General features: G+C 69.8%; 59 protein-coding genes (2 of these 59 cut by a window edge). 28 read left to right on the forward strand and 31 right to left on the reverse strand.

Annotated elements, in window-relative coordinates:
• Window positions 1-577: the 3' portion of a GNAT family N-acetyltransferase gene (locus BJQ94_RS04140; RefSeq protein WP_265400810.1), read on the forward strand. 2 nt of this gene lie to the left of the window's left edge; only the last 577 of its 579 coding nucleotides appear in the window; only part of the start codon is in view: it crosses the left edge, with 1 base visible at window position 1; its stop codon occupies window positions 575-577.
• Between the two features lie 14 nt (window positions 578-591).
• Here the strand turns inward: BJQ94_RS04140 and BJQ94_RS04145 are convergent, their stop codons facing one another.
• Complete coding sequence (locus BJQ94_RS04145; RefSeq protein WP_265400811.1) at window positions 592-1,416, reverse strand: SDR family NAD(P)-dependent oxidoreductase; 825 nt, start codon at window positions 1,414-1,416, stop codon at window positions 592-594.
• A 55-nt stretch (window positions 1,417-1,471) separates the two neighbouring features.
• Window positions 1,472-2,107: a hypothetical protein gene (locus BJQ94_RS04150; RefSeq protein ID WP_265400812.1), complete on the reverse strand. Its 636-nt coding sequence runs from the start codon at window positions 2,105-2,107 to the stop codon at window positions 1,472-1,474.
• Window positions 2,108-2,165: 58 nt separating this feature from the next.
• Here BJQ94_RS04150 and BJQ94_RS04155 point away from each other — a divergent pair, with 58 nt between their 5' ends.
• From BJQ94_RS04155 to BJQ94_RS04175, 5 genes are all read left to right on the forward strand, one after another.
• Complete coding sequence (locus BJQ94_RS04155; RefSeq protein ID WP_265400813.1) at window positions 2,166-3,593, forward strand: amidase; 1,428 nt, start codon at window positions 2,166-2,168, stop codon at window positions 3,591-3,593.
• Between the two features lie 50 nt (window positions 3,594-3,643).
• Window positions 3,644-4,123 carry a Fur family transcriptional regulator gene (locus tag BJQ94_RS04160; protein WP_265400814.1) on the forward strand — a complete coding sequence of 160 codons (480 nt, stop codon included), beginning with the start codon at window positions 3,644-3,646 and terminating at the stop codon, window positions 4,121-4,123.
• A 44-nt stretch (window positions 4,124-4,167) separates the two neighbouring features.
• Window positions 4,168-5,673 (forward strand): catalase, encoded by a 1,506-nt coding sequence (locus BJQ94_RS04165; RefSeq protein WP_265400815.1) that lies wholly within the window; start codon window positions 4,168-4,170, stop codon window positions 5,671-5,673.
• Between the two features lie 147 nt (window positions 5,674-5,820).
• Window positions 5,821-5,988: a hypothetical protein gene (locus tag BJQ94_RS04170; protein WP_265400816.1), complete on the forward strand. Its 168-nt coding sequence runs from the start codon at window positions 5,821-5,823 to the stop codon at window positions 5,986-5,988.
• Window positions 5,989-6,058: 70 nt separating this feature from the next.
• A complete protein-coding gene (locus BJQ94_RS04175; protein WP_265400817.1) occupies window positions 6,059-6,997 on the forward strand; it encodes a siderophore-interacting protein in 939 nt (312 codons plus the stop codon).
• Here the strand turns inward: BJQ94_RS04175 and BJQ94_RS04180 are convergent.
• The 6 genes from BJQ94_RS04180 to BJQ94_RS04205 form a co-directional block, all read right to left on the reverse strand.
• Window positions 6,957-7,367: a Fe-S oxidoreductase gene (locus BJQ94_RS04180; RefSeq protein ID WP_265400818.1), complete on the reverse strand. Its 411-nt coding sequence runs from the start codon at window positions 7,365-7,367 to the stop codon at window positions 6,957-6,959. The genes BJQ94_RS04175 and BJQ94_RS04180 overlap by 41 nt on opposite strands.
• Window positions 7,367-8,872: an NAD(P)/FAD-dependent oxidoreductase gene (locus BJQ94_RS04185; protein WP_265400819.1), complete on the reverse strand. Its 1,506-nt coding sequence runs from the start codon at window positions 8,870-8,872 to the stop codon at window positions 7,367-7,369. Before BJQ94_RS04185 ends, BJQ94_RS04180 begins: the two co-directional genes overlap by 1 nt.
• Window positions 8,873-9,053: 181 nt before the next feature.
• Window positions 9,054-9,842 (reverse strand): crotonase/enoyl-CoA hydratase family protein, encoded by a 789-nt coding sequence (locus BJQ94_RS04190; protein WP_265400820.1) that lies wholly within the window; start codon window positions 9,840-9,842, stop codon window positions 9,054-9,056.
• A gap of 99 nt (window positions 9,843-9,941) precedes the next feature.
• Window positions 9,942-10,718, reverse strand: a complete 777-nt coding sequence (locus BJQ94_RS04195) for an arginase family protein (RefSeq protein ID WP_265400821.1) — start codon at window positions 10,716-10,718, stop codon at window positions 9,942-9,944.
• Between the two features lie 131 nt (window positions 10,719-10,849).
• Window positions 10,850-11,509, reverse strand: coding sequence for an NADPH-dependent F420 reductase (locus BJQ94_RS04200; protein ID WP_265400822.1), 660 nt, complete (start codon window positions 11,507-11,509; stop codon window positions 10,850-10,852).
• Between the two features lie 60 nt (window positions 11,510-11,569).
• Window positions 11,570-12,301 (reverse strand): PspA/IM30 family protein, encoded by a 732-nt coding sequence (locus BJQ94_RS04205; protein ID WP_265400823.1) that lies wholly within the window; start codon window positions 12,299-12,301, stop codon window positions 11,570-11,572.
• A 149-nt stretch (window positions 12,302-12,450) separates the two neighbouring features.
• Here BJQ94_RS04205 and BJQ94_RS04210 point away from each other — a divergent pair, with 149 nt between their 5' ends.
• The 4 genes from BJQ94_RS04210 to BJQ94_RS04225 are packed head-to-tail and all read left to right on the forward strand — an operon-like array spanning window position 12,451 to window position 15,936.
• Window positions 12,451-13,002: an alpha/beta hydrolase gene (locus BJQ94_RS04210; RefSeq protein WP_265400824.1), complete on the forward strand. Its 552-nt coding sequence runs from the start codon at window positions 12,451-12,453 to the stop codon at window positions 13,000-13,002.
• Window positions 13,002-14,333 (forward strand): M20/M25/M40 family metallo-hydrolase, encoded by a 1,332-nt coding sequence (locus BJQ94_RS04215; protein ID WP_265400825.1) that lies wholly within the window; start codon window positions 13,002-13,004, stop codon window positions 14,331-14,333. Before BJQ94_RS04210 ends, BJQ94_RS04215 begins: the two co-directional genes overlap by 1 nt.
• Complete coding sequence (locus tag BJQ94_RS04220) at window positions 14,330-14,830, forward strand: GNAT family N-acetyltransferase (RefSeq protein ID WP_265400826.1); 501 nt, start codon at window positions 14,330-14,332, stop codon at window positions 14,828-14,830. Before BJQ94_RS04215 ends, BJQ94_RS04220 begins: the two co-directional genes overlap by 4 nt.
• Window positions 14,827-15,936 (forward strand): FAD-dependent oxidoreductase, encoded by a 1,110-nt coding sequence (locus BJQ94_RS04225; protein WP_265400827.1) that lies wholly within the window; start codon window positions 14,827-14,829, stop codon window positions 15,934-15,936. The genes BJQ94_RS04220 and BJQ94_RS04225 overlap by 4 nt, the downstream gene beginning before the upstream one ends.
• Before the next feature lie 168 nt (window positions 15,937-16,104).
• Here the strand turns inward: BJQ94_RS04225 and BJQ94_RS04230 are convergent, their stop codons facing one another.
• Window positions 16,105-18,246, reverse strand: a complete 2,142-nt coding sequence (locus tag BJQ94_RS04230) for a TPM domain-containing protein (RefSeq protein ID WP_275875557.1) — start codon at window positions 18,244-18,246, stop codon at window positions 16,105-16,107.
• Between the two features lie 165 nt (window positions 18,247-18,411).
• Here BJQ94_RS04230 and BJQ94_RS04235 point away from each other — a divergent pair, with 165 nt between their 5' ends.
• Window positions 18,412-19,200 (forward strand): gamma-glutamyl-gamma-aminobutyrate hydrolase family protein, encoded by a 789-nt coding sequence (locus BJQ94_RS04235; RefSeq protein WP_265400829.1) that lies wholly within the window; start codon window positions 18,412-18,414, stop codon window positions 19,198-19,200.
• Between the two features lie 14 nt (window positions 19,201-19,214).
• Here the strand turns inward: BJQ94_RS04235 and BJQ94_RS04240 are convergent, their stop codons facing one another.
• The gene (locus BJQ94_RS04240; protein ID WP_265400830.1) at window positions 19,215-19,745 is read right to left on the reverse strand and encodes a TetR family transcriptional regulator; all 531 of its coding nucleotides are present in this window, start codon (window positions 19,743-19,745) and stop codon (window positions 19,215-19,217) included.
• Window positions 19,746-19,851: 106 nt separating this feature from the next.
• Between BJQ94_RS04240 and BJQ94_RS04245 the strand changes: the two genes are divergently transcribed.
• Both BJQ94_RS04245 and BJQ94_RS04250 read left to right on the forward strand, forming a co-directional pair.
• On the forward strand, window positions 19,852-21,408 hold the full coding sequence (locus tag BJQ94_RS04245; protein ID WP_265400831.1) for an MFS transporter: 1,557 nt from the start codon (window positions 19,852-19,854) through the stop codon (window positions 21,406-21,408).
• 185 nt (window positions 21,409-21,593) lie between these two features.
• A complete protein-coding gene (locus BJQ94_RS04250) occupies window positions 21,594-22,043 on the forward strand; it encodes a hypothetical protein (RefSeq protein ID WP_265400832.1) in 450 nt (149 codons plus the stop codon).
• On the opposite strand, the gene BJQ94_RS04255 is transcribed toward BJQ94_RS04250, so the two are convergent.
• Window positions 22,044-24,233, reverse strand: a complete 2,190-nt coding sequence (locus BJQ94_RS04255; protein WP_265400959.1) for a heavy metal translocating P-type ATPase — start codon at window positions 24,231-24,233, stop codon at window positions 22,044-22,046. It abuts the gene before it with no gap.
• Between the two features lie 29 nt (window positions 24,234-24,262).
• On the reverse strand, window positions 24,263-24,493 hold the full coding sequence (locus BJQ94_RS04260) for a cation transporter (RefSeq protein WP_265400833.1): 231 nt from the start codon (window positions 24,491-24,493) through the stop codon (window positions 24,263-24,265).
• 127 nt (window positions 24,494-24,620) lie between these two features.
• On the opposite strand from BJQ94_RS04260, the gene BJQ94_RS04265 reads away from it, so the two are divergent.
• Window positions 24,621-24,944: a metal-sensitive transcriptional regulator gene (locus tag BJQ94_RS04265; protein ID WP_265400834.1), complete on the forward strand. Its 324-nt coding sequence runs from the start codon at window positions 24,621-24,623 to the stop codon at window positions 24,942-24,944.
• 95 nt (window positions 24,945-25,039) lie between these two features.
• Window positions 25,040-26,164 carry a low temperature requirement protein A gene (locus BJQ94_RS04270; RefSeq protein WP_265400835.1) on the forward strand — a complete coding sequence of 375 codons (1,125 nt, stop codon included), beginning with the start codon at window positions 25,040-25,042 and terminating at the stop codon, window positions 26,162-26,164.
• Here BJQ94_RS04270 and BJQ94_RS04275 read toward each other — a convergent pair.
• Window positions 26,143-26,730 (reverse strand): hypothetical protein, encoded by a 588-nt coding sequence (locus BJQ94_RS04275; RefSeq protein ID WP_265400836.1) that lies wholly within the window; start codon window positions 26,728-26,730, stop codon window positions 26,143-26,145. The genes BJQ94_RS04270 and BJQ94_RS04275 overlap by 22 nt on opposite strands.
• A gap of 139 nt (window positions 26,731-26,869) precedes the next feature.
• Between BJQ94_RS04275 and BJQ94_RS04280 the strand changes: the two genes are divergently transcribed.
• The gene (locus BJQ94_RS04280) at window positions 26,870-27,658 is read left to right on the forward strand and encodes a hypothetical protein (RefSeq protein ID WP_265400837.1); all 789 of its coding nucleotides are present in this window, start codon (window positions 26,870-26,872) and stop codon (window positions 27,656-27,658) included.
• On the opposite strand, the gene BJQ94_RS04285 is transcribed toward BJQ94_RS04280, so the two are convergent.
• A complete protein-coding gene (locus tag BJQ94_RS04285) occupies window positions 27,655-29,193 on the reverse strand; it encodes a carboxylesterase family protein (RefSeq protein ID WP_265400838.1) in 1,539 nt (512 codons plus the stop codon). The two genes, BJQ94_RS04280 and BJQ94_RS04285, sit on opposite strands and share 4 nt — an antisense overlap.
• A gap of 180 nt (window positions 29,194-29,373) precedes the next feature.
• On the opposite strand from BJQ94_RS04285, the gene BJQ94_RS04290 reads away from it, so the two are divergent.
• Window positions 29,374-29,808, forward strand: a complete 435-nt coding sequence (locus BJQ94_RS04290) for a hypothetical protein (RefSeq protein ID WP_265400839.1) — start codon at window positions 29,374-29,376, stop codon at window positions 29,806-29,808.
• 7 nt (window positions 29,809-29,815) lie between these two features.
• Here BJQ94_RS04290 and BJQ94_RS04295 read toward each other — a convergent pair whose 3' ends face one another.
• Complete coding sequence (locus tag BJQ94_RS04295; RefSeq protein WP_265400840.1) at window positions 29,816-29,959, reverse strand: hypothetical protein; 144 nt, start codon at window positions 29,957-29,959, stop codon at window positions 29,816-29,818.
• Window positions 29,960-30,066: 107 nt separating this feature from the next.
• Between BJQ94_RS04295 and BJQ94_RS04300 the strand changes: the two genes are divergently transcribed.
• The gene (locus BJQ94_RS04300; RefSeq protein ID WP_265400841.1) at window positions 30,067-32,067 is read left to right on the forward strand and encodes an AarF/UbiB family protein; all 2,001 of its coding nucleotides are present in this window, start codon (window positions 30,067-30,069) and stop codon (window positions 32,065-32,067) included.
• On the opposite strand, the gene BJQ94_RS04305 is transcribed toward BJQ94_RS04300, so the two are convergent.
• Complete coding sequence (locus tag BJQ94_RS04305) at window positions 32,024-32,620, reverse strand: CGNR zinc finger domain-containing protein (RefSeq protein ID WP_265400842.1); 597 nt, start codon at window positions 32,618-32,620, stop codon at window positions 32,024-32,026. The genes BJQ94_RS04300 and BJQ94_RS04305 overlap by 44 nt on opposite strands.
• 83 nt (window positions 32,621-32,703) lie before the next feature.
• Here BJQ94_RS04305 and BJQ94_RS04310 point away from each other — a divergent pair, with 83 nt between their 5' ends.
• A complete protein-coding gene (locus BJQ94_RS04310) occupies window positions 32,704-33,660 on the forward strand; it encodes a DMT family transporter (protein ID WP_265400843.1) in 957 nt (318 codons plus the stop codon).
• On the opposite strand, the gene BJQ94_RS04315 is transcribed toward BJQ94_RS04310, so the two are convergent.
• Entirely contained in the window at window positions 33,657-35,171 is a 1,515-nt protein-coding gene (locus BJQ94_RS04315; protein WP_265400844.1) for an MFS transporter, read from the reverse strand. The genes BJQ94_RS04310 and BJQ94_RS04315 overlap by 4 nt on opposite strands.
• A gap of 161 nt (window positions 35,172-35,332) precedes the next feature.
• Between BJQ94_RS04315 and BJQ94_RS04320 the strand changes: the two genes are divergently transcribed.
• Window positions 35,333-36,007, forward strand: coding sequence for a TetR/AcrR family transcriptional regulator (locus tag BJQ94_RS04320; RefSeq protein WP_265400845.1), 675 nt, complete (start codon window positions 35,333-35,335; stop codon window positions 36,005-36,007).
• 35 nt (window positions 36,008-36,042) lie between these two features.
• Window positions 36,043-36,228, forward strand: a complete 186-nt coding sequence (locus tag BJQ94_RS04325) for a DUF1508 domain-containing protein (protein ID WP_275875558.1) — start codon at window positions 36,043-36,045, stop codon at window positions 36,226-36,228.
• A gap of 9 nt (window positions 36,229-36,237) precedes the next feature.
• Here BJQ94_RS04325 and BJQ94_RS04330 read toward each other — a convergent pair whose 3' ends face one another.
• Complete coding sequence (locus BJQ94_RS04330) at window positions 36,238-37,122, reverse strand: neutral zinc metallopeptidase (protein ID WP_265400847.1); 885 nt, start codon at window positions 37,120-37,122, stop codon at window positions 36,238-36,240.
• A gap of 62 nt (window positions 37,123-37,184) precedes the next feature.
• On the opposite strand from BJQ94_RS04330, the gene BJQ94_RS04335 reads away from it, so the two are divergent.
• The 4 genes from BJQ94_RS04335 to BJQ94_RS04350 all read left to right on the forward strand — a co-directional run bounded on the left by BJQ94_RS04335 (window position 37,185) and on the right by BJQ94_RS04350 (window position 39,575).
• The gene (locus BJQ94_RS04335; RefSeq protein WP_265400848.1) at window positions 37,185-38,426 is read left to right on the forward strand and encodes a hypothetical protein; all 1,242 of its coding nucleotides are present in this window, start codon (window positions 37,185-37,187) and stop codon (window positions 38,424-38,426) included.
• A gap of 27 nt (window positions 38,427-38,453) precedes the next feature.
• Window positions 38,454-39,122, forward strand: coding sequence for a hypothetical protein (locus tag BJQ94_RS04340; RefSeq protein WP_265400849.1), 669 nt, complete (start codon window positions 38,454-38,456; stop codon window positions 39,120-39,122).
• 32 nt (window positions 39,123-39,154) lie between these two features.
• Window positions 39,155-39,316, forward strand: coding sequence for a hypothetical protein (locus tag BJQ94_RS04345; protein WP_265400850.1), 162 nt, complete (start codon window positions 39,155-39,157; stop codon window positions 39,314-39,316).
• Between the two features lie 70 nt (window positions 39,317-39,386).
• Window positions 39,387-39,575 carry a hypothetical protein gene (locus BJQ94_RS04350; RefSeq protein ID WP_265400851.1) on the forward strand — a complete coding sequence of 63 codons (189 nt, stop codon included), beginning with the start codon at window positions 39,387-39,389 and terminating at the stop codon, window positions 39,573-39,575.
• 38 nt (window positions 39,576-39,613) lie between these two features.
• Here the strand turns inward: BJQ94_RS04350 and trxA are convergent, their stop codons facing one another.
• The 4 genes from trxA to BJQ94_RS04370 form a co-directional block, all read right to left on the reverse strand.
• On the reverse strand, window positions 39,614-40,003 hold the full coding sequence (gene trxA, locus BJQ94_RS04355; protein ID WP_265400852.1) for a thioredoxin: 390 nt from the start codon (window positions 40,001-40,003) through the stop codon (window positions 39,614-39,616).
• A 67-nt stretch (window positions 40,004-40,070) separates the two neighbouring features.
• Window positions 40,071-40,913 carry a class I SAM-dependent methyltransferase gene (locus tag BJQ94_RS04360; RefSeq protein ID WP_265400853.1) on the reverse strand — a complete coding sequence of 281 codons (843 nt, stop codon included), beginning with the start codon at window positions 40,911-40,913 and terminating at the stop codon, window positions 40,071-40,073.
• A 36-nt stretch (window positions 40,914-40,949) separates the two neighbouring features.
• Entirely contained in the window at window positions 40,950-42,464 is a 1,515-nt protein-coding gene (locus BJQ94_RS04365; protein WP_265400854.1) for a hypothetical protein, read from the reverse strand.
• 73 nt (window positions 42,465-42,537) lie between these two features.
• Window positions 42,538-44,922 (reverse strand): excinuclease ABC subunit UvrA, encoded by a 2,385-nt coding sequence (locus BJQ94_RS04370; protein WP_265400855.1) that lies wholly within the window; start codon window positions 44,920-44,922, stop codon window positions 42,538-42,540.
• A 148-nt stretch (window positions 44,923-45,070) separates the two neighbouring features.
• Here BJQ94_RS04370 and BJQ94_RS04375 point away from each other — a divergent pair, with 148 nt between their 5' ends.
• Together BJQ94_RS04375 and BJQ94_RS04380 are read left to right on the forward strand one after the other, a co-directional pair.
• Window positions 45,071-45,706, forward strand: a complete 636-nt coding sequence (locus tag BJQ94_RS04375) for a LysE family translocator (RefSeq protein ID WP_265400856.1) — start codon at window positions 45,071-45,073, stop codon at window positions 45,704-45,706.
• 2 nt (window positions 45,707-45,708) lie between these two features.
• Window positions 45,709-46,317, forward strand: a complete 609-nt coding sequence (locus tag BJQ94_RS04380) for a DUF6578 domain-containing protein (protein WP_265400857.1) — start codon at window positions 45,709-45,711, stop codon at window positions 46,315-46,317.
• Between the two features lie 12 nt (window positions 46,318-46,329).
• Here the strand turns inward: BJQ94_RS04380 and BJQ94_RS04385 are convergent, their stop codons facing one another.
• The 3 genes from BJQ94_RS04385 to BJQ94_RS04395 all read right to left on the reverse strand — a co-directional run bounded on the left by BJQ94_RS04385 (window position 46,330) and on the right by BJQ94_RS04395 (window position 48,253).
• Window positions 46,330-46,638 (reverse strand): hypothetical protein, encoded by a 309-nt coding sequence (locus tag BJQ94_RS04385; RefSeq protein ID WP_265400858.1) that lies wholly within the window; start codon window positions 46,636-46,638, stop codon window positions 46,330-46,332.
• A gap of 134 nt (window positions 46,639-46,772) precedes the next feature.
• On the reverse strand, window positions 46,773-47,684 hold the full coding sequence (locus BJQ94_RS04390; protein WP_265400859.1) for an alpha/beta hydrolase: 912 nt from the start codon (window positions 47,682-47,684) through the stop codon (window positions 46,773-46,775).
• Between the two features lie 26 nt (window positions 47,685-47,710).
• The gene (locus tag BJQ94_RS04395) at window positions 47,711-48,253 is read right to left on the reverse strand and encodes a TetR/AcrR family transcriptional regulator (protein ID WP_265400860.1); all 543 of its coding nucleotides are present in this window, start codon (window positions 48,251-48,253) and stop codon (window positions 47,711-47,713) included.
• A gap of 87 nt (window positions 48,254-48,340) precedes the next feature.
• Here BJQ94_RS04395 and BJQ94_RS04400 point away from each other — a divergent pair, with 87 nt between their 5' ends.
• Window positions 48,341-49,297, forward strand: coding sequence for an SDR family NAD(P)-dependent oxidoreductase (locus BJQ94_RS04400; RefSeq protein ID WP_265400861.1), 957 nt, complete (start codon window positions 48,341-48,343; stop codon window positions 49,295-49,297).
• Between the two features lie 103 nt (window positions 49,298-49,400).
• On the opposite strand, the gene BJQ94_RS04405 is transcribed toward BJQ94_RS04400, so the two are convergent.
• From BJQ94_RS04405 to BJQ94_RS04430, 6 genes are all read right to left on the reverse strand, one after another.
• Complete coding sequence (locus BJQ94_RS04405) at window positions 49,401-50,051, reverse strand: methyltransferase domain-containing protein (RefSeq protein ID WP_265400862.1); 651 nt, start codon at window positions 50,049-50,051, stop codon at window positions 49,401-49,403.
• Between the two features lie 75 nt (window positions 50,052-50,126).
• The gene (locus BJQ94_RS04410) at window positions 50,127-51,155 is read right to left on the reverse strand and encodes an NYN domain-containing protein (RefSeq protein WP_265400863.1); all 1,029 of its coding nucleotides are present in this window, start codon (window positions 51,153-51,155) and stop codon (window positions 50,127-50,129) included.
• A 101-nt stretch (window positions 51,156-51,256) separates the two neighbouring features.
• Window positions 51,257-51,865: a CueP family metal-binding protein gene (locus BJQ94_RS04415; RefSeq protein ID WP_265400864.1), complete on the reverse strand. Its 609-nt coding sequence runs from the start codon at window positions 51,863-51,865 to the stop codon at window positions 51,257-51,259.
• 190 nt (window positions 51,866-52,055) lie between these two features.
• Window positions 52,056-52,682, reverse strand: coding sequence for a dihydrofolate reductase family protein (locus BJQ94_RS04420; protein WP_265400865.1), 627 nt, complete (start codon window positions 52,680-52,682; stop codon window positions 52,056-52,058).
• A 50-nt stretch (window positions 52,683-52,732) separates the two neighbouring features.
• Window positions 52,733-53,389, reverse strand: a complete 657-nt coding sequence (locus tag BJQ94_RS04425) for a YigZ family protein (protein ID WP_265400866.1) — start codon at window positions 53,387-53,389, stop codon at window positions 52,733-52,735.
• 23 nt (window positions 53,390-53,412) lie between these two features.
• On the reverse strand, window positions 53,413-53,738 hold the end of the coding sequence (locus tag BJQ94_RS04430; protein ID WP_265400867.1) for an alpha/beta hydrolase. It continues 460 nt past the right edge of the window; only the last 326 of its 786 coding nucleotides appear in the window; its start codon lies off the right edge, out of view; the stop codon is at window positions 53,413-53,415.

Here is a 53,738-nt window from a genome sequence, read left to right on the forward strand (position 1 = left end):
GCTTGAAGAGGAATACCAGCCGCGTCGACAGCTGCCACGTCACCTGACGCCGGCACCGGCACCCGAGGCGCCGTTCGAGTACACCCTGCGCGATGCCGTGGAGACCGACCTGCCCGATATCCAGGAGATCTACAACTACTACGTGGCCAACAGCACCGTCACCTTCGACGAGGACCCGATGACGCTGGCCGAGTGGCGCGACAAGTTCGGCTACCTCGCCAAGCTCGGTATGCCGTTCATCGTGGCCCAGTCGCCCGCCGGCCAGCTGCTCGGCTACGCGCTGGTGAGCCCGTGGAAGCAGAAGAAGGCCTATCGGTTCACGGTCGAGAACTCGATCTACCTCGGAGCGGCCTCCACCGGCAAGGGCCTCGGACGGGTACTGCTAGCCGAGCTGATCGAGCGCTCCAGGGCCGCGGGTCTCAAGGAGATCATCGCCGTGATCGCCGACCAGGGCGCAGAGGCGTCGATCAAGCTGCACCAGGACTTCGGCTTCGAGGAGATCGGCCGGATGGGCAAGGTCGGCTTCAAGTTCGAGCGCTGGCTCGGCACCGTGCTGCTGCAGAAGAGCTTGAAGTAACTCCACGCACCGCGTCAGCGGCGTGAGAGCCGCCCGGTCACCGTCACCACGGCTCGGCGGGGCGCCGTGCCCACCAGCCAGGCCACGACCCTGTTCGAGGTGCCGCTGACGGTGTGCGGGGGAGTCCGGGGCGCATCCAGCGCCGCGAACGCGGTGCCGATGACCTCGTCCACGCTCATCAGCCGGCGCGGACCTTCGGGGGAGCGTCGCGCGACGGCGTAGAACTCGGTGTCAGTGGGGCCGGGGCACACGGCGGTGACCTTGAGCCCGCTGCCCCTGGTCTCGTACCAGAGCGCCTCGGTGAGGCTGAGGACGTAGGCCTTCGCGGCCGCGTAGACCGCCAGCCGCGGCACCGGCTGGAACGCCGCCGTGCTGGCCAGGTTCACCAGGGCGGCGCCGTGCGGATGCGCGAGCGCGGCACCCTGCAGACCGGGCAGCAGGGCATGGGTGAGGTCGGTGAGCGCCGCCACGTTCACCGCCACCTGGTCGTGCACCCGGTCGGCCGGCGCATCCACCAGGCTGCCGTAGTGGCCGAAACCGGCGTTGTTGACCAGGGTGGACACCCGGATGTCGCGCTCGGCGAGGTCGCGCACGAGTTCGGTGACGGCACCGGGCACGGCCAGGTCAAGCGGGATCACCGTGGACACGGTGCCGTACTTCTCGGCCAGGTCCACCGCGAGGGCTTCGAGTCGCTCGAGCCGGCGGGCCGTGAGCACCAGATCGGCGCCGCGGCGGGCGAGCTCATGGGCGAATCCCACGCCGAGACCGCTCGACGCTCCCGTGATCAGGGCCGTCGTGCCCATCGGGTTGTACAGCGCGGCAGCGTCGGTGCGTGTCATTCTTCGAGGCTACCCGGGGCGGGGTTTTCAGCGCCAGCGTCACATCAACGCGGCATCACATCATCAGAGTGAGATCCACCCTGCCCAGCGTGAACACCAGCAGCGACGACCCGGCCCCGCCGACGAGCAGCAGCCCCGGATGGGCGAGGCCGATCGCCACGGCGCGCAGGCGGGGCCGGTCCTGCAGGAATTCCGCAGGCACCGCCCGCTGGTCGCTCGCCCTCACCGGATCCTGCCGCCAACCGCGCAGCCGGCGCAGGAACCAGGCGCACCGCACGATCAGGGCCAGCCAGAGCACCCCGATGACGACGGGCACCAAGGCCAGCAGCAGGCTGAAACCCAGCCCGGTGACGGCCTGTTCCTCGTGGTCGCCGGCCTCCTGGATGGCCGCCTCGATCGAGGCGCCCAACGCCAGCGACACGCCCCAGACGATGAACGCGGCGATCAGCGCCAGGAACCGCACCACGAAATGCGCCAGCACGCTCTCCCGCACCGGCAGCAGGTGGCTGCGTGGGGTGGCGGCGAGCACGAACAGGGTCGCGGTGAGGGTGGGCAGCGCCGCGAGCACGATGGCCGGCCACCGGCTCCAGGGCGGCGCCCCGGCCAGCTCCTGCGCCAGGATTACCGCGAACCAGAACCCCACCCACAGCCAGCCGGCGATGAGCGGATGCCGCACCAGCCACGCGGTCACGGCGACACTGCTTTCATGGCGACACTGTAGCCAGATGTGCACTGGCTAGGCTCGGAGGATGGCCGACCTCTTCGAACTGACCGCCCTCGAGCAGTGGCGTTTGCTGCAGCGCGGCGAGATCAGCCCCACCGACCTCACCGAACACTATCTGGCCCGCATCGACCGGCTGAATCCCGGCCTGGGCGCCTTTGTCACGGTGACCGCGGACGACGCCAGGGCACGCGCCCGGTTCGTGCAGACCGAGGTGCCCAGAACCGCGCCGCTCTGGGGCCTGCCGTTCGGCGACAAGGACCTCCAGCTGCGCGCCGGCGTGCCCGCCCGGCTCGGCTCCCGGCTGATGCTGGGGAACGTGCCGGAGACCAGCGACCTGCTCGTGCAGGCCCTCGACACCGCAGGCGGCGTCAGTCTGGGCAAGACCAGCACGCCGGAGTTCGGTCTGCCCTCGTACACCGAACCCGTCGCAGGCCCGGCCGCCCGCAACCCCTGGAACCCGGCGTTCGGCGCCGGCGGATCCAGCGGCGGCGCCGCCGTGGCCGTGGCCGCCCGGATGCTGCCGTTCGCCCCCGGCAGTGACGGCGGCGGGTCGGTGCGCATCCCCGCGGCCGCCTGTGGACTCGTCGGTCTCAAGCCGTCCCGCGGCCGGATCCCCGCCGCGAGCGGCCTCGATGTGCCCGGCGGCCTGCCGGTGGCCGGGCCGCTGGCCCGCACTGTCGCGGATGCCGCGCTGCTGCTGGACGCCATGATCGCCCCCGGCGGCGGCCGGCCGGAGCACCCGTTCGCGGTGCGCGCACCCGGGGGAGACGAACAGTTGCTCGGCGCCGCTATCCGTGGGGAGGGCCGCTACCAGCTGGGCGTGATGACCACCTCGGCCTGGGACGACGCCTATCAGATCACTCTGGCCCCCGAGGCTCTGGCCGCGCTGGACACGGCCGTGGACGGCTTCGCCGGCATGGGGCACGGCATCGAGCAGACCGCCCTCACCCCCGACCCCACCTACGCGCCCGCGTTCCGGGCGCTCTGGCAGCTGAGCGCGGCCCGGATCCCCGCCGAGACCCCCGAGCAGGAGGCCCTGCTCGAACCGCTCACCCGGTGGCTGATGCACCGCGGCCGCGAGCTGACCGGCCGCGCCGTCGCCGAGGCTCTGACCGCCCTGGCCGCCTACGAACGCTCGTTCATCCGCCAGTTGTCCCGGTTCGACGCCGTACTCACCCCGGCCTTGGCCCTGACGCCGCGGCCGGTGGGCTGGTACGACGCCGTCGACGGCGAACGCAACTTCGCCCAACAGGTGCAGTACACACCGTTCACCTCGATGGTCAATGTGTGCGGCCTGCCGGCCATCACGCTGCCCGTCACGCAGACGGCAGACGGCCTGCCGATGGGTGTGCAGCTGATCGGCCGGCCCGGCGGCGAGGCCACCCTGCTCGCGCTCGGTGCCCAGTTGGAACGCCGGCTGCGCTGGCAGGACCGGGTGCCGCCCGGGCTGTGAATCGGCGCACCTTGTTTTGAGTAATTCAAAACAACTGCTACCGTGAAGCCATGCACACCCACGGAGCGATCGGCACGGCAGACCCTGCCGCCACCGATCCTGCCGCCGAGATCCGGGCCGCCGGCCTCAAGGTCACCGCGCCCCGCCTCGCTGTGCTCACCGGCCTGACCGATTCGGCGCACGCCACCGCCGAGCAGCTTTTCGACACGGTGAGCGCGGGGCTGCCCGGCACCAGTCTGCAGGCGGTCTACGGCGTGCTGAACGCCTTCACCACCGCCGGACTGGTGCGCCGCATCGAACCGGCCGGCTCCGCCGCGCTGTTCGAGCGTCGGGTGGGTGACAACCACCATCACCTCATCTGCACCGGCTGCCGCTCGGTGACCGACGTCGAGTGCGTCGTGGGCGAGGCGCCGTGCCTGACTCCCGGCGACTCCGCCGGCTTCATCGTGCAGACCGCCGAGGTCACCTTCTGGGGTCTCTGCCCCGACTGCCAGGCCCACGCGGCCGACGCCCCCACCGACATCCCCTGACTGTGAACGACCTGAACGACCAGCACATGACACGAAGGAGCACCATGACAACACTGCCCCCCACCACCACGCAGACCGGAACCCCGGTCCCTAGCGACGAGCACTCCCTCACCGCCGGCGCCGACGGCGTCACCGCCCTGCACGACCGCTACCTGGTCGAGAAGCTCGCCCAGTTCAACCGCGAGCGCATCCCGGAGCGCATCGTGCACGCCAAAGGCGGCGGAGCGCACGGCGTCTTCGAGGTCACCGGCGACGTCTCCGCCTACACCCGCGCGGCCCTGTTCCAGCCCGGCGCCCGCACCGACACCCTGCAGCGCTTCTCCAGCGTGGCCGGCGAGCAGGGCAGCCCCGACACCTGGCGCGACGTGCGCGGCTTCTCGGTGAAGTTCTACACCCAGGAGGGCAACTACGACATCGTCGGGAACAACACCCCGGTGTTCTTCATCCGCGACGGCATCAAGTTCCCCGACTTCATCCACTCGCAGAAGCGCCTGCCGGGCTCCGGCCTGCGCGACGCCGACATGCAGTGGGACTTCTGGACCCTCTCGCCCGAGTCCGCGCACCAGGTGACCTACCTGATGGGCGACCGCGGCCTGCCGCGCTCCTGGCGCACCATGCCCGGCTTCGGCTCGCACACCTACCAGTGGATCAACGCCGCCGGTGAGCGCTTCTGGGTGAAGTACCACTTCACCTCCAACCAGGGCAACATCGAGATGGAAGGCGCAGAGGCCGAGCTCATCGCCGGCGCCGACGCCGACTACTACCGCCGCGACCTCTACGAGGCCATCGACGCCGGCGACTTCCCGTCCTGGGACGTGCACGTGCAGGTCATGCCCTACGAAGAGGGCAAGACCTACCGGTTCAACCCGTTCGACCTCACCAAGGTCTGGCCGCACAGCGACTTCCCGCTGATCAAGGTGGGCACGCACACCCTCAACCGCAACCCGGGCAACTTCTTCGCCGAGATCGAGCAGGCCGCGTTCTCGCCGGCCAACTTCGTGCCCGGCATCGCGGCCAGCCCCGACAAGATGCTGATGGCGCGCATCTTCTCCTACCCGGATGCGCAGCGCTACCGCGTGGGCACCAACTACAACCAGCTGCCGGTGAATGCTCCGCAGGCGCCCGTGCACAACTACTCGCAGGATGGCGCCGCCCGCTACTCCTTCAACGACGCCAGCGCCCCGAACTACGCGCCGAACTCGCTCGGCGGCCCCGTCGCCGACGAGGCCCTCGCCGGCGACGGCACCTGGGAGAGCGACGGTGCGCTCGTGCGCAGCGCCGCCACGCTCCGCTCAGAGGACGACGACTTCGGCCAGGCCGGCACCCTCTACCGCGACGTCTTCGACGACGCGGCCAAGGCCCGCTTCCTCGACACCATCACCGGTGCCGTCGGCGGCGTCACCCGTCCAGAGGTCAAGGAACGCGCCATCCAGTACTGGACGAACGTGGACGCCACCCTCGGCGCCAGCCTTCGGCTGAACCTGGCCGACGGCACCGCGGAGGCCACCTCGGCCAACGTGGCCGCCGAGCCCGTCGGCGTCGGCGAGTAAGAGAACAACCGCACCACCAGGACCGCGCGGCCGGCACGCACCGGCCGCGCGATCCGGTGCCACCACCACCACCACCACCACCACCCACCACCAGCACGCGTCCAATGAAGCTCCGCGTCGAACCCGCAGCACCACGACAGGAGCATCATGAATTCCTACATCAGCACGCCCGCCACCCGTACCGACCGCACCGGTGAGCCGGCCGGCTACGTCAGCACCGGGTCGCCGGCCGCCGCCCCCACCGGGTACGTGAGCCCGACCACCCGCCAGGGTGCCGGCAGCTACGTCGCCACCGAGTGGGTCACCGCCGCGTAGCGATTCGCGAGGAACCACCAGTCGGCACACCGGCGGGTGCAATTAAGGTAAGGCATGCCATACTTAGGGCATGCTTACATCGACAGTCGCTCCCGCGCCGGCCGCCGCACGCGTTCGGGCCCCGCGCCCCAGCTACCGTCCGTTCGCCGTCTCGGTCGCCCGGGTGCAACGGCTGTCGACCAACTTCACCCGCGTCACCTTCACCGGTCCGGAGCTGCACAGGTTCGGCACCGCCGGACTCGATCAGCGCATCAAGATCGTTCTGCCGCTGCCCGGCGTCGGGGTGTCCTCCTTCCCGCAGCACGACGCCTGGTATGAGGCCTGGCGCGACCTGCCCGACGAGCACCGCAACCCGATTCGCACCTACACGGTGCGCCAGGCGCGTCCGGAGCACCGCGAGGTCGACATCGACTTCGTCACCCACGGTGACGCCGGCCCCGCCTCCCGCTGGGTGCGCGCCGCCATCGTCGGCGACGAGGTCGCTATCGTCGGCCCCCTCGCCGATGGCGACAACCCGGCCGTCGGCATCGAGTGGGCCCCCGGCAACGCCAACACCGTGCTGATCGCCGGCGACGAAACCGCCGCCCCGGCTATCTGCGCCATCCTCTCGGCCCTGCCCCGCACGGCACGCGGCTGCGCCTACATCGAGGTGCCCGAGGCCGGCGACGCCCACGAGACGGACGCCCCCGACGGCGTCACCGTCACCTGGCTGCCCCGCGACGGGGCCAGCCACGGCTCGGCCCTCGAGAGCGCGGTGAAGGGCTGGACCGCCCGGTTCATCACCGCCCACCACGCCGGCGCCGACCTCCCCGACATCAACATCGACGAGTCGATCCTCTGGGAAGTCCCGGACGGATCAGCGCTCGACGGAGAGCTCTACGCCTGGCTGGCCGGCGAGGCCAGCGTGATCAAGCGCCTGCGCCGCTTCCTCGTCTCCGAGGTCGGCATCGACCGTCGCCAGGTGGCCTTCATGGGTTACTGGCGGAACGGTCGCGCGGAGCACGCGTGACCGCCCGCTTCGCCCGCAGGTAGCCGCCCTTCTCCAGGCCGGCCTCGATCTCGAACCGGTTCTTCAGCGGGTCGCGCCCGGCGATGAGGTACAGCAGCGGGAAGAGCATGCCGTAGCGCTGCCACTGCACCTTGTGCACGGCCTCGTGCTCGAGCACATCCGCCGTCACGTTCTGGTTGGTGAGGTAACACGCGCCCACGCAGGAGCCGCCGCGGCCGAAGGACCAGGCGGGCAGTCCGCAGAACACGAACAGGCCGTTCCGGCGTTCGATGCGGCCGGTGCTCCAGATCGCGCCCCAGACCAGGCCGACGGCCGTGGCGTAGAGGTAGCCGGCCCGGCTGAGCGGCGAGTCGATCAGGAGCCGCCGCATCACAGGCTCCTATCGCTGACGGCCGGCGGCCGGCCGTAGGCCTCGAGCAGCCGTAACCACACCTCGCTGAGAGTCGGATAGCTGGGCACGGCGTGCCAGAGCCGGCTGATCGGCACCTCGCCGACCACGGCGATGGTGGCCGCGTGCAGCAGCTCGCCCACGCCGGCGCCCACGAAGGTGACGCCCAGCAGCACCTCGGTGTCGAGGTCCACGATGGCGCGGGCCCGCCCGGTGTAGCCGTCGGCGAGCACGCTCGCACCGGCCACGCCGGCCAGGTCGTAGTCGAGCACCCGGGTGCGGAACCCGGCCTTCTCGGCCGCCGCGGCGGTGAGCCCGACCGACGCCACCTCCGGATCGGTGAAGGCGACCTGCGGCACGGCCGCGTGGTCGGCGGTGGCCACATGGGTGCCCCACGGGGCGTCGTCGACGATCCGGCCGGTTGCGCGGGCGGCGATGACGTCCCCGGCGGCGCGCGCCTGGTATTTGCCCTGGTGGGTGAGCAGCGCCCGGTGGTTGACGTCGCCGGTGGCGTAGAGCCAGTTGCCGGCCAGCGCGGCGGAGTCGCCCGTGACGAGCAGGGTGTCGTCCACGCTCACCCAGTCGCCGGGGGTGAGGCCCACGGTCTCCAGGCCCAGGTCCTCGGTGCGTGGGCTGCGCCCGGTGGCCACGAGCACCTCGTCGGCCGTGACGGTGCGGCCGTCGGCGAGCACCAGGGCAACCTCGCCGGTGTCGGTGCGGCGGGCGGCGGTGGGGCTCGCGTCGGTGAGCACCTGCACGCCGGAGTCGGCGAGGGCGGCTGACACCAGTTCGCCGGCGAAGGGCTCCTGGTCGCGCAGCAGGGAGCTGCGCACGAGCAGGGTCACCTGGGCGCCCAGTGACCTGTATGCGGTGGCCATCTCCACGGCCACGACACCGCCTCCGATGATGGCGAGATGGCCGGGTACGTGCGTCACCGAGGTGGCGTCCCTGCTGGTCCACGGGGAAACGTCGGCCAGGCCGTCAATACCGGGCAGCAGCGCGCTGGAGCCGGTGCTGAGCACCACCGCGTGTTTCGCGGTGACGATCACCGGGCCATCCGCGGTCTCGACGGTGACCTCGCGGATCCCGCTGAGCCGGGCGTGCCCGCGCAGTAGATCGATACCGGCGGAATCAAGCCAGTCGGCCTGGCTGTCGTCGCTCCAGTCGTGGGTGAACTCGGTGCGGCGCTTGAGCACCGCCGCCACGTCGAGCGGCCCGGTGACGGCCTCGGCCGCGCCGGCGACCCGGCGGGCGGCGGCGAGCACCGCGCCGCTGCGCAGCAGTACCTTGGAGGGCATGCAGGCCCAGTAGGAGCACTCGCCGCCCACCAGCTCGGCCTCCACGATGAGGGTCGTCAGCCCGCCCTGCACCGTGCGGTCGGCCACGTTCTCGCCCACGGCGCCGGCGCCGATCACGATGACGTCATAGCTGCGGGCAGCAGATATTGCGGCGGATGTTGAGGTCTGGGTGGTGTCAGCGTCGCTCATCGTCGCAGCCTACCCACCGTTCCCGGGAAGAAACCAGAGCGCCTCGCGGGTACCCCCTCGCCGACTTCCGCCAAAGTGCCCCTTCGGGCGCACCCAAGGGGCATTTTGCGGCAAGTCGGCGAGGAGCCTGCCGCATTCCCTGGCCTGGTAACTCGCGCCGGCGGGCATCCGGCGGCTCGGGTCAGCGCCCCTCGAACTCGGCCGGGGTGCGCGAGAGGAACGCCTCCATGCCGATGCGGGCATCCGTGCTGGCCGCCAAGCGGGCCAGGGCAGGTTGCAGCTCGGCTTCGGCCGCCTCGGCGCCGTCGCGGAGCGCCGCGCGGGCGTTGGCGAGGGTGGCCTGCACGGCCAGCGGCGCCTGAGCGGCGATGCGTTCGGCGAGTTCGATGGCCCGGTGCAGCTCGCGGCCGTTCGGCACGATCTCCTGCACGAGGCCCATCCGGTGGGCCTCCCTGGCGTCAAACAGGTCGCCGGTGAGCAACCAGCGCATGGCGTTGCCCCAGCCGGCAGCGCGAGGGAACCGGATGGTGGCGCCGCCGAACGGCAGGATGCCCCGGCTCACCTCGATCTGGCCGAAGCGGGTGGACTCGGCGGCGACGACGATGTCGCTGGCCAGCATCAGCTCGATGCCGAGGGTGAGGCAGGTGCCCTGCACGGCCATCACCACGGGTTTGCTCAGCGCGGTGCCGTCGACCTGCCAGGGGTTGATGCCGCCCTCCGGCACCATCTCCAGGCCGTGCGGCCCGAGCCGGGGGCCCACATCGGCCAGGTCGAGGCCGGCGGTGAAGTGCTCGCCCAGAGCGTGCACCACGCCCACGCGCAACTCGGGGTCGCGTTCGAGCTCGCCGTACGCCAACGCGAGTTGCTGCAGCATGGCGAAGTCCGCCGCGTTGCGCTTCTCCGGCCGGTTCAGCCCGATCAGCAGCAGGTGTCCGCGCCGTTCGGTCACGACTCTCAAGTTTTCCGTCACGTGCGATCTCCTTCGATCGTTACTCATCCCGCGAGCCGTGAGATAAGCCCCGAAAACCGGAGGTTTTCGGGGCCCAACTCACGGCTCGCGGACCTGAAATCAACGGGTGAGGGCGCCGATGATGCGCAGGATGCTGGGCAGGTCGTCGTTCGCGGCCTCGGGGGAGGACGGCGCGAACCCGGCGATGGTGGCTCCGGCCAGGGTGAATTCGGCGCGGAGAGCGGTGATCGCCGCGGTGAGGGACTCAACGGCCAACCCGAACGGGTAGATGTTCGAGAGCCCGACGATGGTGGCGGGGTCGAGCACGTCCAGGTCGATGTGCAGGTAGATGTGCGCGGCACCGGTGCGGCGCACCGCGGCGACAAGGACCTTGGGGCTACCGAAGCTCTCCACCGGCACCAGGGGGATGGCCTGCTCGGTGATGAAGACGTCCTCGGCCGGGTCGATGTCGCGCACACCGGCCAGCACCACGTGGTCTGGCGTGATGCGGGCATCCGGATCGAGTGCGAGCCCGTCGACACCCTCGCCGAGGATGGCGCGCAGCACCATGCCGCCGAAGCCGCCGGACTGCGACGACTCGCTGGTGTGCAGGTCGGGGTGCGCGTCGAACCAGACCAGCGCGACATCACCCGGGTGCCGGCGGGAGGCGTGCTCGACGGCCCCGAAGGACACCCCGCAGTCACCGCCGATCGTGAGCACCGGCTCGGAGCTCGCGCGCAGCACGGCCAGCTGCCGGTCGCGCACGGTCAGCAGCGACGAGAACCGGTGGATGCCGGTGTCGAGCGAGTCGCCGGCCTCGACGGGCACGTCCACCGGATAGGTCACCGAGAAGGGCAGGTCGCCCTTGATCGCCTCCGCCCCGTCGACGAGGCGCATTGCGCGCGGAGAAACGGAACCTTGCCACTGCGGGACGACCACGTAGTTGGGGGACACCACCCCAGTATGCTCCTCGGCCCCGCTCCGGCGCATCTGCCAGTTCGCGGGGTACGGGGCCGGGGCAACCCGGGTCAGACCGCCTGCGGCATGTCCCGGTAGCGCACGGCCGCGCTCACCGCTTCGCGCAGCTCGAACGCGTCCAGCCGCGGGCCGTAACCCGGGGTGTCGCGCTGGATGCGCCAGCTCTCGGTGAGCGGGCCGAGGTCGACAGTGTCGAAGCCGAACGTGTTCAGCAGGGCCGTGACGACCTCGCGGGAGTCGGGGTCGTTGCCGGCGATGACCAGCGCGCGCCGGTCCTCTGTGCCGGCGGGCAGGCCATCCGTGGTGAGGTCGGCGGCGTAGATGTGGTTGAACGCCTTCACCACGCGGGAATCAGGCAGCAGCTCCTGCAGCAGTTCAGCGGTGGTGGTGGTTTCTTCGTCAAGGGCGACGATGTTGCCGTCCCGCTGGGGGTAGTAGTTGTTGGTGTCGATCACGAGCTTGCCTGCCAGTTCGGCCAGCGGCAGGGTGTGGATCTGGTGCAGCGGGATGGTCACGATGACCAGGTCGCCGGCGGCGGCGGCCTCCGCGGGGAGGGCGGCGCGGGCGCGCGGGCCCAGCTCCTCGATCAAGGACTCGAGCGTGGCGGGGCCGCGGGAATTGCTCACCACGACGTCGTATCCGTTGGCCACACCGAGGCGGGCGAGTTGGCTGCCGATATTGCCGGCACCGATGATTCCGAGAGTAGTCATGCTGGTGGCAACCAGAAACGGCCGCGGGATGTTCCCGCGGCCGTTCTGGGTGACCTGGTGTTACTGCTCGATCGAGGAGGGCGAGCCGGCCTTGAGGGCGGCCAGTCGCGCATCCACCTCGGTGAGCTCGCCGAGGTCGTCGAGGCTCTCGAACTGCGCATCGAGGCTGGAGGCGGCGAGCTCGCTGGCGCCGCGCACCTTGGCCTCCTCGCGGCGGATCTTGTCTTCGAACCGGCTGACCTCGCTGGTCGGGTCCATGATGTCGATGCTCTTCACGGCGTCCATCACCTGGGCCTGAGCGGCGGCGGTCTTGGAGCGTGCGATGAGCTCGTCCCGCTTGGAGGTGAGCTGACCGAGCTTGGTCTTCATGGTGTTCAGGCCGGTCTTGAGCTGCTCCACGATGGCGGTCTGGCTCGCGATCTGCGGTTCGGCGTCCTTCGCTTCCTTCTCGGACTGCAGCTGACGGCCGAGCGCCACCTTGGCGAGGTTGTCGAACTTGTCGGCGTCGACGGCGTTGCCCGCCGTGCGCAGCTCGTCGGCCTTGCGGCTCGCGGCCAGGGCCTTGCGGCCCCACTCGCCGGCGGCCTGCACGTCTTCGCGGTGATCGTCTTCGAGCAGGCGCAGATTGCCGATGGTCTCGGCGATCGCGCTCTCGGCGTCGGCGATGCTGTTGGTGAAGTCACGCACCATCTGGTCGAGCATGAGCTTGGGGTCTTCCGCGGAGTCCAGCATCGCGTTGATGTTCGCCTTGGTGAGCTGGGCGATGCGGCCGAAGATCGACTGCTTGGTCATGTGAGTGTCCTTTCGAGGGGTGTCAACGCTTAGAAACTACCGCGTTCGGCTCCGAAAATGCCTGCATGATCCTCAGCGCACCGCTGCCCGGCCGAATCGCCGGATAGTGTGTTTTGCACACGCCGCACCGACCTTCGAGGACCACCACCATGCCCACCCCCCTGAGCTTGACGATCGTGCCGGGCATCAACGACTCCACCGAGAAGCACTGGCAGACCCGCTGGCAGGCAACCCAGTCGGATGCGGTGCGCATCCGCCCGGCGTCGTGGGACGAACCCGATCTGGAGAACTGGATTGCGGCCGTTGACGCGGCCGTCACCACTCCGGACACCATCATCGTGGCGCACAGCCTGGGCTGCCTGGCCGTCGGGGCGTGGCTGGTGCGGAACCCCGGCCGGGTGCGTGGCGCTCTGCTGGTGGCCCCGCCCGATCGGTTCGGACCCGATTTCCCATCGGCCGCCCCGACCTTCCGGCAGGCCGAACCGGCCGTGCTCGGCACCCCGGCCCTGGTGGTTGCCAGCGCCGATGACCCCTACTGTGCTCTCGGAATCGCGCGCACCCTCGCGGCATCCTGGGGCGCCGGGTTTGTCGAGGTGGGCAACCTGGGTCACATCAACATCGCCAGCAAGCTCGGCGCGTGGCCGGCCGGCCGCACCCTGCTCGATGAGTTCGCCGAGAGCCTGGCCGGGATGGTGCGCTGATGACCGACCCGGATGTGCTCACCCGCCAGACCGTCGACCTGCTGCGCGACCTCATCCGCAACGCCTGCGTGAATGACGGCACCCCGGACTCCGGCGGGGAGATCCGCAGCGTGCGCACCCTGGAGGGGTTCTTCGCCGGCTCGGGGCTCGACCTCGAGGTGGTGGAACCGCACCCGGGGCGGGCATCGCTGATCGCGCGCATCCGCGGCACCGACCCGGCCGCACCATCGCTCGCTCTGGTCGGCCACATCGACGTGGTCCCGGTGGACAGGGACGGTTGGAGCCGGGATCCGTTCGCCGCCGAACTCGTGGACGGGGAGATCTGGGGCCGGGGAGCCCTCGACATGCTCTATCTCACCGCGAGCTACGCCGTCGTGATCCGTGACCTGGCGATGGGCCCGTTCCGGCCGCGCGGCGACCTGATCTTCGCGGCCGTGGCCGACGAGGAAAGCGGCAGCCGGTACGGGGTGGGCTGGCTCACCGAGCACCGGCTCGACCTCATCGACGCCGACTTCGTGCTCACCGAATCCGGCGGGGCGCCCGTTGGCGTGCGGCCGTCGATCACCACCACGGTGGGGGAGAAGGGCATCGCCGGCCGGCGCCTGGTGGTGCACGGCACGCCAGGACACGGCTCCGCCCCCTGGGGTGCCCGCAACGCCGCCGTGACCGCGGCCGAAGCCGTGCTGCGGCTCGCGCGCTTCGAAGCGCCCGTGCAGATCACCGCCGACTGGCGGCACTACGTATCGGTGCTCGGCCTCCCCGCCGAACTGGCCGAGCGGCTCACCGACCCGGCCCGCATCGACGGCGCCGTGCACGAGCTGGGCAGCCTGGCCGGCTTCGCCCACGCCTCCAGCCACACCACCATCTCGCCCAACATCGTGCACGCCGGCGAGAAGGAGAACGTCATCCCTTCGCTGGCCACCGTGGACCTCGACATCCGGGTGCTGCCCGGCATCGACGCCACGCACGTGGACGCCTACCTGCGCCAGGCGCTCGGCGACCTGATGGTCGACATCGAGATCGTCGGCGACAGGTTCGAGGCCGCCACCCGCTCGCCCGTCGACACCCCGCTGTTCGCCGCGCTCAGTTCGGCCGTCGCACGCGCCTACCCGAACGCCGATCTGCTGCCGGTGCTCAGCGTCGGCGGATCCGACGCCAGGTTCTACCGTCGCCGCGGCATCCCCGCCTACGGGTTCGGCCTGCTCAGCCCGCGCTGGGACTACGGCACCTTCCGGATGCTGTTCCACGGCAACGACGAACGCATCGACGTGGCCTCAATCGCCCTCACCGTAGCCGCGCTCGACTTCACCGTGCGGGAGGTGCTCGCGTGACCACCGAAACCGGAAACGTGCAGCTGCACACCGTCGACTGGACCGACCCGCGCGCCGCCCTGCTCCGGGCGGCCATGGACGAGGAAGTCATGCCGCGCTACGCGGACCGTTTCGAGAACGTGAGCGCGGAGGAGGATGCCGCCCGGGATGCTGCGTTCGCCATCGACCCGGCCACCATGGTGCTCACCCTCATCGCCACCGTCGACGGGGTGCCCGCCGCCCACGCCGCGCTGCGTATGCTCGGTGAAGAATATGAACTCAAGCGTCTGGTCACCCTCGCGGAGTACCGTGGCCGCGGCCTCAGCAAGGCGCTCATCCGGGCGGTCGAGGACGCCGCATCCGCCCGCGGCGCCCGCCGCCTGATCCTGCAGACCGGCGACCGCCAGCCGGAGGCCGTGCGCCTCTACGAGCACCTCGGCTACACGCCCATCCCGATCTACCCGCCGTACGAAGCGATCTGGTTCTCGCTGTGCTACGAACGGATGCTGCCCGCATGATCACCCGCGTCGACACCCTGGTGATCGGCGGCGGCGCCATGGGCTCCGCGGCCGCCTGGGAGCTGGCCCGCCGCGGCCGCGAGGTGACCCTGCTCGAACGGTTCCAGCCCGGGCACACCAACGGCGCCTCTCACGGAGCGTCCCGCAACTTCAACCTCAGCTACTCCGACCCCACCTATGTGGCGATGCTCGTGGAGGCGCTGCGGCTCTGGCGCGAGCTCGAGGATGAAACCGACACGGGGCTGCTCGAGCAGGTGGGCCTGGTCAACCACGGCCAGGGCCAGCCGTTCGGGCAGGTGCACGCCGCCCTCAGCGGGGTGGGCTTCGACCCGGAGATGCTGTCGGTGGACGCGGCGCAGGAGCGCTGGCCGGGCATCCGGTTCGACACCGAGGTGCTCTACACGCCGGAGGCCGGTCGGCTGAACGCGAACGCATCGGTGACGGCCCTGCAACGGGCGGCCGCCGCCCGCGGCGCCCGTATCGAGCACGGCCTGCCCGCCACCAGCCTCACCGTGCAGGGCGACGACAGCGTGCTGGTGACGACCGAGAGTGAACAGTTCCAGGCCCGCCGCGCGATCGTCACTCTCGGCGCCTGGACCAGCTCGTTGCTCGGCGGCCTGCTGCCGCTGCCGCGGTTGGTGGTGACTCAGGAACAGCCTGCGCACTTCGCCGCCCTCGACACGAGGTTCACCTGGCCGGGCTTCAACCACGGCTACCGGCCCGGCACCGCCGGCTACGAGTACTGGCGTTCACCCGTGTACGGCATGCACACGCCCGGGGAGGGCATCAAGGCCGGCTGGCACGGCGTGGGCTCTGTGGTCGACCCCGATCACCGCGACTTCACCTCGGAGCCCGACCAGCTGCTGGCGCTCCGGCGCTACGCACGGGAGTGGCTGCCCGGCGCCGACCCGGACGACTTCACTGAGATCAGCTGCACCTACACGACCACCCCGGACGAGAACTTCGTGCTCGACCGCCGGGGCCCCGTGATTGTCGGCGCGGGCTTCTCCGGCCATGGCTTCAAGTTCACCCCCACCGTCGGCCGCATCCTCGCGGACCTCACCGTGGGCGTGCCCGCCCCGGCCCTGTTCGCGCTCGGGCGGTAGCCGGGAGCGTTCGCGCCCAGTTGCCGCAAAGTGCCCCTTCCCGGCGCCGGAAGGGGGGATTTGCCGCAAGTCGACGAAGGACTCTTCGCCCAGTTGCCGCAAAGTGCCCCTTCCCGCTCGTCGAAGGGGTCATTTGCGGCAAGTCGGGGCTCGCCAGGCGCCGGCCGGTTAGAAGCGCCCGCCGCCGCCGCGCCGGCCACGGGTGCCGCTGCCGCCGAAGCTGCCGGGGCTGCGGCCGCCGCCACCGAAACCGCCGCCGCTGCTGCGCCGACCGCCGCCGCCGCCCATCCCGCCGAAGCCGCCGCCACCGCCGCCACCGAACAGACCGCCGCCGCCCCCGAGCACCTGGCCGATCAGGATGCCGCCGAGCACGGCGCCCATCGAGCCATTGCTGCCGCCGCGCCTGCTGGTCCCGCCGCCGCCGAAGAAGTCGCCGAAATCGTCGTTGTTCGAGAAGCTGTCCACATCGCGCCGGGCCATGGCGCCGGCCTCCGCGGCCAGCGAGCCGGCCCGCTGGGAGACGGCCAGGGCCGCGGCCGGGTCAGTCGCCACGAGGGAATCGGCCTGGGCGGTGAGGCGGCTGGCCTCGGCCAGCCGGGTGCGCGCCTCCGCCCCGACGGCGCCGCGCCTGGCGGTGATGAAATCATCCGCCGCCGACACCTGGCTGCGCGCGGCCTGCAGGCTCTGCGCCAAAGCCGCCTGCAGTCGCTGCGCCTGCAGCTGGGCATCGCGCACACCCTGGAGCGCGGCATCCATGGTGGCGTTCGTGGCCTCGAGGGTCTGCAAGAGCTCGAGGGGGTTCACCGGCGGCGCCGCCAGCCGGGCACGCACCTCGGCGAGGGTCTGCTCAGTGCGCTCGATCACGCCGGGCGACAACGCGGGCAACGTGCGGGCGGTGACCAAATCGGTGTCCAGGTCGGCGAGCACCGCGGGGATGCCGGCTTCCGCCCGCTGCAGATCGGCGGCCAGCCTGTCGACGGCGTCGGTGAGTAGGTTGGCCTGGTCGACGGCCTCCTCCGCGGCCCGGATGTCGACGGCGGCGGCGCTCGCTTCGCCGGCGGCGAGCCGGGCGCGGGCCTCGGCCAGCGCATTGGTGGCGAAGGTGAGTCGTTCGGCGGCCTGGTCCGGGTTGTCGGCGACGGTGTCCAGCGCCGCGGCCGTGTACCGGGTCGAGAGGTCTGCCACCGTGGCCTCGGCCTGGTCCAGGCGGGTGTCGATGGCCGCCAGTTCGGTCGCCAGCGTCGCGGCCGCTGCCGGAGCGTTGGCCTCGAGTTGGCGCAGCTCGTCGAAGTCGGCGGCCTGCTCGTCGAGGGCATGGTTGGCCTCTGCGCACAGCGCGATGATCTGTCGGTACCAGGCTCGCACCTGCTCCTCGGTGTCGGGCTCGGCGTCGTCGAGACGCTGTTGCAGGGTGAACGCGTCGGCCAGTTTCGCCGAGGCGATGCCCACGGCCGCCTGGAACGGTTCGGCCGCCGCGGTGCCGTACTGGGCGACGGCGAAGCCCACCTCCTGACCGCTGGTCTTGATCGCGTCATCGGTCTCGATCAGGGCGCTGGATGCCTCCCGTTTCAGCTCCGCGGTCGGCACGTCGGCACCCGGCTGCCCCGGGCCGGCGAGGGGCGCCGTGCCGCGGCGGCGCAGCAGCACGATCACGATCACGATGATGCCGGCGACCACCGCGAGCACCAGCAGCACCGCGATCCAGAGCGGGAACCCGCCGCCGGAACTCGGGCTGGCATCACCCGGGGTGACGACAGGGTCCGACAGCGGTTCGCCGGCCACGCTCTGCTGCATCGCCGTCGCGCCGTTGATAGCGGCGCCGGCCCAATCGTTCTCGCGCAGCGACGGTTCGATGGCGGTGTTCTGCACCTCGGCCAGCTGGGCATCGTCGAGCACAAAATCGGATGCGACGGACAGCTGATACTGCCTGGCATCCGTGGCCACGGCCAGCAGCACGTCGTTGTCACCGAAGCCGTTGTTCACGGCGGTCTGGTCCGCCCAGGTCGACGTGTCGTCGACACCGTCGAAGCTCGACACATAGGCCACGAACAGGTCGATCTGAGTGTCGGCGAAGAGGGCGTCCAGCGCGGCGACGACCTCGGCTTCCCGGTCGCCGAGCGCACCCACGGTATCGACGATGTGGCTCTCCCCGAACGTCACCGGGTCGTCCGCCCTGGCGGCGAGGGGCTCGCCGAGCCCGCCGAGCACCCCGGCGCCCAGGAGCACCGCACCGGCCACGAGCCCTGCAATCGTCGGTCGGATGCGCGGGCGGCCTGGCTGCATGGGGTCCACTTCCTCTGATGCTGTCACGGGTGGCAGATTCCCATCGAGCATAGAACCCCCGGCCAGCACCGGCTAGGAAGCCTGACTGTTGCGCACTGTTACCTCCGACCGGACGCCCGCGGACGCCCTCGGGCACACTGGAACCCGCACCATCCGCAGCTCAACACCCGATCCCGTCACGAAAGGCGAGACATGACCACCCAGAATCTCGCCACCATGACGGCCCTGCCGGAGCCGGTCCGGCCCACCCTCGCTGTCGTCGAGGTCACCCGCAGCCGGCCCGACCGCCCCGAGTACCACGCCAAGGTGCAGACCCTCAACGCCACAGTCGTCGACGCCGGCACCCGCGGCGGCTGGACCGTCGTGCGCCTGGCCGCCGCCGACCTCGACCCGGCCGCGCTGCTCGACCTCACCGACTCGGCCGACGCCGTCGTCATCGTGGGCGGCGAAGACATCGACCCGCGCTTCTACGGCGCCCAGCCCGGCTACGAGGGCGAGACGACGCACTTCGTCGACGCCGACGAGGGCCAGATCGCGCTCGTGCAGCGCGCCGCCGACCGGGGCACTCCGTTGCTCGGCATCTGCCGTGGACTGCAGATCATCAACGTGGCCCTCGGCGGCGACCTCGTGCAGCACATCGACGACGGCATCCACCGCAACGTCGGCGTGCCGATCGATGACATCCTCTCCACCCACGACGTCGTGCTGCGCTCCACCAGCACCCTCGCCGCGGCCCTCGGCGACACCCGCATCTCGGTGCAGAGCGCCCACCACCAGAGCGTCGGCCGGCTCGGCGCCGGCCTGACGTCGGTGGCCACCGCCCCCGACGGCCTGGTCGAGGCCGTCGAGCACCGCACCGCGCCGATCACGGGCGTGCAGTGGCACCCAGAGGCCCCGGATGCGCCCGCCGCCCAGCTGCCCCTGCTGCTGGCGTCCCTGCACAACAAGCTCAAGGCGGCCGAGGTCGCTCAAGCCGCCTAGGTCGCTCAAGCCGCCTAGGTCGCTCGCGGGCGGAGCCGGGCCAGGAACGCGGGCACGTCGAGTTCGTGTTCGAAGGGCTCAGCCACCGTGGTGGCGTCGTAGTAGAGACCGTCGGCCAGCAGCATGGTGGCCCGGGCCAGCTCGGCGTCGCGCAGGTCGTCGTTGAGGATGTCGAAGTAGCGGCGGCGCATCTCCACGACCACGGCCCTGGCCTGGGGGTTGCGCCGCGCCAGGGTGCCGCCGGCCAGGGTCGCCCGGTCCAACGGGCTGTTGACGTATTCCGCCAGGCTCACGTAGTAGGCGGCGGCGCCGTTCGGGGCGATGCGCATCCGCTCGTACTCGGCAGCCGCGAGGGTCTCGAGCCTGTCGATGAGCGCGGTCTCCAGGCCGTCGCGGGAACCGAAGTGGTAGAGCAGCCCGCCCTTGGTCACGCCCGCCGCCTTGGCGACGGCGTCGAGCGACGCGCCGGAGCCGCTCGTGCTGATGAGCAGTTCCTGGAACGCGGTGAGGATGCTTTCCCGTGCGCTGTCTCGATGTTGGGCCATGCTGGCCACTTTACTGTACTTGGTGGTATAGTCGATATCTGCTGTACCGAATGGTGCAGTAAAACTCGCCGTTCCGTTCGGAACCCCGTACTTCAGCCAGGTAGACATGAGCACGACAGCCACCATCCGCACCCACCCAGACGACTCCCGACGGGTCGGTTCGACGCCCCGCGCCGGCCGCCGCGAATGGCTGGGCCTGGTGCTCTTGATGCTGCCCGTGCTGCTGATCTCCGTGGACAACACCGTGCTCAGCTTCGCGCTGCCGGCCATCAGCCTCGACCTGCGCCCGAGCAGCACCACGCTGCTGTGGATCGTGGACATCTACCCGCTCGTGCTGGCCGGCCTGCTCGTGGCGATGGGCACCCTCGGCGACCGCGTCGGCCGCCGCCGGCTGCTGCTCATCGGCGCCACCGGCTTCGGGGTGGTGTCGGTGCTGGCCGCCTTCGCGCCCACCGCCGAACTGCTCATCGCGGCCCGCGCGGTGATGGGCTTTTTCGGTGCCATGATCATGCCGTCCACGCTGTCGCTGCTGCGCAGCATGTTCCGGGATGCCCGCCAGCGCACCCTGGCCATCGCCGTCTGGGCCGGCGCGTTCGCCGCCGGCTCGAGCCTCGGGCCCATCGTCGGCGGTGTCGTGCTCCAGCACTTCGCCTGGGGCGCGGTGTTCCTCATCGCGGTGCCGTTCCTGCTGCCGCTGGTCGCGTTCGCCGGCTGGCTCGTTCCGGAGTCGAAGGACCCGGCCCCGCTTCGTATCGATGTGGTCAGCGTCATCCTCTCGCTGCTCACCCTCGCGCCCCTGGTCTTCGCGATCAAGACCCTCGCCCACGATGGCATCGTGCCGCTCGGCGTCGCCGCCCTGGTGCTGGGCCTCGCCGCTGGCGCGCTGTTCCTGCGCCGGCAGCTGCGGATCGACAACCCGCTGCTGGACCTCAGCCTGTTCCGGCACGCCCCGTTCGCCGGGTCGGTGTTGGCGAACTTCCTCGCCGTGTTCAGCCTGGTCGGCTTTCTCTTCTTCGTGTCGCAGCACCTGCAGCTCGTGCTCGGCCTCGACCCGCTCGCCGCGGGCCTGCTGCTGCTGCCGGGCGCCGTGCTGTCGGTGTGCGCCGGCCTGGCCGCGGCCTTCATCGTGCGCCGGGTGCCGCCGCGCCTGGTGATCGTGGGCGGAATCCTGCTCTCGGCGGCGGGCTTCGGCCTGATTGTGCTCCTGCGCGAGAACCTCAGCGCGGGGGTCATCATGCTCGCGTTCGGCGTGCTCTCGGTGGGCGTGGGTGCGGCGGAGACCATCTCCAACGACACCATCATCAGCTCGGTGCCGCCGGAGAAGGCCGGAGCGGCGGCCGGGGTCTCCGAGACCGCGTACGAGCTCGGCGCTGTCCTCGGCACGGCCGTGCTCGGCGCGATCCTCGCGGCCTCGTACCGGGCCTCGGTGGTGCTGCCCGACGGCCTGGGCCGCGGGGCGACGGCCCAGGCTGGTGAAACCCTCGGCGGTGCGCTCGGTGTGGCCGGCGAGCTGCCGGCCACGCAGGCATCCGCTCTCGCGGAGTCGGCCAGGGCGGCGTTCGACAGTGGGGTGGGGGTCACCTCGATCATCGCCGTGGTGCTCATGCTCGTGGCGGCCGCGGTCGTGCAGCTGAGCATGCGCCCTCGCCGCGCCCGCGCCTAGTTCCGGGCCCGCCCGGTTCTCCGCGGATGCGTGACCCGCGACTTCGGTCAAAGTGCCCCTTGGGCGCCGGCGAAGGGGGCTTTTGCGGCAAGTCGGCGGATGCGGCAAGTCGAGGGACAGGCGCAGCCGCAGGCGCAGGACCACGGGCCCTCGCGGACCCGCTGCCGTCGGGCGATACTCGGAGCATGACAGTCACGGGAACCCACCGCGTCCAGTCGCCGAGCCGCCCGGCCGGCAGCCGGTCCGGCGTTGAGAAAGCCCTGATCGCGCTCGAGGCGGTCACCAGTGTGACGGCGCTGGCCGGCGGGGTGCTGCTGATGGTCGCACCGGACGGCTCCCTACTGATGGCCGATGCCGCGGCCCTGAACGGCACTCCGTTCAATGACTGGCTGGTACCCGGCGCGGCCCTCACCCTCTTCGTGGGCGTCGGCTTCGCGGTCGCCGGCGTCTGGCAGTGGCGCCGAGGGCCGTACGCCCGCTACCTCTCGCTGGCCGCGGGCATCGGGCTGGTCGTGTTCGAGATCGTGCAGTTCTCGGTGATCGGGTTCCACCCGCTGCAGGCCGTCTTCGGCCTCGTGGGGGCGGCGACAGCCGTGCTGGCCTGGCGCCTGCCGGCCTCCCGGCACGCGGTGTAGTTACGCGCGGAAGCCGCGCAGGCGCAGGCTGTTGCTCACCACGAACGCCGACGAGAGCGCCATGGCCGCGCCCGCGATGAGCGGGTTGAGCAGGCCGAGCGCCGCGAGCGGGATCGCGGCCACGTTGTAAGCGAACGCCCAGAACAGGTTGGCCTTGATGGTGGCCAGTGTTCGCCGCGACAACCGGATGGCGTCGACGACGGCGAGCAGGTCGGCGCGCACGAGAGTGATGTCGCTGGCCTCGATGGCCACGTCGGTGCCCGTGCCCATGGCGATGCCGAGGTCGGCGGCCGCCAGCGCCGCGGCGTCGTTGACTCCGTCGCCCACCATCGCCACCACATGACCGGCGGCCTGCAGCGCGCGCACCCGCTCCACCTTCTCGGCGGGCAGCACCCCCGCGAAGACCTCGGGGATGCCCACCTGATCGGCCACGGCGCGGGCAGCGGCGGGGTTGTCGCCGGTGAGCAGCACCGGGGTGAGGCCGAGGGCCACCAGCCGCGCCACGGCAGCGGCGCTCGTGGGCTTGACCTCGTCGGCCACGGTGAGGATACCCCGCGCCACGCCGTCCCAGGCCACGGCCACGGCGGTCTGGCCGCGCGCCTCGGTGGCGTCGAGGGCGGCGCGCAGGTCACCGGGCAGCTCGACCTGCCAGGCCTCGGCCAGCCAGCGCGGCCGGCCCACGAGCACCAGGTGGCCGTCGACGCTGGCCTGCACGCCGAAACCCTGCGCCGAGGCGAACGCCGTGGCGGCAGGCAGCCGGCCGACCCGGTCGGCCGCACCGTTCGTGATGGCCAGGCCGATCGGATGCTCCGACCCGGCCTCGGCCGCGCCGGCCAGTCGCAGAAGTTCGTCCTCGGGCAGGCCGGCCGTGGTGTGCACGCCGAGCAGCGCCATCCGCCCCGTGGTCACGGTGCCGGTCTTGTCGAGCACGATGGTGTCCACCTGGCGGGTGGACTCCAGCACCTGCGGGCCGCGCAGGAGGATGCCCAGCTGCGCGCCGCGGCCGGTGCCCACGAGCAGGGCCGTGGGCGTGGCCAGGCCCAGCGCGCACGGGCAGGCGATGATGAGGGTGGCCACGGCCGCGGTGAAGGCCTGCTCGGCGCTGGCGCCGAGCATCAGCCAGGTGCCGAGGGTGACCAGAGCGATGACGAAGACGATGGGCACGAACACGGCGGAGACCCTGTCGGCGAGCCGCTGCACTGGTGCCTTGCCCGATTGCGCCTGCTCCACCAGCCGGCCGATGCGGGCCAGCTCGGTGTCGGTGCCCACCCGGGTGGCGCGCACGGTGAGCCGGCCGCCGGCATTGACGGTGGCGCCCACCACGGTGTCGCCCTGGCCCACCTCGACGGGAACGGGCTCGCCGGTGAGCAGGCTGGTGTCGATGGCCGAGGCGCCGTCCACGACCACACCGTCGGTGGCGATCTTCTCGCCCGGGCGCACCACGAACAGGTCGCCCACCATCAGCTCGCCGATCGGGATGCGCGCTTCCGCGCCGCCGCGGAGCACGGCCACGTTTTTGGCGCCCAGGTTCAGCAGCGCCTCGAGGGCCGCGCCAGACCGGGTCTTGGCACGGGCCTCGAAGTAGCGGCCGGCGAGGATGAACACGGTCACGGCGGCCGCGACCTCGAGGTAGATCTCGGAGGATCCGGAGGATGCCATGCTGAAGTCCAGCTGCATGGTCATGCCGGCCTGACCGGCGTCGCCGAGGAACAGGGCATAGAGCGACCAGCCGAACGCCGCGAGCACGCCGACGCTGATCAGGGTGTCCATGCTGGCGGCGCCGTGCCGGGCATTCAGCCAGGCCGCCCGGTGAAACGGCCACGCGCCCCAGACGGCCACCGGTGCCGCGAGGGTGAGGGCGAGCCACTGCCAGTCGGTGAACTGCAGGGCCGGCACCATCGAGAGCAGGGTCACCGGGATCGCCAGTGCGCTCGAGACCAGCAGTCGCTGGCGGAGCGCCAGTGTGTCGGCATCCAACTCAACGGCGGCGGCTGCCGGTGCGGCGGCGGGCGGCGCGGGCAGCCTGGCGGTGTAGCCGGTGGCCACGATGGTGGCGATGGCGTCGTCGATGCTGGTGCCCTCCGGCAGCCGCACTGTGGCCTTGTCGGTGGCGTAGTTCACGGTGGCCTCGACGCCGGGCAGCCGGTTGAGTTTCTTCTCGATGCGGGCGGCGCAGGACGCGCAGGTCATGCCGCCGACCAGGAGGTCGACGGGCTCGCTCACGCGGCCGGCCCCTGCAGCTGGTAGCCGGCTTCGTCGATGGCGGCGCGGATGTCGGCGACCCCGGGGGCCGCGGCGCTGGTGACGTGCACGGTGCTGGTGGCGCCGGCCACGAGGTCGACGGTGACGGCGCTGACCCCCGGCACCAGGGACACCTCCTCGATGACGCTGGCGACGCAGTGGCCGCAGGTCATTCCGGTGACGAGGTAGTCGGTGCTGATGGGAGCCATGATGCGAACCTTCTCTGCTGGTGAGTCGCTGTGCTGGTGAGCCGTCGGGGATACCCCCTCCGGGTACTCTAGCGTACATTCGTGATACCGTGAGGGGGTATAGGGTCCCGACAGCCAGGAGCGCACCATGACGACCGCAGACCACCCCGCTGACCACTCCCACGACGGCCCGCACGGCTATATCTCCAACAAGGACGACTACCTCAAGCGCCTGCGCCGCATCGAGGGCCAGGCGCGCGGCCTGCAGGGCATGGTCACCGACGACAAGTACTGCATCGACATCCTCACTCAGGTCTCGGCCATGACCAGTGCGCTGCAATCGGTGGCCCTCGGCCTGCTCAACGACCACCTCAGCCACTGCGTCGTCGACGCCGTCGCGACCGGCGGCGACGAGGCGCAACTCAAGCTCAAGGAAGCCGGCGACGCGATCGCCAGGCTCGTGCGTTCGTAGGCTCCCTCTCGCCCTAGGCTGTGCGCATGACGGATGCGGGCGGCTTCAGAATCCACCGGCCCATGCGGGCGCGGGACACAGACGAGGCGCACCGGGTGGCTAGCCCACTCGAGCTGCTTTTCGACCTCACCTTCGTGGTGGCGGTGGCCCAGCTCGTGGTGGAGCTCGCACACGGCATCGAGGGCGGCCACGGTCTGGAGGAGATCGGCCCGTTCCTGATGGTGTTCTTCGCCATCTGGTGGGCCTGGATGAACTTCACCTGGTTCGCGTCTGCCTACGACACCAACGACGTGCCGTACCGGCTGCTCACCATGCTGCAGATGGGCGGGGTGCTCGTGCTCGCCGCTGGCGTGCCGGGCGCGTTCGCCGAGCAGGACTTCCGCGCCATCACGGTGGGCTACCTCATCATGCGGATCGGCCTGGTGGCCCAGTGGCTGCGGGCCGGCTTCGAGCATCCGGCCAGCCGGGCGACGGCCTGGCGGTACGCGGCGGGGGTGAGCCTGGTGCAGATCGGCTGGCTGGCCCGTCTGGCCTTGCCGGCGGACCTCGGCGTGGCCTTGTTCGTCGTGCTCGCCGCCCTCGACCTCGCCGTGCCGGTGTGGGCGGAGCGCACCGGCGCGACGTTCTGGCATCCGCATCACATCAGCGAGCGCTACGGCCTGTTCACCATCATCCTGCTTGGTGAGAGCGTGCTGGCGGCCACCGCCGGCGTGCAGGATGCGCTGGGCGAGGCCGGCGTGAGCGGCGACCTGGTGCTCGTGTCGGCCGCGTCGCTGGTGACCCTGTTCGCGCTCTGGTGGTTGTACTTCCTTGAACCGGCGGGGGAGGGGCTCGCCGACAAACGCAGCCGCTCCTATCTCTGGGGCTATGGGCACTACTTCGTGTTCGCGTCCCTCGCCGCCCTCGGCGCCGGGCTCGAGGTGGCGGTGGCCGAGGCCGGGCATCACCTCGACGTGGCTCCGGTGGCGCTCGGCTATGCCGTGGCCATCCCGGTGGGGGTCTTCCTGGTTCTGCTCTGGGCGGTGCACGCCGTGCTGGTCTCCAGGTCGCAGATCCGGCCGGTCGTGATCCTGCCGACCGCGGGTCTCGTGCTGCTGGTTCCGTTGCTCGCCGCGGCGGTCGGGGTGACCGTTGTCGTCGTCATCGTCGCTGCCCTGTGCGTTTTCGTCGTGACGGTCACCCTCGCCGACCGGGCGCGTCAGCCCATCGGCGCCCAGTAACCGACCCGGCAGAGCAACAGAGTCTCGCTGTCGGCGTCGGCCGGCGCCTCGATCGCGGGCGGGAAGACACCCATGGCCCGGAAGCCGTCGATCTGTGGACCGATCACCTCCCAGAGGATCTCCACCAGCGGCGCCGGCAGCGAATAGTCCCAGCCGAGCTGCCGGGCGATCGACCAGGCCTGGAAGGCCCGGTAGGTGCTGGTGTGCTCCAGGTAGTCCTGCACCGGGAAGTCCCCGTAGCTCAGGTGCACGATCGCGTCCGGGTCGAGATCCTCGTTCACGGCCGCGGTGGCGAGGTCGTTCAGCCTGTCGTAGGCCGCGACCGGGTCGTCGCCGAGCAGGTCGCCGTTGTAGCTGTCGCCGGCGTCGTCGATCGTGCGTCCGTGCAGCACATCAGGCACCCAGGCCTCGTCGCGGGCATGAGCGGCCAGGATGTCCCGGACGGTGGGGTTGGGCGTTCTCGACCACTCGGCCGGCGCGGGCCGGTCGAGCTGGTCTGGCGTGATCCGGTCGATGACGGAGCGCAACGCGGCATCCGCCTGGAGGAAGAGCTCTTTCTGCTTCATGCGGGCACGGTAACACGCGCCGCCGACGACAGGGCGGCGGCGGGGTGACGGCGTGGTGCGCGGCGCTCGCTGGCAATCGCCTCCGAAAGCGGGCAGTAATCACGGAGGGCGCCCAGCCAACGTGGGTAGCATCAGGCTGATGTCAACCGTTCACGCCACAGCCAGGATCGTAGGTCGGTCGTCCGTTGTTGTCATTCTCCTAGCGCTCGTCCTGAGCGGATGCTCCGGTGCCGGCGCCACGAACGGCAACGCGTCGGCGACGGCGCAACTGGGCAACTCGGCGGACGCCGCCGCGACCCAGGCGCCGACGCCGGCACCCACCGCGGAGCCGACCGGCTGCCCGGCGAACTCCGGCACGGTACCCGACGGCGCTGTCACCGCCGAGATCGCCGATATCGACGGCGACGGCGAGAACGACACCGAGTGGTACTCGGAGGCCACTGTGCCGTTCGAGTACGGCATCACCACGGCATCCGGCGCCACCATCACCCTCGCCGACGGCCTGGCCGGCCCCAACTCGCACAGCGGCTGGACGGCGCAGCTGCACAACGGTGTTGTCGTCACCGTGCTCGACGACGGCAGGGGCGCCGACCTGTACGCGTTCGTGGAGTGCGCCTTCGTCACCCCGATCGGGGTTGATGCCCGGCCGTATGCCTTCGACATGCAGAACCTGCGCGGCTACGGCACCGGGGTCGGCTGCCTCGAGGTGGAGGGCGGCCTCGAACTGAACGGGCTGCAGGTCACCGAGAACCGCGACGGCAGCTATGCGCTGATGGCCACGGGCATCACGGTGTCCGACGACGGCCTGACCGCTATGAACGGCTATACCGCGGTGGCGGCGGCCCTGGCGGCGGATGACCGCCGAGTCGTCGAGGCGCGCACCTCCTCCTGCGCAGACACCCCCGTGGTCAGTACCAGCGGCCGCTAGGGCGCCAGCGCCGCTTCGACGGCATAAGCATCGGGATCGTAGCCCGACCGGACATCGAATCGCATGGCACCGTGTGCCTGCCCTGAGCTGGCTTGTGTGCCGGCCGCCGGCCAGGCGGCGTCTCCGTGGCTGATGAAGCGCACCCAGGCGGCGTGCATGGTGTCGGCCAGTGCCTGCGGCAGGTCGGTGCCGACGGAGTCGGGCACCCCCGGCGCGTCGAGGAGGTCCCAGGCGAACGGCAGATCGATGCAGTGGCCGGCGACCGTGGTGACCGGCGCCCTGAAGGCGAAGTCATAGAGCCAGGTGTTTCCGCCGGCACCGTGTGCGGCGCGCAGCCGGGCGGTGCGCAGGGCAGGCAGCCGGAACAGCGCCGACGTCGAGAGCTGGCCGCGCGCAAAGGATTCCCCGATTATCGACACCGCCCCGCGGAACGCGGCGACCCCGACCGGTGAGACGCCGGCGTGCACGAGAGCGGCCGCGACGGCGTCGAGACCGTCGGGAGACGGGAAGGCGAACTCATGCGCCGTCGAGCCGACCAACAGCGGCACGCCGGTGGCAGGGCCGGCGGCGATCGCCGGGCCCAGGGCCACGACCACGTCGCCGTCGATGACCGGGGCGAACGGGATGCCGGTGATGTCGGCATCCGGATCGTCTGCGACCGTGACGAGCTCACCGAGCGGCATGGTGGGGTTGAGGATGCCGCCGCCCTGCAGTGTTGCGCCCGGCTCGGCGTCGAGGATCGCCTCGGCAGGCACCGGCTGCCAGCCGGCGAGGTCGAGTGTGACGCCCAGCGTCGCGGCGAAACGTCGCCCGATCGCCTCCGCGTCGGCCCGGTCGATTCCGTAGACCGGTGCGGACTGCGCGATGACACCGCCGAACAGCCCGTGCGCGCGCGGTGAGGCCAGCAGCACCAACGCGCTGCCGGCTCCCGCGGACTGGCCGCCGATCGTCACCCGCTCGGGGTCGCCGCCGAAGGCGCGGATGTTGTCCTGCACCCACTGCAGGGCGGCGATCTGGTCGAGGATGCCGCGGTTCAGCGGGGCGCCGTCGATCCAGCCGAAGCCCTCGAAGCCCAGGCGGTAGGAGATCGTCACGACCACGACACCGTCCCGGTTGAACGAGGCGCCGTCGTACCAGGGGCTCGCGGGAGAGCCCGCAGAGTAGCCGCCGCCGTGGATCCAGACCAGGACCGGCAGTCCGGCCTCCGTCGCGCCCGGCGCCGGGGTGAACACGTTGAGGTTGAGGATGCCGTCGCCGGGAATCGAGGGCTCCGGAATCGTCGTCACCTCGGCGAGCTGGCGCCGCTGCGGGGTCGGCCCATAGGCGAGCGCGTCGCGTACCCCGGACCAAGGGGTGACGGGCGCCGGCGCGAGGAACCTGAGCTCGCCCACCGGCGGGGCCGCGAACGGAATGCCCAGGAACGCGGCGGAGCTGCCGCGCCAGCTGCCGCGCACCCGGCCGCTCCGGGTCTCCGCCTCCGGGGCGCCCACGTGGGCGCCGTTGTCGTCACCGGCGAGGTCGTTCGCGTCCGTCATAGCAGAATCGTAGCGACCGGGAGCCGCCCAAATTGCAATGACGGCGATCACCTGAAATTCTAGGCAGTGGGGGGCTTCGAGCGCGAGGTCCGAAAAGACAACGGAGAGAGCGCGACCATGCCGCACAGGGGGCTGAATCGGGGATCGCACGGACGAGCCGTTTTCGGTGCGGACAGCGTCGTGCGCCTCTTCCCCGACTACGCCGGCTCGGTGCTGTGGTTCCCGCATCCGGTCGCCTACGCGGACACCGGCCTCGACCCCGCGCTGGTGACCGATCTGATCCGGTGGGAGATCGGCTACTACGACTCCCTCGACGCCGACTTCGACTGGCGCAGTGCAGACCTGGCGAGCGCCTTCACGGCGGATGGCGTCGCCCTCGCCCTGCGCCTGGCCGTGCAGCTGGGTGCCGGGTTCGACATCGAGTTCGCGTCCTATGAGGCCGGCGTGGCCACGCGCCGGTTCCGCAGCGAGTTCCCCGCCGACAACCCCGGGGCCGCCGCCGCGTTCACGGCATTGGCCGGACACACCCGGGCGGCGGCACCCGCCCCGGCTGCGCTCACTCCGGCGGGGCTGACGGTCCCTCTCCGGAGATCTGCCCGGCCGCGTCGAGGGTGAGCCAGAGTCAGTCGACGATGAACAGCCTGGCGCCGGTCTCGGTGCTCGAGCGGTGAGCTTCCATGCCGGTGGAGACCGTGTAACTCTGGCCGGCGGTGAGCGACATCACGCGCCCGTCGTCGAGTTCGGTGCGCAGAGCGCCCTCGAGCACGTGGGTCTCCTTCGGGCGGGTAGGGGTGAGTTCAGACTAGTCAGCGCTGCCTGTTCATCCGGCCCGCGCTACCCTGTGCGCCAAAGCGACAGATTGTGGGGCATCCGGTGTTCGATTCGTTCTGGACGTGGATCGTGCTGGGTCTGATCGCTCTCGGCTATGCCGCCGCCATCGGCTTCGCCACCCGATCCCTGCTCGGCACCACGGTGGGATGGCTGCGCACCACCGTCGTGGCCGTGCTGGTGTTCGTGGGCTGCTGGCCGTTCGCGTACTTCACCGCCAGTCAGGCGCGGCTCATCGCCGCGGACGGCGGCCTCAAGGCGCCCGTGCTCGTGGTGGGGCTGTTCGTCGCGCTGGCGTTCGGCTGGGTCTTCGCGTTCGGCATGGCACTCCTGGTGGCCACCGAGGCGCTCTGGCCCACCACGGCGGCCAACCCGATCGATGCGTTCCGGGCCGCACTGCACCGGCGGCGCCGCACCAAGCGCTACCTGCAGATCCTCACCCTGCTCTCCAGGCACGGGATCGGCTGGATCGTGCGCGAACGGCCCGGTGCCGCCTCGCGGGAGCAAGGCGCGAGCGGCCGGGCGCCGGAGGCGCTGGTGTCGGCGATCAACGACGCCGGGGTCACCTTCGTCAAGCTCGGCCAGCTGTTGTCCACCCGTCGGGACCTGCTGCCGCACAGCTACATGACGGCCCTCGCTTCGCTGCAGTCGCGGGCGACGACGCTGCCGTGGCCGGCCATCCGCAGCGTGATCGAGGCGGAGATCGGTGGTCCGCTCGACACCGTGTTCGCGTCGGTGGACGAGGAACCGCTCGCGGCGGCATCCGTGGCGCAGGTGCACGCGGGAACGCTGCTCGACGGCACCCGGGTGGTGCTCAAGGTGCAACGACCCGCTGCCGCCGCGCAGGTCGCCGCTGACATCGACATCATTGTGCGACTCGCGCAGCGCATCGAGAACCAGACCACCTGGGGGAGTGAATTCGGGGTGGTGAACCTGGCCGAGGGCTTCGCCAAGTCGCTGCGCAACGAGCTGGACTACCGGGTGGAGTTCGCCAGCACGCAGCAGATCGGCAGCGTGGTCGCCTCCTCGGCCGCGGCCGAGGTACTCGTCGTGCCGCGGGTGTATGCCGCGGCGAGCACCCGGCGGCTGCTCACCATGGACCTCGTCGACGGGGTGCCGCTGAACGCGGCGGCCGCGCGTCTGGACGACCTGTGGCCGGAGGAACGGGCGGCGCTCGCCGCGGCCCTGCTCGATGCCGTGCTCGAACAGGTGATCGTGACGGGGATCTTCCACGGCGACCTGCACCCGGGCAACCTCATGCTGCGCGACGACGGGCGGCTGGGCATGATCGACTTCGGAAACGTCGGCGTGCTCGAGCGCAGCATGCGGGAGGGACTCGTGACGCTGCTGCTGGCGGCGGCCAACGACGATGACGTCGCCACGACGGATGCCCTGCTGCTCGTGGTCGACGCGCCGCCGGACGCCGATATCAAGGGGTTGCAACGCGACCTGGGCCGGATGCTCACGCTCGCCAGGCACAGCGCGGAAGGGGAGGGATCGATCTTCGCGGCGATGCTCGACACCGTGCGGGAACACCACCTGGCCATCCCCTCCACCCTGGGCCTGGCGCTCCGCTCGCTCACCACGCTCGAGCGCTGCCTGGCGATCCTCGACCCCGACTTCGACATGGTGGCCACGGCATTCGAGCGGGTGCCGCACTTCCTGCGCCGGTTGGTCACCCCGCGGTTGTTCCTCGGCTCGGCGCAGGCGCAGGCCGCCGTGCTGCGCACCACGGTGCGCCGGCTGCCCCGGCGGTTGGAGAGCATCAGCGCTGCCCTGGAAAAGGGCACCTTCAGCCTGCGGATCCGGGCGTTTTCCGAGCCGGACGACCGCTGGTGGCTGGGCTCCGTCGTGATCGAGACGGTGGGGGCGCTGATCGCCATCGCCGCCGTGAGCCTCGGTGTTGTGCTTGTGGTGTCCGACACCGGACCGGACCTGGTCTCCGGGGTGCGGCTCTACGCCTTCCTCGGCGCGACCGTGGGCCTGGTCGGTTTCGTGTTGATCATCCGCGCCCTGCGCCAGTTGTTCCTGCGCCGGCCGCACTGACGGTTGCCCCGGCGGCCCGCTGCCGGAACGCGATCATGTTCATGCGGTTGCCGCAGCGGATGCTGCAGAACCGCTTGGATCCGTTGCGGGAGAGGTCCGCCAGCAGACCGTCGCAGTCCTCCGCCGCGCAGGCGCGCAGCCGGCCGGTCTCGTCGGTGCGGATCACGTCGACCAGGGCCAGGCCCACCTCCACTCGGATCCGTTCGGCCAGCGGCGCATCCGGGTCGGTGGCGTGCAGGTGCCAGTCGAGGCCGTCGTGGCGCATGAGCCGGGGCCGGGCGAGGGCGGAGAGCAGCATGGTGTTCACGTCGAGCGCCGCGTCATCGCGGTCCATCGTCCAGATGCGGCGCAGCAGCTGCCGGGTTTCGCGTACCTCGGCCAACTCCGCCTCGGTCTGGTCGAGGCGTCCGGAGAACCGGTGCGCCACAAAAAGCGCCGCCAGCTGGGCGGGTGTGACGAGTTCGTCGATGCCGCTTTTCGTGGCGCCGGCGACTGTATTCGCGAGGTCGACGGTGAACGCCAGACTTGCTTCGGTGTCAGGGGCAAAATGCAAATTGACTCCTTACTTCCGACCAGACTATCTTCGTGATTAGTTATCACACAAGCCCATCGAAACGCCCGCCGGCCTGGAGCATCATGACTCGCTCGTCCACCTCACTCGGCCTGGTCATCGCGGTCATTGCCGCGGCCACCTTCGGCCTCTCCGGCGCCCTCGCCAAGCCCCTCCTCGAGAGCGGCTGGAGCCCTGCCGCCGCTGTCACCGTGCGGGTGCTGATCGGCGGCATTGTGCTGGCACCTGTGGCGATCATGTCGCTGCGCGGACGCTGGTCCGCCCTCTGGCGGGCCCGCTGGCGAGTGTTCGCGATGGCCCTCATCGGTGTCGCCGGTACGCAGCTGGTCTACTTCGCCGCGATCGAGCGCATCCCGGTGGGCACCGCGGTGCTCATCGAGTACATGGCCCCGCTTCTGCTCGTCGGCTGGGCCTGGGCACGCACGCGACGGATGCCGAAGCTTGTCGTGCTGATCGGCTCGGTGGTGGCCCTGTGCGGCCTGATCCTCGTGGTCTCGCCGGGCGGAGCGGCCCGGTTCGACGCGTTCGGCCTCACGCTGGCCCTGGCGGCCATGGTGGGCTGCGCCATCTACTACCTGGTGGCGGCGCAGCCCAGTGACGGGCTGCCCGCTGTGGCGCTGGCCGGCTTCGGCCTGCTGCTCGGTGGTCTGCTGCTCGGTCTGATCGGGCTGACTGGCCTGGTGCCCTTCACAACCTCCACCCGCGATGTGCCGATGTTCGGCGCCCCGGTCTCCTGGTGGGTGCCGTTGCTGGTCATCGGCGTGGTGGCCACGGCCATCGCCTACTCCACCAGCATCGCCGCCAGCGAGATGCTCGGCTCCCGGCTGGCCTCCTTCGTCGGCCTGCTCGAGGTCGTCGCCGCCACCTTCTACGCCTGGCTGCTGCTCGGCGAGCAGCTCACGATTCCGCAGCTGTTCGGCGGGCTGCTGATCCTCATCGGCATCGCCTTCGTGCGCTCCGAGAAGACGGATGCCGCGATCGAGCCGGCATCCGTCCCCCCGCTGGAGTCCGTTCGAACCTAGTGCGCCACCACCGGCTCGGCGTCGGCGGCCAGGTGCGCGTTCGACAGCGACAGGCCGTGGCCCATCCGGCGGAACAGCAGTGCCGCGATGATGCCACCGACGGCGAAGAAGCCGGCACCCCACCAGTAGGCGACCGCGTAGCTGTTCACCGCGGCCTGTGCGGCCACCTCAGCCGTTGCGGGCAGATGCGACGCCACGTAGTCGGCCGCTGCGGTGGCCGCCAGGGTGTTCAGGAGGGCGGTGCCGATCGAGCCACCGACCTGCTGGCTGGTGTTCACCATCGCCGAGGCGACACCGGCGAACTGCCGGTCCACGCCAAGGGTGGCGGTCTGCATCGAGGCGGGCATGATCGAGCCCATGGCGAAGCCGAGGATCATCAGCGGCGGCAGCACGTTGGCCGCGTAGGTGCTGTCCAGGTTGAGGTTGGTGAGCAGGATCATGCCGATCGCGCCCAGGGCCATGCCGAACGGCACCATGATCTTCGGCCCGAACCTGGGTACGAAGATGTTGGTCGACAGCTGCGCGGCGAGCACGAGCATGGCGATCATCGGCAGGAACGAGAACCCGGTCTGCATGGGCGTGAAGCCGAGCGAGGTCTGCAGGTAGTAGGTGACGAACAGGAAGATGCCGAACATGCCCGCACCGGCGATCATCACCGAGAGGTAGGCGGCACCGCGGTTGCGGTCGAGCACGATCGCCAGCGGCAGCAGTGGATGTGCGGCCTTGCGCTGCCAGAGCACGAAGCCGACGAGCAGCACCACGGCCCCCGCGAGCATGCCCCAGGTGAGCGGCGAGTCCCAGCCATCCGTCTCGGCGTTGGAGAAGCCGTAGACCAGGCCGAAGAGCGCGGCCGACACCAGGATGGTGCCGGGGATGTCGAGCTTGGGGCGCGGGCCCGTGCGCTGAAGGTGGTCGACGAAGATCGCAGCACCGATGACGGCGATGATGGCGATGAAGACGTTGATGTAGAGGTTCCAGCGCCAGTCGAAGTATTCGGTGAGGTAGCCACCGAGCAGCAGGCCCACGGCACCGCCTGCACCGGCGATCGCGCCGAAGACACCGAACGCGCGGGCGCGCTCCTTGGGAATGGTGAACGTGGTGGTGAGCACGGCCAGGGCGGTGGGGGCCAGCAGTGCGCCGAACGCGCCCTGCAGGGCGCGGGCCGCGACGAGCCAGCCGAAGGTGCCGGCCGCGCCGCCGAGGGCAGAGGCGATGGCGAAGCCGATCAGGCCGATGATGAAGGTGCGCTTGCGGCCGATGAGGTCGGAGAGCCGGCCGCCGAGCAGCAGCAGGCTGGCGAACGCGAGGGAGTATGCGGTGACGATCCACTGGCGGTCGCCGTTGGAGAAGCCGAGGTCGGCCTGGGCGGAGGGGAGGGCGATGTTCACGACGGTGGAGTCGAGCACGACCATGAGTTGGGCGAGGGCCACAACGCTCAGGGTCCACCACCGGCGGGAGTGGGGTACTGGGGTGCTCGACGCTGTCGACGGAGCGGGAATCGTTTTAGGCATAAACGCGACTATATACGATACTGTGGAGTTCCGGATCTTAACAGTTCCTGAATTTACGCCCCGGTAACATGTGGAGTCGTACAGGGTCCCTGCACACAGGGTCTGCCCAAGGCGATCGACGATACTCAGTACGCCGGTATACAGACAAGGAGATCGACGCAATGACCCAGGTCGAACCTGTTGCCGCGGAAACCAAGCTCGGCCGCAAACGCGACCACACCCGCGACCCGGAGATCCTCGCCGCGGCCCTCGAGGTGCTCGCCGAGACCGGCTTCGACGGCATGACCATCGACATGGTCGCGACCCGGGCGAAGGCCGGTAAGGCCACGCTGTATCGCCGCTGGCCGTCCAAGAACGAACTCGTCATCGACGCCGTCGCCTGCATGAAGCAGGGCGACCTCGACCTGGACCGGCTGCCGGACACCGGAACGCTGCGCGGTGACCTGGTGGCGATGATCAAGCCGCGCTCCATCCACGACGCCGAGAAGAAGATGCAAATCATGGCCGGGCTGATGTCGATGCTCTCGGCCGCTCCCGAGCTCGCCGACGCCGCGAATGACGTCATCGCCAAACCGCGGGCCACGGCGAACCGATTCCTCATGCAGCGCGCCATCGACCGCGGCGAGATCTCGCCGCAGTGCGACATCGACACCCTCTGCCTGGTCACGCCGTCGATGGCCGCGTACCGCACCCTCATCGAACGCAAGCCCGTCGACCGCGACTTCCTCATCTCGCTCATCGACGGGGTGCTGCTGCCGGCTCTCGGCCTGCCGCGGGAGCCCGACGACGGTTCCCCCACAGCCCACCGCGGTAAGGTTGCGCCACCGGCCTCGTAGCCGGCGGAGTTCCATCTCGACGAAGAGAGCGTGTCATGTCCGGCAAGTATGAATTGACTGCAGACCGATCCGGTGGGTACGTCTTCAAGCTCAAGGCCCACAACGGCCAGGTGCTGATGACCTCGGAGAGCTACCAGACCAAGGCGGACGCCATCAAGGGCATCGAGATCGTCAAGGCGGATGCCAAGGGTCGTGTGGTCGACCTCACCGAGCCGAAGTAGCCCGGCCCGCTACAGTTCGGCGTCGGCGGCCGCGAAGGTGTCGCAGGCCTCCGCACCGTTTGTGTACCCCGCTGTGAACCACTTCTGGCGCTGTTCGCTCGACCCGTGCGTCCAGGTCTCCGGACTCACCTGACCCTGGGTCTTCTCCTGGATACGGTCGTCGCCGATGGCGGACGCCGCGTTGAGCGCATCCGCGATCTGGCCGTCGGTGATCGGTTCGAGCAACGGGACGCCGTCAGCATCCGTGGTCTCGGTCGCGGAGCCCAGCCATGCACCGGCGAAGCAGTCGGCCTGCACCTCGAGGCGCACCGAGTCGGAGGTGGGGCCGGTCTGCGAGGTGTCGGCGGTGTCGAACGTGCCGGCGAGGTTCTGGATGTGGTGGCCCCACTCGTGCCCCACGACATAGAGCTGGGAGAGCGGACCCGCCGTGGCGTCGAACTGGGTGCGCAGTTCGTCGTAGAACGCGATGTCGAGGTAGATCTGCTGGTCGGGCGGGCAGTAGAACGGGCCGACGGCGCTCGTTGCCGCGCCGCATCCGGTGTCGACCGATTCGGTGAACAGCTGGATCATGGGGGAGGCGTAGTCGATGCCCATGGCCGGCGCCTGCTGGGTCCAATAGGAGTCGAGCAGGTCGTAGCTGAAGCCCACCCGGCACTCCGCATCGGCGTTGGCGTCGGCGCCGGTGTCGCAATTCGTGAGCGCTGTGCTTTCGCTCTGGCTGCTGGTGCCGCTCGTGCCGCCTCCGAGCAGGCCGGTGAGGTCTACCCCGAGCAGCTGGGAGAGCAACACGATGGCGACGAGGCCCAGGCCTCCGCCTCCGACAGCGAGGCCGGTGCGCCGACCGGATTTGCGCACCCCACGGCCGGAGTACTTGGCGTCATCGTTGAAAGTCATTTATCGACAATAGGCGATCCCGGATGCTGGTGCCCGCGACCCGCTGCTGTCACACTGCGCACATGAGAACCCTCGGTCGTCTCCTCTGCGCAGCCGGTCTGCTCGCCCTGGCCGGCTGCGCGGGCAGCGCGGGGCCCGGAGCCGGAGCAACCGCGGCCCCCGGCGAGTTTCCCCGCCCGGCCGCCGACGGCGAGGTTCTCGCCCAGGCCACGGTGCTGCAGAAAGACGGCGAAGACCCCCAACTCTGCCTGGGCGCAGTCGCCGACTCGTACCCGCCCCTGTGCGGAGGCCCGCCGATCCTCGGCTGGGACTGGGCTGTTGCTGAACAGGCCGAGACCGCCTCCGGGGTCACCTGGGGCAGCTACGCGATCACCGGCACCTGGGACGCCAGCGCGTTCACAGTGACCGGGCCGCCGATTCCGCTGTCGCTCTACGACCCGCTGGCCCAGTTCGACCCCCGCCACGACCCGGCCAACGTCGGCCCGAGCGACGACAGCACCCTGCTCGACCTGCAGGAGCGCCTGCACACGGCCGAGTACTACCCGGCTCAGATCACCGACTGGTCCGAGACGCTCATCCTCGGTGACGGGCTCGAGAACGGGTACCTCTGGGTATCCGTGATCTACGACGACGGGTCGATCCAGAAGTTCTTCGACGACCAGTGGGGCGAGGGCGTGGTGGCCGTGGAATCTGCGCTGCGGGATGTGGGCACCAGCGCAGAGGGCACCCACACTGAGGGCGCAGCGCCGGGTGAGCTGCCACGGCCGACCTCTGTCGACGAGCTCACCGGTCGGGCCACCGTCTTGCAGGAGGAGGGCGGGCAGCCCACGGTCTGCTTCGGCGCGGTCGACGCATCCCTCCCACCGCAGTGCGGCGGTCCGGTGGTGACGGGCTGGGACTGGGCGGATGTCGAGGGCGCCGAAACGATATCCGGGGTGACCTCGGGAATGTATGCCGTCACCGGCATCTGGGACGGCGGCGTGTTCAGGCTCACCCAGCCGGCGATCCCGGCCACACGCGGCGACCCATACCCGGCGCAGGACCCGCGTCTCCTCGACGAGGACACCCCCGGCCCGACCGACGAGGCCGTTCTGCTGCAACGGCAGGATGAACTCCATGCTGCCGACTATGACCACGCAGCGAACGGGGATTGGTCCAAGATCACGATCCTGGGCGATGGACCTGAGAACGGCTACCTTGTGCTCGATGTGATCTACGACGACGGGTCGATCCAGAGGTTCTTCGACGACCAGTGGGGTGCGGGCGTCATGATCGTGCAGTCCGCGCTCCGGCCAGCCGACTGAACAGGCAGCGCCCGTAGTATCGGAGGCATGGCCCTCCTCTACGCTGCCGAAATCACGCCCACGAAGATCGAGATGCTCACAGCCTGGGCTCCCACGCAGCCCTGGTTCCTGGGCGACCCGGCCGCGCTGTTCACGAACGTCGCGGCCTATCGCTTCGACGACCCTGAGGGCCGGGTCGGCATCGAGACCATCCTCCTCCGGGCCGGCGACGGCCCGGTGCTGCAGGTGCCCGTCACCTACCGGGACGCCCCGCTGGCCGGCGCCGAAGCCGCACTCATCACCACCACGCAGCACTCGGTACTCGGCAAGCGTTGGGTCTACGACGCCACCGGCGACCCGGCGTACCTCGCCGCCGTCGCGACGGCCGCCCTGACCGGAGGCCGCCAGGCCGAGTTGCAGATCGAGATCGACGGCGTAATGGTCCTGCGCGAACCCACCGCCGTGGTCGCCGGCAGTGGAGCGCCGGGTGGTCCGGCCGTGACCCCGCCCGCGGTGGCCGACATCAGCATCCGTCAGGTCGACGGAGCCACGATCGTGGAGGCCGGTCCGCTGCGGGTCGTCGTGGCCCGCGTGCTGGGAGACGTCGACGCGCTGGCGAACCAGGCCGCGGACTCGACCACCCACGAGGTGCTCGCCGGCACCTGGCCGGAACAGTCCACTCTGCGCGCGCTCGTGCTGGTAGGGGCGCTGGAATAACACTCCGCCCAGGGACACGGCACACTGGACTGATGGATGAGCAGCTCGACTTCGACGAGCCCGGCCCGCTCTGCCCGGCCTGCGGCATCGAGATGACCGAGGACGGCGTGGATACCGCGGACGGGCTTGAATCCTGCCATCGCTGCCCACGGTGCAAGCTCGTGATCGTGGTACCCGGGCTCTGGTCTAGCTGAGCTGAGGGTGTTTGCCCACTCGACCGCACGAAGTCTTCCCAGGTTCACCCGTGGCCACCAGAATGAGGCCATGATCTCGCCACTGTTCAGTCTGTGGATGCGCTACCTCGGTCGGGGGTGCCTGGCGGTGGCCGTGCTGACGTTCACGGCTTCGGTGGCGGTGTTCGTCACCGGATTCGAGCCGGCATTCCTGGGTATGGTTTTCGCGCTCGGGCTCTTCACCCTCGGCATCGGTGCCCTGGCGATCGGTCGCCGCTGACCCGGCGAGCCCTCGCCGTTGGTCGCGCCGGCTGGCTCTTAGGCTTGCTGGGCCTTGACGGCGGCCGCCTCTTTCTGTTCGGCCACCTTGCGGTGCACGTCTTCCATGTCGAGGGCCTTGACCGCGGTGACGACCTGCTCCAGCGCCGCCGGCGGCAGTGCGCCAGGCTGCGAGAACACCAGGATGCCCTCACGGAAGGCCATCAGGGTCGGGATCGAGCGGATGCCGGCCGCCGCGGACAGCTGCTGTTCGGCCTCCGTGTCCACCTTGGCGAAGGTCACATCCGGGTGCTTCTCGGAGGACGACGCGTAGGTCGGCGCGAACTGCTTGCACGGGCCGCACCAGTCGGCCCAGAAGTCCACGAGCACGATGGCGTTGGACGCCAGGGTCTCGGCGAAGGTGGTGTCGGTCACGTCGATGGTGCTCATGTAGGTCTCCTTGCCGAAGCTGTCGAGGATGAACTGCCTAGCTTGCCAGATACCCCTTGGAGTATCCTCAATGCGGCTTCATCGCCTGGATCGTGTAAGACAGCGGCGCCACACCGGCCAGCGTGTCAAGGGCGAACTCGCCGCCGGCCCGTTCCACCATCTGCCCGGGAAGAGCCTCCCACGGAACACTGTCGTGTTCAACAAGCATCGTCAGTGTGAGGCCCGCACCGAGCAGCGCCGTCACGATCTCGCCCAGGCCGTGGTTCCACTCGTAGGTCTTGGTGGCGGTCATCGGCCGGTGCGTGGGCACATAGGTGGAGTCGTCGTCCCACTCCAGCGGCGCTTCCTGTTCGAAGTACGGGAAGCGCAGGTGCAGGTCGTCGCCGAGGCGTTCGTCCATCGACCACAGAATCGGATGCCCTTCCCGCAGGTGCAAACGCCCGCCCGGCGCCAGCAGCCCGGCCACCACGGCCGCCCAGCGGTCGATACTTGGCAGCCAGCAGAGCGCGCCGATGCCCGTGTAGACCAGGTCGAAGCTGCCCGGCTCCAGCACCGAGAGCGCGGCGTAGACATCCGATTCGACGAAGTCGACATCGTCACCGGTTTCGGCCACCAGGGTGCGCGCCTCGGCGAGGGCCACCGGGGAGAAGTCCAGCCCGGTGACGCGGGCGCCGAGCCGGGTCAGCGAGAGCGTGTCGGTGCCGATGTGGCACTGCAGGTGCACGGTGCGCAGTCCCGCGATATCGCCCAGCCGCTCCAGGTCGAAACGCACGACATCCGACAGGAGCGCCCGGTCGTCCACGTAACGCTGCACCTGGTAGCCCAGGCCGGTGCGTGCCGCGTGCGCCGCCGCCCGGTCATCCCAGTTGGCGCGGTTGGTGTCCAGATAGTCCTGCACGGTGAGCCTCATCCTGCCCGGCGTTGGCGAGCCTGCCAGAATAGCCGATCAGAGGCCGAGAAGGTACCCGTCGGCGTGATTTGTGCCGGCGGTGTCGTCCTCATAGCTCACTCCGCCCCAGACCAGGATGCTGTCCAGCCCGGTGATCACCGTTGCCTGACTGCGGGGAGCCCAGGTCGGCTCCGGGAGTTCGGTAAAGGTGAGGGCCATCGGGTCAAGCAACAGCCGACCGCCGATCAGCACCTCGTATCCGACAACTTGCGGGGGCCGGCCGTCAGCGTACTCGTCGAGTTCGGTGCCCGCGGGCAGCTTCGGCAGGTCCTTCCATGAGTTGTCTGCCGGATCAAAAATGCCGCCGTTGGCGTACGGCCGGTCCCACGCACCCACCTCTCCTCCGTCTTGCGTTCCATAGAACGGAAACACCACACGGTCGCCGGCGGCCACTGAGCCGATCCCTACGATGTCGCTGTCCGGTAGCGCACTCCAGGTACCGAGGGAGCCGTCCAGAGCGGCCATCCGCACCCGCGACGGGCCGTCTGCGACCGAGCTGTTCAGGGGCTTCGCACTGAGTTTCAGCGTGCCGTGCAGCCACACGGCCTCACGGTCGTAGCTGGGGCCAATCGGGTCGTCGGGTAGCGTCGCCCAGGCCTGGGTTGCCGGGTCGAAAACCGAATCCACTGTGACACCGTTCTCGTCGGATCCTGGAATGGCGAGCACCCGCCCGCCGGCCGCAACCAGGGTGCCAGCGGAGGGTGGAGCAGGCAAGGAGGTCCAGGCGTCCTTCGTGACGTTGTAGCGCAGGAAGGTGGGTTCGCTGCTCGACGCGAAGGCATCGGAGGTCAGGACATACAGGTCGTCCTTGACGACGGCGGTGTTGTGGCCGCTCACGGGCACAGGGGTCTCGGCGAGGCGCGACCACTCGGCGGAGTACGGGTTGAAGCTGGCGCCGGTTCGCTGGGCGGGCTCGGAGACGTCGCAGTCCGCGGCTGCGGGGCATGGCCGGTCCGACCAGCCGCCGACGATCACGAACCTGTCGTAAACCCAGGCGCCGACGCTGTCTCGCCGGGCGGACAAGGGGCTTTCCGGCAGCTCAGCCCATGCCTCGTCGGTGGGGAGGTCTGGCGGGAGGAGCGGCTCCGGAATCTCCTCCTGCACCCCGCCTACGAGCACGGGGGAGCGGTCACCGCAACGATCACGGATGTCTTCTCGCAGCACTGTGTCGTGAAGCACGCCGCCGCCGGCCGCCAATTTGTCGCCTACCTGGTACTCCAGGCCATCCACGGTCAGCGTGGTGCCGTCCCAGGTGGTGAGGTCTGCGGGAAAGAGAAAGGGGTCACCGCCGACGAGAAGGCATCCGTTCTCAAGGGTGAGAGTCCCCACGAACAGCGCCGCCATCGACACGTAGCCGCCGCCGGGCTGCTCCACGCGCTCGTAGGTGAGTAGCCCGTCGGTGAACATCGGGAACTCCGTGGCCGTCGGGCTCGGCGCCGCAGCCGCACCGGCCGCACATCCCGTGAGAGCGAGCGCCAGCACCGCTGCGAGACCGCTGATCCGTTTCATCATTTCCCCTCAGACACTCTGTACCCAGGAATGTCCGGACGGGGCAGATCGGTTCCCGCGTCACCGGCCGCGGGGGTCAGTCGCCCACGTAAGCCGCGAGGTGCTGGCCGGTGAGGGTGGAGCCGTCGGCGACGAGCGCCGCCGGCGTGCCCTCGAACACGATCAGCCCGCCGTCGCGCCCGGCGCCAGGGCCGAGATCGATGATCCAGTCGGCGTGCGCCATCACCGCCTGGTGGTGCTCCACGACGATCACCGACTTGCCGGAATCGACGAGCCGGTCGAGCAGGCCGAGCAGATTCTCGACGTCGGCCAGGTGCAGGCCGGTGGTGGGCTCATCCAGAACGTAGATGTCGCCCTGTTCGCCCATCTGGTTGGCCAGTTTCAGTCGTTGGCGCTCGCCGCCGGAGAGCGTCGTGAGCGGCTGGCCGAGGCTGAGGTAGCCGAGCCCCACGTCCACCATCCGGGTGAGGATCGCGTGTGCGGCGGGGGTGCGGGCCTCGCCGGCGCCGAAATACTCCGCCGCGTCGGTCACCGACATGCCGAGCACCTCGCTGATATCAAGGCCGCCGAGCGTGTACTCCAGCACGGATGCGTCGAACCGCTTACCCTCACACACTTCGCAGGTGGTCGACACCGTCGCCATGGGGCCGAGGTCGGTGAAGATCACCCCGGCGCCGTTGCAGTTGGGGCAGGCGCCCTCGGAGTTGGAGCTGAACAGGGCCGGCTTGACCCCGTTGGCCTTGGCGAACGCCTTGCGGATCGGCTCGAGCATGCCCGTGTAGGTGGCCGGGTTGCTGCGCCGGGAGCCGCGGATGGCGCCCTGGTCGATTGAGACCACACCGGCGCCGCCAGGAATCGAGCCGTGCACGAGGGAGCTCTTGCCCGAGCCGGCCACGCCGGTGATCACGGTGAGGACGCCGAGAGGGATGTCGACGTCGACATCCTGCAGATTGTGCTCGGTGGCCCCACGGATCTCCAACGCACCGCTGGCCGTGCGCACGGTGTCTTTCACCCGGGCGCGGTAGTCCAGGTGCCGGCCGGTGAGGGTGTCGCTGGCCCGCAGCCCCTCCAGGGTGCCCTCGTAACACACGGAACCACCCGCCGTTCCGGCGCCGGGCCCGAGGTCGATGACGTGGTCGGCAATGGCGATCATCTCCGGCTTGTGCTCCACCACCAGCACGGTGTTGCCCTTATCGCGCAGGCGCAGCAGCAGCTCGTTCATCCGCTGGATGTCGTGCGGGTGCAGGCCGATCGTCGGTTCGTCGAAGACGTAGGTGACGTCGGTGAGCGAGGAGCCGAGGTGCCGGATCAGCTTGGTGCGCTGCGCCTCACCGCCGGAGAGAGTTCCGGCCGGCCGGTCGAGCGAGAGGTAGCCCAGGCCGATTTCGGTGAACGAGTCGAACAGGTGCTGCAGCGCCGTCAGCAGAGGGGCCACCGACGGGTCGGTGATGCTGCGCACCCAGGCGGCGAGGTCGCTGATCTGCATGGCGCAGGCATCCCCGATGTTGACCCCGTCGATGCGGGACGACCGGGCACCCTCGCTGAGCCGGGTGCCGCCGCAATCGGGGCAGGTGGCGAAGGTGACGGCCCGGTCCACGAATGCGCGGATGTGCGGCTGCATGGCCTCGCGGTCCTTCGACAACATCGACTTCTGCACCTTGGGCACCAGGCCCTCATAGGTCATGTTGATGTCGCCGACCTTCACCTTGACCGGCTCCTTGTAGAGGAAGTCCTGGAGCTCCTTCTTGGTGTAATCGCGGATCGGCTTGTCGGCGTCGAGGAAGCCGGAGCCGGTGAAGATACGCACGCCCCAGCCTTCCGCGGTATAGCCGGGGATGGTGAGTGCGCCCTCGTTCAGCGACTTCGAGTCGTCGTACAGCTGGGACAGGTCGATGTCGTTGATCTTGCCCATGCCCTCGCAGCGCGGGCACATACCGCCGGTCACGCTGAAGCTGCGGCGTTCCTTGGTGGTGACCCCGCCCTTCTCCATGGTGACGGCGCCCGCGCCGGAGATCGAGGCCACGTTGAAGGAGAACGCCTGTGGCCCGCCGAGGTAGGGCTGGCCGAGCCGGCTGAACAGGATGCGCAGCAGCGCGTTGGCGTCGGTGGCGGTGCCGACCGTGGAGCGCGAGTTAGCGCCCATCCGTTCCTGGTCGACGATGATCGCCGTGGTGAGGCCGCTGAGCACGTCCACGTCGGGGCGGGCCAGGGAGGGCATGAAGCCCTGCAGGAACGCGCTGTAGGTCTCGTTGATCATCCGCTGCGACTCTGCGGCGATCGTGCTGAATACGAGCGAGCTCTTGCCCGAGCCAGAGACGCCGGTGAACACGGTGAGGCGTCGTTTGGGGATGTCGACGCTGATGTCTTTGAGGTTGTTCTCGCGGGCGCCCTGCACCCGGATCAGGTCGTGGCTGTCGGCGATCTGGGGCGCAAGCGCCTCGGTGTCAATGTTCGTGGCCATGCTCGTCCTCTTCCGGCTGGTGGAGCGGCCGTCGTCACGATTCCCAGTGCGCGGCCTGGGTTGATCTAACCAGTTTCGAGCATACGTCGGGAACCCAACTGACTCACCGGGCTGTTAGCCTCGCCGCAGGCAACGAATGGAGACTCCCATGCAGCTGAGTGTGTTCCTCGTGTTCATGGCGGCGTGCCTGCCGCTTGTGCTGGCTCCCGGCCCGTCGGTCGCGTACATCCTCACCACCACGCTGAGCTCGGGTCGCCGGGTGGGCCTCAGCGGGGTGGCCGGCGTCGAACTCGGCTACGTTGTGCACATCGTGGCTGCCGTGGCCGGCATCTCCGCTGTCATCGCGGCCAGCGCGGCCGCGTTCACGGTGGTCAAAATCGCCGGCGCCGGCTACCTCATCTGGTTGGGCATCAAGGCCTGGCGGTCACGCGACAACACCCGGTTACGCGATCTGGGTGCCGGCGGAGCCACGGTGACCCCGAGTGAGGCATTCCGCCGGGGCCTACTCGTCGGGGTGCTCAACCCCAAGACGGCGGTCTTCTTCCTGTCGTTCCTGCCCCAGTTCGTGCAGGTCGGCAGGGCGCCGGTCTGGCTGCAGATGAGCGTGCTCGGTCTCACGTTCATCGCCATGGCGTCGATCCCCGACCTGGCCTGGGCGCTCACCGGCAGCGGCGTGCGACGGCTGCTGCCGGGCATCCGGATGAAGACGATGGAGCGCATCTCGGGAACGGTGCTGTTCGGCCTGGCCGGGTACGCGCTCACCGCCCGGCGCGCGGTGACTTAGGAATGCGCGACGACAGGAACCAGAGTGGCGACGAAGGCACGCCGTCACTGGGCTGGGCGGCGTACGCCCCGCTCTCCGGCGCGGTCTTCACCGGCAGTGACGAGCCCGTGATGACGCGCGAGCAGTTCGCGGCGCTGCAAGGCGAGGCCTCGGCTCCGGTCGACCTCGCCGCGACCAGCGCCCGCCCCGAGGCGACTGCCGATGAGGACGCGCCACCGCCGGACGGCACCTCGGTCTGGCTCACCGAATGGCAGGTTGCGGAGGTGCGGCTCGACATCGGCGTGGGCGATCACATCGACTGGCAGCTCATCGCGATGGATGCGCCCTGGCTGGCCCGCCTCTTCGGCGAGCGTCGCACGGTGGCACTGCAGCTCGACCTGTATGCCGAAGCCATGCAGGAGAATCCCGCCTTCACTGCCGTGGCTGGAACCGTCGTCGGGGTCGAGGTGGTGCGCTGTGCGATGCAGCAGTCGACGGATCCGGAGGAAGCCGGCGGCTGGGTGCCGGTGTCAGGCCAGGCCTGGACCGCTCGGCTCGAGCGGACCGGGGACCTGCCGCCCGCGGCTGATGACAACGTCTACGGCTTCATCGTGTACCTGCGTGAAGATTGATTCGCGATTGCCCTACTCCGCCACCTCGCCGCTCGCGTAGAAGATATCGTCGGTCACGCAGCCCTCGGGCAGGGCGCTGAGCGTCTCGCTGGCCGGGTCCGCGGAGTGGACGCCCCCGCCTAGTCCGACCTCGTCGCCGGCCCGGAAACGGAACCCGTTGGGGAGTTGTACCTCGTCGTTGTCATTGATCGTCGTGCCCTTGGGGAACACGATGAGTTCTGGTTCAGGTCCCTCGATGTTCATCATGCAGCCGGCGTCTCCCCAGCCCACGGTTCCTTGAAACAAAGCCTCCTCACGGAAATCGCTGTCGAATGTTGACACGGCGATGATTCGACCGTTCGGGGACTCCTGAAAGGTGGGGGCCGCGGTGGAACAGGCGGAGAGGGCCATCGCCGCCAGTGCGGCGGCCAGGACGAGGACCCCGTGGCGTCTCCCGCACTTCGACACGAATGCCATCAGGCGTCCAGGGGTGCGGCCACACCCTGGCTAAGACTCTGCACGATCCTCGCGCGTGCGTCTTGGCCGACCACGGTGGGCAGCAACGGATAGACGTGCACCTGCCCGGTGCCCTCGTGGAACTCGAGGTCGACGCCGGCCGCGGCGGCCTTGTCTACGAGTAGATGCGCATCCGGATTGAGCACGTCCCGGGTGCCGCTGAACAGGGTGATCGGTCCGAGCCCGGTCAGGTCGCCCATCAACGGGCTCACCACCGGGTCCAGGATGTCGCGATCGCCCTTCCAGAGCTCGGCCAGCACGACCCCGCCGGGAGTGGCGAGCCAGGGGTCGCTCGGCTGCACGGTGGGAATGAGCGGATTGCTCCAGCTGAGGTCGAGCGCCGGGGAGATCAGCACTGTGCGGGGGAGGGCGATGCCGTGCTCATCCCGCAGCAGGAGCGCGGACGACAGCGCAATCTGTCCGCCGGCGGAGTCACCGGCGAGGCAGGTGGTGCCGCAGCGTTCCAGGTTGTCTCGCACGAGCGCCACGATCCCGGCGGCCACGACGGATGCGGTACCGAACGGCACGAGCGGATAGATCGGCACCATGACGGTGGTGTTCGCCTCGGCGGCGATCTGTGCGGCGAGGTGCCAGTGCTGCCCGGCGATCTGGTTGACCCAGCCGCCGCCGTGCACGTAGACGACGCTGCCCACCGGCGTCGTGCCGACGGGCGTGATCGTGTACACCGGCCAGCCCGGCTGCGAGACGTCCACCCGCACGTCCTGGCGCAGCCGGCTCGGCGGCCCGTAGGCGGCCGGCCGGACCTCGAGGGCCCGCACGCGGCGACGGGCCGCCTCGGCCGTGACGAACACACGGTTGGCGCGCATCAGGCGCAGGGCGGGGGCGATCAAGCGGCTCGGGACGGTGACCATGCTCTACAGTCTGCCGGTCCGGCGACCTACGCGGCTGGGCGAAGTCCAGTGAGGATGATCTCGAGCAGGGGAGAGCGGTCGGCCGGGCTGCCGAGGCGCACCGCGTATTCGATGCCGCAGACGAGATGCGAGAGCTGATCGAGAGTGAGGTCCGGCCGCACCGCGCCTACCCTCTTGGCCCGTTCGAGCACGGCAGCGAAGGTGCCGAAGATCTCACGCTTGGCAGCGCGCACCTCGTCGGTCTCGTCCGCCGGTGACAGCAGTACGGATTGCAGTCCGCCGTCCTCCAGCTGCAGGGTGAGCGCGGAGCGGAGGTAGAACGCGAACGCCGTTCCGGGGTCAGGTTCGGCCGCCGCGCGTTGCGAAATCTCGAGCATCCGCTCGATGGTGTTCACCGTGAGCGCCTCGACGAGGGCCTGCACGGTGGGGAAGTGCCGGTAGACGGTGCCGACGCCGACACCGGCCTCCCGGGCCAGATCGTTCAGCCGGAGGTCGTGCGAATCGTGGGTTCTGGCCACCTCGAGGATGCGCGCACGGCTGCGGGCGGCATCGGATCGGAGCGTTGTCATGTGCCGAGTCTACCCGAAACGGATGAATCATCCGTTCTTGTGCTAGCTTCGAAACGGATAAATGATCCGATTAGAGACGAGGACATCATGACCTGGAACCCCACCGACCCGCCCGCCCAGCCGGGCCGTACCGTCGTCGTCACCGGAGCGACCGCCGGCATCGGCTACTTCGCCGCCGAGCAGCTCGCTGCCACTGGAGCCCACGTGGTGCTGGCGTCCCGTTCGGCGACGAAACTGCAGGTGGCCCAGGACTCGATTCGCTCCCGGGTGCCGGATGCGTCGCTCGGTTCCGTCGTGATCGAGCTGGGCTCGCTCGGCTCGGTGAGCGAAGCCGCAGCCGAGCTCGCCGCGCTGCCGCGCCTGGACGGCATTCTGCTGAACGGCGGCGCCATGAGCATGAGCCGCGGAGCGACGACCGCCGACGGCCTGCCGATCCTCCTCGGCACGCATGTGGCCGCGAACGTGCGTCTGCTGGCCGGGGTGCTGCCTGCGCTGATCGCGACCGCGGCCGAGCACGGCACCGTCGGCCGGGTGGTGCACACCTCGACCGGGTTCGTGGGCCTGCGCCGGTACGAACTCGACGACGTGCGGCAGGTGCCGTGGACCGGCATCGGCGCGTACACCAAGGCGAAGACCGTCACCGAGGTGTTCGCCTTTGAACTCGAGCGCCGGCTGCGGGCGGCCGGCCTGCCGGTCGCGTCCGTGGTCGTCCGGCCGGGCGTTGGAGTGGATGCGAAGACCCCAGAGCGTCCCGGCATCCGGGATAAGACGACGCCGTACCAGCGCAACCCGTACACACCGTGGGCGCAAGGTAAGGACACCGCGGCGTGGTCGGCCGTGCGCGCACTGACCGACCCGGCGGTGCGCGGTGGCGAGTACTTCGCGCCGAGCGGCCGCCTCCGCGGCGAGCCGGTCGCGGTGCCGACGCTGGCGCGCACCGCTACCCCGGATGGCGACATCGCAGACCGGGTCTGGCGTCAGCTCGAGGCGCTCGCCGGAGTCCAGACGACCGGTGTGCTCCGTGACACGCAGATGAGGAAATAGTGAGTTTATGAGGACGTTTTCGGCAATTCCGTCCTCATAAACTCACTATTTCCTCATAACGCGACGTCCCGCATCCTGGCGGGACGCACGCCGGTCAGGCTGCTCAGCGCAGCCGACGTGCCCGCACGATGACGTCTTCGGTGTGGTGCGAGCCGGCGCCGGTGGCCACGTGCCGGGGTCGGGTCTCGTCCAGCTCGAGGAGCCAGTTTTCGTCGAGCAGCGCGGCGACACCGGCCGGGCTCACGTAGTCGTCGGGGTGGAAGCCGTGCGCGCCGGCCTCCGCTGTGGTGGGCGTGGGGTGGTGCACGATGAGGAGCACGCCGCAGGGAGCGACGGCATCCAGCAGCGCGTGCTCGGCCAGCTTGTCGTCGGTGCGTAGCAGCGCCGGGTATTGCGCCGAGACCAGGTCGAAGGATTCCGGTGGCAGCGCCGCCTCGACGAGACCGGAATGCAGCCAGGTCACCTGCAGACCGCGATGGTCGGCCTCGTGGGCGGCACGATCCAGCGCCACCTGCGAGACGTCCAGCGCCGTAACGTCCCAGCCCTGTTCGGCCAGCCAGAGCGCATCGGCGCCCTCGCCGCAGCCGACGTCCAGCACCCGCCCGGGGGCAAGCTCTCGCGTCTCGCTCACGAGCACGCCGTTGGGCTGCCCGCTCCAGAGCTTGTCCATGCCGGCATAGCGCTCATCCCACTGCGCCTGGTTCTCGCCGGGGTTCTGGGGCGGGCGGTTGGTGGCATCGCGGGTGTGGTCCATGACAGCAGCATGCAGCGTCAGTGCGTCACGCCCTAATCAGGTTGCCGAACCGGCAACCATCGGCCGGCGTGGTTGTTAGTGTCGGGCGTTCGCCTCGGGGCGCAGCCGGATGAGCCGCTGCGAGCCATCCTCGGCCATCTCCGCCAGGTCGCTGCGGGAGGAGAGGAAATCGGTGAACGACCGGTAGCCGAGCGGCTTCTCGTTGAAGGAGGGGTCCATGCGGCGCATCTGGTTCTTCACCGTGCCGGTGTTCAGCCACTCGTCGGCGTCACCCTTGGCGTGGCCGATCTGCAGCGCGCGGGCGAGGAGTTCGGTCGCGAGCTCCTGCGGGTCGATGTCCTCGGCCGGCTCCGGCTCGTCGTACGAGGAGTCATCCGCGTTGGAGAACATCGGGATGGTGGTGAACTTCCGTGCCGTGCTGGCCGGCGGGGTGGGCTCCACCTCCACCTCAACGGGCTCAGCGGCGCGGCGACCGGCCTTGCGCTTGTCGGTGTGGGCCGTGTCGGAGTCAGCGGAGGGGGCGACCTTCTCGATGCCGGGCAGAGAGTCGTAGTCCTCGAACTCGTCGCAGGCGGCCGCCAGCGAGGTGCTCGTCGATCCGGCGACGCCGATGCCCACCACGAAGCGACCGAGCCGCTTGGACTTCTGGGCGAGGGCGATGTAGTCGGAGTCGCCGGCGATGATGATCACGTGGGTGAGGTCGGGCAGCCTGAAGAGGTCTTCGACCACGTCGACGGCGAGGCGGATGTCTGCACCGTTCTTGGTGCCGCGGGTGGTGGTGGTGAACAGCTGGGTGAGGTCCACCGCTCGGGACATCAGCTGGCGCTGGTAGCTCGCGTTGACGGGCACCGACCAGTCGGCATAGGCGCGGTTCACCACGAGGGTGCCGAACGAGGCGGCGAAGTCGATGATGGCGTTGAAGTCGACCGTGGCGGCGGCGAGGCGTGCGGCGATCTCGGGGTCGGCATCCCGGCTGGTGCGGTCGAAGTTGCGGATGCCGTCGCGCTGGAACGCGTTGCGGCCGTGCAGCTGCTGGTAACGCGAGATGACGATGTTGTCGAAGTCGATGTACAGGCCGACGCGGGCGTCGTTCGGTTCAGTCATGGTGAGCTCCTTAGCCACAGGCGGAAGACTCAATAGCGATCCGGTAGTTCCAGTCTGGTGCGATCACTGCGGCGAGGGCAACTCGGAGCCCGGCTGCCCGGTCAGCTCAGCTGCACCGTGGTGACACAGGTGGGGTCGTCCGCGTTGGTGCCGACCGGTACCTCAGCGGTGTTCTCGCCGTCCTGGATGCGCATCGTCAGGTCGCGCCCGGACGGCAGCCAGATATCGAAGAAGCCGTTGTCGAAGGTGGTGACAGTGTCGTCGAGGAACACCTCGCCGCTGGCGTCGTCGGTGATCGTCACCTGCAGGTCCTCGTCGGCGAGTTCCCCGACGCAGGTCGTCAACGAGTGGAAATAGCAGTCGTGCGTGGCGTCAAGGTACGGGGCGACAGACAGGTGGAATTCGTCGTTGGGAATGGGGACGCTCACCTCGTCGTCTCCGCTGGAGAGGAGGAGTTCGCCGACCCGCACGGATGCCATCAACCCGTCTGGGCGGGCAGTGAGCGGCTGTGCCTGCAACTCCTCGATGAGGTCCTTCACGTCTGTCGGGGCCGCGATGTCGAATTCGGCGAGCATCGCGTCGGCATCCGCGCCCAGGCCGACCGAGCCGGCGGTCGGTGCGACGCCGGAACCGGTCGCGCCGGTGCACGCTGTGAGGGAGAAGAGCAGGATCAGCGCGCCGAGGCTCGCCGCAGACTGTGTACGGATCATCTGTCCAGCGTGGAGCCGCGCGGTCGACCACTCCAGTGACGAAGGTCCCGCGCGTCCGGATGCTCAGCGCGCTCCCAGACCTGCCAGACTCGCCCCATGACTACTCAGACCGTGGTCTTCACTCTCATTGCGGTCAGCAGCATCAACGGTGCGGCCGAGAGGCTCACGCAGCTGATCAATCAGTAGCTGATCAATCGGTAGTCATGTCGCCGGTCGCCGGAATCGACCCCGTCGGGCCGTACCGCAACAGCACGACGCCCTTCTCCGACGGGCCCTCCGAACCGAGTAGCTCCAACGCGATGGGTGCCCCGTCGTCGGGGAACAGGCGCTTGCCGGGCCCGACCACGATCGGGTACACCCACAGGTTTGCCTGGTCGAACAGGCCCTCGGCCACGAGGGAGCGGGCGAAGTCGATGCTGCCGATCACGTGGATCTCCCGGTGCCGCTCGCGGAGGGCATTCAGCTCCGCGGCGAGATCCGTGCCGAGCAGGTGCGAGTCGCGCCAGGGGAGATCCGGTGTGCCCCGGGACGCGACGTACTTGGGGATCGAGTCGAACTTACGGGCGATACCGGAGGCTTGCCCGTCGAGCTGATGCGGCCAGTACCCGGCGAAGATGTCATAAGTGCGTCGCCCGAGGAGGAGGGCGTCCATCGCCTGGATTCCGGCATCGATCTGGGCGCCGACTGTGTCGTCGAGCAGGGGCGCCTGCCAGCCGCCGAAAGCGAATCCACCCACGGTGTCCTCCTCGGGGCCGCCGGGGGCCTGGGCGACTCCGTCGAGGGTGGTGAAGTGGTCGATGTGGATGCGGCCGGTCATAGTGGTCTCCCTTCGGCTCCAAGCCTTCGCACGTGGCCTCCACAGTGGTGTCATACCGTGTCGACGTCAACCCATTCGTGGCCAAGGCTCTCCAGGTGAGCACTTCCAGCCGTCACATGAGCGACGATCGCGGAGAGCCGCTCGGCGTCATCGTCGGCTAAGTGCAGCAGGGCGTTCTGCCCGTAGTCCGTGCCCAGGATGAGCACGCCGCGCTGGCGTAACTCGGCCTCGATGCGGCCGGCATCCGTGTGGGCGAGCGTGAGCGTGAACAATTCACGGCGTTCGCGTTCCACGAGCATCTTCAGGGACTGGGCCCGATCGATCGTGCTGAGCACGGACTCCGAGTAGGCACGCACGAGCCCGCCGGCACCGAGGAGGGTGCCGCCGAAGTAGCGGGTGACCACGGCCACGCAGTCGACCAAGCCACGTCCGGACAGCGCCTCCAGCATGGGGCGCCCCGCGGTTCCGGATGGTTCGCCGTCGTCATTCGAGCGGCGCACCTGATCGGGTGTGCCCGTCGGCCCGATGACGAATGCCGAGCAGTGGTGGCGGGCGGCCCAGTGCTCCTTGCGTGCGTCGTCGATCACGGCACGCGCGGCGTCCTCGGTCTCGATCCTGACCAGGCGGCAGAGGAACCTGGACCGTTTGACGTCGATCTCGGCCTCAACGTGGCCGCCGATGCCGCCGCGCAGAGTGAGATCAGACATGTGCCCAGTCTCGCGCAGTTCTGTCAGCTGTCTTGGCGGATTCGCGCCAGCCAGTCGGTCACCAGGGCCGAGCACAGGCCCGCTTGCTCGAAAAGGATGTTGTGGCCGGCGGCGTCGAGTGCGGCGAACGACGCGCGAGGGTAGTGCTCGATTCGGCTCCAGGCGTCGGAGTAGCCGACGACGTCGTCCTGCCGGCCCGTGATGTGCAGGGTCGGTTGCATGAAAGGTTCGGGGTGCGCGTCTTCGGGGTTGCGGTCGAGTGAGTAGCTCTCCGAGATGCGATCGATGGCTTGGCTGTCGGCGCCATCGAGGCCAGGCAACACGTACTGCAAGAACGCCTGCGCGTCGC

The organism is Cryobacterium sp. SO2, assembly GCF_026151165.2.
In the GTDB taxonomy this organism is placed as follows: Bacteria; Actinomycetota; Actinomycetes; order Actinomycetales; family Microbacteriaceae; genus Cryobacterium.

Excerpts from the sequence above, each read along its gene's own strand:
- BJQ94_RS04145 (WP_265400811.1), bottom strand. The coding sequence starts at position 1,416 with ATGACACGCACCGACGCTGCCGCGCTGTACAACCCGATGGGCACGACG.
- BJQ94_RS04155 (WP_265400813.1), top strand. The coding sequence starts at position 2,166 with ATGGCCGACCTCTTCGAACTGACCGCCCTCGAGCAGTGGCGTTTGCTG.
- BJQ94_RS04160 (WP_265400814.1), top strand. The coding sequence starts at position 3,644 with ATGCACACCCACGGAGCGATCGGCACGGCAGACCCTGCCGCCACCGAT.
- BJQ94_RS04165 (WP_265400815.1), top strand. The coding sequence starts at position 4,168 with ATGACAACACTGCCCCCCACCACCACGCAGACCGGAACCCCGGTCCCT.
- BJQ94_RS04170 (WP_265400816.1), top strand. The coding sequence starts at position 5,821 with ATGAATTCCTACATCAGCACGCCCGCCACCCGTACCGACCGCACCGGT.
- BJQ94_RS04175 (WP_265400817.1), top strand. The coding sequence starts at position 6,059 with ATGCTTACATCGACAGTCGCTCCCGCGCCGGCCGCCGCACGCGTTCGG.
- BJQ94_RS04180 (WP_265400818.1), bottom strand. The coding sequence starts at position 7,367 with ATGCGGCGGCTCCTGATCGACTCGCCGCTCAGCCGGGCCGGCTACCTC.
- BJQ94_RS04185 (WP_265400819.1), bottom strand. The coding sequence starts at position 8,872 with ATGAGCGACGCTGACACCACCCAGACCTCAACATCCGCCGCAATATCT.
- BJQ94_RS04195 (WP_265400821.1), bottom strand. The coding sequence starts at position 10,718 with ATGCGCCTCGTCGACGGGGCGGAGGCGATCAAGGGCGACCTGCCCTTC.
- BJQ94_RS04200 (WP_265400822.1), bottom strand. The coding sequence starts at position 11,509 with ATGACTACTCTCGGAATCATCGGTGCCGGCAATATCGGCAGCCAACTC.
- BJQ94_RS04205 (WP_265400823.1), bottom strand. The coding sequence starts at position 12,301 with ATGACCAAGCAGTCGATCTTCGGCCGCATCGCCCAGCTCACCAAGGCG.
- BJQ94_RS04210 (WP_265400824.1), top strand. The coding sequence starts at position 12,451 with ATGCCCACCCCCCTGAGCTTGACGATCGTGCCGGGCATCAACGACTCC.
- BJQ94_RS04215 (WP_265400825.1), top strand. The coding sequence starts at position 13,002 with ATGACCGACCCGGATGTGCTCACCCGCCAGACCGTCGACCTGCTGCGC.
- BJQ94_RS04225 (WP_265400827.1), top strand. The coding sequence starts at position 14,827 with ATGATCACCCGCGTCGACACCCTGGTGATCGGCGGCGGCGCCATGGGC.
- BJQ94_RS04235 (WP_265400829.1), top strand. The coding sequence starts at position 18,412 with ATGACCACCCAGAATCTCGCCACCATGACGGCCCTGCCGGAGCCGGTC.
- BJQ94_RS04240 (WP_265400830.1), bottom strand. The coding sequence starts at position 19,745 with ATGGCCCAACATCGAGACAGCGCACGGGAAAGCATCCTCACCGCGTTC.
- BJQ94_RS04245 (WP_265400831.1), top strand. The coding sequence starts at position 19,852 with ATGAGCACGACAGCCACCATCCGCACCCACCCAGACGACTCCCGACGG.
- BJQ94_RS04250 (WP_265400832.1), top strand. The coding sequence starts at position 21,594 with ATGACAGTCACGGGAACCCACCGCGTCCAGTCGCCGAGCCGCCCGGCC.
- BJQ94_RS04255 (WP_265400959.1), bottom strand. The coding sequence starts at position 24,233 with ATGACCTGCGCGTCCTGCGCCGCCCGCATCGAGAAGAAACTCAACCGG.
- BJQ94_RS04260 (WP_265400833.1), bottom strand. The coding sequence starts at position 24,493 with ATGGCTCCCATCAGCACCGACTACCTCGTCACCGGAATGACCTGCGGC.
- BJQ94_RS04265 (WP_265400834.1), top strand. The coding sequence starts at position 24,621 with ATGACGACCGCAGACCACCCCGCTGACCACTCCCACGACGGCCCGCAC.
- BJQ94_RS04275 (WP_265400836.1), bottom strand. The coding sequence starts at position 26,730 with ATGAAGCAGAAAGAGCTCTTCCTCCAGGCGGATGCCGCGTTGCGCTCC.
- BJQ94_RS04280 (WP_265400837.1), top strand. The coding sequence starts at position 26,870 with ATGTCAACCGTTCACGCCACAGCCAGGATCGTAGGTCGGTCGTCCGTT.
- BJQ94_RS04285 (WP_265400838.1), bottom strand. The coding sequence starts at position 29,193 with ATGACGGACGCGAACGACCTCGCCGGTGACGACAACGGCGCCCACGTG.
- BJQ94_RS04310 (WP_265400843.1), top strand. The coding sequence starts at position 32,704 with ATGACTCGCTCGTCCACCTCACTCGGCCTGGTCATCGCGGTCATTGCC.
- BJQ94_RS04315 (WP_265400844.1), bottom strand. The coding sequence starts at position 35,171 with ATGCCTAAAACGATTCCCGCTCCGTCGACAGCGTCGAGCACCCCAGTA.
- BJQ94_RS04320 (WP_265400845.1), top strand. The coding sequence starts at position 35,333 with ATGACCCAGGTCGAACCTGTTGCCGCGGAAACCAAGCTCGGCCGCAAA.
- BJQ94_RS04325 (WP_275875558.1), top strand. The coding sequence starts at position 36,043 with ATGTCCGGCAAGTATGAATTGACTGCAGACCGATCCGGTGGGTACGTC.
- BJQ94_RS04330 (WP_265400847.1), bottom strand. The coding sequence starts at position 37,122 with ATGACTTTCAACGATGACGCCAAGTACTCCGGCCGTGGGGTGCGCAAA.
- BJQ94_RS04335 (WP_265400848.1), top strand. The coding sequence starts at position 37,185 with ATGAGAACCCTCGGTCGTCTCCTCTGCGCAGCCGGTCTGCTCGCCCTG.
- BJQ94_RS04340 (WP_265400849.1), top strand. The coding sequence starts at position 38,454 with ATGGCCCTCCTCTACGCTGCCGAAATCACGCCCACGAAGATCGAGATG.
- BJQ94_RS04345 (WP_265400850.1), top strand. The coding sequence starts at position 39,155 with ATGGATGAGCAGCTCGACTTCGACGAGCCCGGCCCGCTCTGCCCGGCC.
- BJQ94_RS04350 (WP_265400851.1), top strand. The coding sequence starts at position 39,387 with ATGATCTCGCCACTGTTCAGTCTGTGGATGCGCTACCTCGGTCGGGGG.
- trxA (WP_265400852.1), bottom strand. The coding sequence starts at position 40,003 with ATGAGCACCATCGACGTGACCGACACCACCTTCGCCGAGACCCTGGCG.
- BJQ94_RS04360 (WP_265400853.1), bottom strand. The coding sequence starts at position 40,913 with ATGAGGCTCACCGTGCAGGACTATCTGGACACCAACCGCGCCAACTGG.
- BJQ94_RS04365 (WP_265400854.1), bottom strand. The coding sequence starts at position 42,464 with ATGATGAAACGGATCAGCGGTCTCGCAGCGGTGCTGGCGCTCGCTCTC.
- BJQ94_RS04370 (WP_265400855.1), bottom strand. The coding sequence starts at position 44,922 with ATGGCCACGAACATTGACACCGAGGCGCTTGCGCCCCAGATCGCCGAC.
- BJQ94_RS04375 (WP_265400856.1), top strand. The coding sequence starts at position 45,071 with ATGCAGCTGAGTGTGTTCCTCGTGTTCATGGCGGCGTGCCTGCCGCTT.
- BJQ94_RS04380 (WP_265400857.1), top strand. The coding sequence starts at position 45,709 with ATGCGCGACGACAGGAACCAGAGTGGCGACGAAGGCACGCCGTCACTG.
- BJQ94_RS04390 (WP_265400859.1), bottom strand. The coding sequence starts at position 47,684 with ATGGTCACCGTCCCGAGCCGCTTGATCGCCCCCGCCCTGCGCCTGATG.
- BJQ94_RS04395 (WP_265400860.1), bottom strand. The coding sequence starts at position 48,253 with ATGACAACGCTCCGATCCGATGCCGCCCGCAGCCGTGCGCGCATCCTC.
- BJQ94_RS04400 (WP_265400861.1), top strand. The coding sequence starts at position 48,341 with ATGACCTGGAACCCCACCGACCCGCCCGCCCAGCCGGGCCGTACCGTC.
- BJQ94_RS04405 (WP_265400862.1), bottom strand. The coding sequence starts at position 50,051 with ATGGACCACACCCGCGATGCCACCAACCGCCCGCCCCAGAACCCCGGC.
- BJQ94_RS04410 (WP_265400863.1), bottom strand. The coding sequence starts at position 51,155 with ATGACTGAACCGAACGACGCCCGCGTCGGCCTGTACATCGACTTCGAC.
- BJQ94_RS04415 (WP_265400864.1), bottom strand. The coding sequence starts at position 51,865 with ATGATCCGTACACAGTCTGCGGCGAGCCTCGGCGCGCTGATCCTGCTC.
- BJQ94_RS04420 (WP_265400865.1), bottom strand. The coding sequence starts at position 52,682 with ATGACCGGCCGCATCCACATCGACCACTTCACCACCCTCGACGGAGTC.
- BJQ94_RS04425 (WP_265400866.1), bottom strand. The coding sequence starts at position 53,389 with ATGTCTGATCTCACTCTGCGCGGCGGCATCGGCGGCCACGTTGAGGCC.